The organism is Rhizobium sp. BR 317 (assembly GCF_047445835.1).
In the GTDB taxonomy this organism is placed as follows: domain Bacteria; phylum Pseudomonadota; class Alphaproteobacteria; order Rhizobiales; family Rhizobiaceae; genus Rhizobium; species Rhizobium paranaense.
This window is the reverse complement of record NZ_JARWLB010000003.1, coordinates 230,687-288,357: the sequence shown is the minus strand read 5'-3', so window position 1 is coordinate 288,357 and position 57,671 is coordinate 230,687. Positions and strand designations below refer to the sequence as shown.

At 61.1% G+C, this 57,671-nt stretch carries 47 protein-coding genes and 2 riboswitches (2 of these 49 running past the window's edge); of the genes, 28 read left to right on the top strand and 19 right to left on the bottom strand.

Going from position 1 to position 57,671, the window contains the following annotated elements:
* Both QD357_RS06395 and QD357_RS06390 read left to right on the top strand, forming a co-directional pair.
* Nucleotides 1–1,461: the 3' portion of an ABC transporter substrate-binding protein gene (locus QD357_RS06395; RefSeq protein ID WP_107109773.1), read on the top strand. 270 nt of this gene lie to the left of the window's left edge; the window shows 1,461 of its 1,731 coding nt (coding positions 271–1,731); its start codon lies beyond the left edge, outside the window; the stop codon is at nt 1,459–1,461.
* 248 nt (nt 1,462–1,709) lie between these two features.
* Entirely contained in the window at nt 1,710–2,153 is a 444-nt protein-coding gene (locus QD357_RS06390; protein WP_107109774.1) for an SRPBCC family protein, read from the top strand.
* A 112-nt stretch (nt 2,154–2,265) separates the two neighbouring features.
* Here QD357_RS06390 and QD357_RS06385 read toward each other — a convergent pair whose 3' ends face one another.
* Nucleotides 2,266–3,561, bottom strand: coding sequence for an ABC transporter substrate-binding protein (locus tag QD357_RS06385; protein WP_107109775.1), 1,296 nt, complete (start codon nt 3,559–3,561; stop codon nt 2,266–2,268).
* A gap of 161 nt (nt 3,562–3,722) precedes the next feature.
* Here QD357_RS06385 and QD357_RS06380 point away from each other — a divergent pair, with 161 nt between their 5' ends.
* The 4 genes from QD357_RS06380 (at nt 3,723) to QD357_RS06365 (ending at nt 8,356) form a co-directional block, all read left to right on the top strand.
* Complete coding sequence (locus QD357_RS06380; protein ID WP_107109776.1) at nt 3,723–4,745, top strand: LacI family DNA-binding transcriptional regulator; 1,023 nt, start codon at nt 3,723–3,725, stop codon at nt 4,743–4,745.
* Nucleotides 4,746–4,787: 42 nt separating this feature from the next.
* Nucleotides 4,788–6,644 carry a DUF2264 domain-containing protein gene (locus QD357_RS06375; RefSeq protein ID WP_107109777.1) on the top strand — a complete coding sequence of 619 codons (1,857 nt, stop codon included), beginning with the start codon at nt 4,788–4,790 and terminating at the stop codon, nt 6,642–6,644.
* On the top strand, nt 6,641–7,666 hold the full coding sequence (locus tag QD357_RS06370) for a hydroxyacid dehydrogenase (protein WP_107109778.1): 1,026 nt from the start codon (nt 6,641–6,643) through the stop codon (nt 7,664–7,666). Before QD357_RS06375 ends, QD357_RS06370 begins: the two co-directional genes overlap by 4 nt.
* A gap of 102 nt (nt 7,667–7,768) precedes the next feature.
* Nucleotides 7,769–8,356, top strand: a complete 588-nt coding sequence (locus tag QD357_RS06365; RefSeq protein WP_107109779.1) for a hypothetical protein — start codon at nt 7,769–7,771, stop codon at nt 8,354–8,356.
* A gap of 21 nt (nt 8,357–8,377) precedes the next feature.
* Here the strand turns inward: QD357_RS06365 and QD357_RS06360 are convergent, their stop codons facing one another.
* From QD357_RS06360 to QD357_RS06345, 4 genes are all read right to left on the bottom strand, one after another.
* A complete protein-coding gene (locus tag QD357_RS06360) occupies nt 8,378–9,640 on the bottom strand; it encodes a Gfo/Idh/MocA family protein (protein WP_107109780.1) in 1,263 nt (420 codons plus the stop codon).
* Between the two features lie 184 nt (nt 9,641–9,824).
* Entirely contained in the window at nt 9,825–11,237 is a 1,413-nt protein-coding gene (locus tag QD357_RS06355; protein ID WP_107109781.1) for a mandelate racemase, read from the bottom strand.
* A 271-nt stretch (nt 11,238–11,508) separates the two neighbouring features.
* Nucleotides 11,509–12,654, bottom strand: a complete 1,146-nt coding sequence (locus QD357_RS06350; protein WP_107109782.1) for a Gfo/Idh/MocA family protein — start codon at nt 12,652–12,654, stop codon at nt 11,509–11,511.
* 178 nt (nt 12,655–12,832) lie between these two features.
* Nucleotides 12,833–13,528, bottom strand: a complete 696-nt coding sequence (locus QD357_RS06345) for a TetR/AcrR family transcriptional regulator (RefSeq protein ID WP_107109783.1) — start codon at nt 13,526–13,528, stop codon at nt 12,833–12,835.
* A gap of 181 nt (nt 13,529–13,709) precedes the next feature.
* On the opposite strand from QD357_RS06345, the gene QD357_RS06340 reads away from it, so the two are divergent.
* The 6 genes from QD357_RS06340 to QD357_RS06315 all read left to right on the top strand — a co-directional run bounded on the left by QD357_RS06340 (nt 13,710) and on the right by QD357_RS06315 (nt 20,145).
* Nucleotides 13,710–14,993, top strand: a complete 1,284-nt coding sequence (locus tag QD357_RS06340) for an ABC transporter substrate-binding protein (protein ID WP_107109784.1) — start codon at nt 13,710–13,712, stop codon at nt 14,991–14,993.
* Between the two features lie 61 nt (nt 14,994–15,054).
* Nucleotides 15,055–15,966 (top strand): carbohydrate ABC transporter permease, encoded by a 912-nt coding sequence (locus QD357_RS06335; RefSeq protein WP_210318832.1) that lies wholly within the window; start codon nt 15,055–15,057, stop codon nt 15,964–15,966.
* Entirely contained in the window at nt 15,959–16,843 is an 885-nt protein-coding gene (locus QD357_RS06330) for a carbohydrate ABC transporter permease (RefSeq protein ID WP_107109786.1), read from the top strand. The genes QD357_RS06335 and QD357_RS06330 overlap by 8 nt, the downstream gene beginning before the upstream one ends.
* A gap of 74 nt (nt 16,844–16,917) precedes the next feature.
* Complete coding sequence (locus tag QD357_RS06325) at nt 16,918–17,943, top strand: Gfo/Idh/MocA family protein (RefSeq protein WP_107109787.1); 1,026 nt, start codon at nt 16,918–16,920, stop codon at nt 17,941–17,943.
* A 7-nt stretch (nt 17,944–17,950) separates the two neighbouring features.
* Nucleotides 17,951–19,021, top strand: coding sequence for a Gfo/Idh/MocA family protein (locus tag QD357_RS06320; protein ID WP_107109788.1), 1,071 nt, complete (start codon nt 17,951–17,953; stop codon nt 19,019–19,021).
* A 44-nt stretch (nt 19,022–19,065) separates the two neighbouring features.
* Entirely contained in the window at nt 19,066–20,145 is a 1,080-nt protein-coding gene (locus QD357_RS06315; protein WP_107109948.1) for an ABC transporter ATP-binding protein, read from the top strand.
* Between the two features lie 301 nt (nt 20,146–20,446).
* Here QD357_RS06315 and QD357_RS06310 read toward each other — a convergent pair whose 3' ends face one another.
* From QD357_RS06310 to epmA, 7 genes are all read right to left on the bottom strand, one after another.
* Nucleotides 20,447–22,918 (bottom strand): glycoside hydrolase family 2 protein, encoded by a 2,472-nt coding sequence (locus QD357_RS06310; RefSeq protein WP_107109789.1) that lies wholly within the window; start codon nt 22,916–22,918, stop codon nt 20,447–20,449.
* A gap of 62 nt (nt 22,919–22,980) precedes the next feature.
* A complete protein-coding gene (locus tag QD357_RS06305; RefSeq protein ID WP_107109949.1) occupies nt 22,981–23,940 on the bottom strand; it encodes a DUF1839 family protein in 960 nt (319 codons plus the stop codon).
* An 8-nt stretch (nt 23,941–23,948) separates the two neighbouring features.
* On the bottom strand, nt 23,949–24,857 hold the full coding sequence (locus QD357_RS06300; protein WP_107109790.1) for an amino acid--[acyl-carrier-protein] ligase: 909 nt from the start codon (nt 24,855–24,857) through the stop codon (nt 23,949–23,951).
* 5 nt (nt 24,858–24,862) lie between these two features.
* Nucleotides 24,863–26,056, bottom strand: a complete 1,194-nt coding sequence (locus QD357_RS06295) for an acyl-CoA dehydrogenase family protein (protein WP_107109791.1) — start codon at nt 26,054–26,056, stop codon at nt 24,863–24,865.
* Nucleotides 26,056–26,307, bottom strand: a complete 252-nt coding sequence (locus QD357_RS06290) for an acyl carrier protein (RefSeq protein ID WP_107109792.1) — start codon at nt 26,305–26,307, stop codon at nt 26,056–26,058. The genes QD357_RS06295 and QD357_RS06290 overlap by 1 nt, the downstream gene beginning before the upstream one ends.
* Before the next feature lie 356 nt (nt 26,308–26,663).
* A complete protein-coding gene (locus QD357_RS06285; protein ID WP_107109793.1) occupies nt 26,664–27,716 on the bottom strand; it encodes a lysine-2,3-aminomutase-like protein in 1,053 nt (350 codons plus the stop codon).
* Nucleotides 27,713–28,777: an EF-P lysine aminoacylase EpmA gene (gene epmA / locus QD357_RS06280; protein ID WP_107109794.1), complete on the bottom strand. Its 1,065-nt coding sequence runs from the start codon at nt 28,775–28,777 to the stop codon at nt 27,713–27,715. Before epmA ends, QD357_RS06285 begins: the two co-directional genes overlap by 4 nt.
* A gap of 149 nt (nt 28,778–28,926) precedes the next feature.
* Here epmA and efp point away from each other — a divergent pair, with 149 nt between their 5' ends.
* The gene (gene efp / locus QD357_RS06275) at nt 28,927–29,496 is read left to right on the top strand and encodes an elongation factor P (protein ID WP_028751515.1); all 570 of its coding nucleotides are present in this window, start codon (nt 28,927–28,929) and stop codon (nt 29,494–29,496) included.
* Nucleotides 29,497–29,629: 133 nt separating this feature from the next.
* Here the strand turns inward: efp and QD357_RS06270 are convergent, their stop codons facing one another.
* Nucleotides 29,630–31,807: a mechanosensitive ion channel family protein gene (locus QD357_RS06270; protein ID WP_107109950.1), complete on the bottom strand. Its 2,178-nt coding sequence runs from the start codon at nt 31,805–31,807 to the stop codon at nt 29,630–29,632.
* Between the two features lie 207 nt (nt 31,808–32,014).
* Nucleotides 32,015–33,868 carry an ABC transporter ATP-binding protein/permease gene (locus tag QD357_RS06265; RefSeq protein WP_107109795.1) on the bottom strand — a complete coding sequence of 618 codons (1,854 nt, stop codon included), beginning with the start codon at nt 33,866–33,868 and terminating at the stop codon, nt 32,015–32,017.
* A 168-nt stretch (nt 33,869–34,036) separates the two neighbouring features.
* On the opposite strand from QD357_RS06265, the gene QD357_RS06260 reads away from it, so the two are divergent.
* The 10 genes from QD357_RS06260 (at nt 34,037) to QD357_RS06215 (ending at nt 43,357) form a co-directional block, all read left to right on the top strand.
* A complete protein-coding gene (locus tag QD357_RS06260) occupies nt 34,037–34,879 on the top strand; it encodes an AAA family ATPase (RefSeq protein WP_107109796.1) in 843 nt (280 codons plus the stop codon).
* The gene (locus QD357_RS06255; RefSeq protein WP_107109797.1) at nt 34,879–35,301 is read left to right on the top strand and encodes an NUDIX hydrolase; all 423 of its coding nucleotides are present in this window, start codon (nt 34,879–34,881) and stop codon (nt 35,299–35,301) included. Before QD357_RS06260 ends, QD357_RS06255 begins: the two co-directional genes overlap by 1 nt.
* Before the next feature lie 79 nt (nt 35,302–35,380).
* Nucleotides 35,381–35,458: riboswitch (SAM riboswitch) on the top strand.
* A gap of 49 nt (nt 35,459–35,507) precedes the next feature.
* Nucleotides 35,508–36,434 (top strand): homoserine O-acetyltransferase MetA, encoded by a 927-nt coding sequence (gene metA / locus QD357_RS06250; RefSeq protein ID WP_107109798.1) that lies wholly within the window; start codon nt 35,508–35,510, stop codon nt 36,432–36,434.
* A gap of 2 nt (nt 36,435–36,436) precedes the next feature.
* The gene (locus QD357_RS06245; RefSeq protein WP_107109799.1) at nt 36,437–37,624 is read left to right on the top strand and encodes a vWA domain-containing protein; all 1,188 of its coding nucleotides are present in this window, start codon (nt 36,437–36,439) and stop codon (nt 37,622–37,624) included.
* A gap of 133 nt (nt 37,625–37,757) precedes the next feature.
* The gene (locus QD357_RS06240) at nt 37,758–38,180 is read left to right on the top strand and encodes a hypothetical protein (RefSeq protein ID WP_146144007.1); all 423 of its coding nucleotides are present in this window, start codon (nt 37,758–37,760) and stop codon (nt 38,178–38,180) included.
* A gap of 267 nt (nt 38,181–38,447) precedes the next feature.
* Nucleotides 38,448–39,473: an aldose epimerase family protein gene (locus QD357_RS06235; RefSeq protein ID WP_107109801.1), complete on the top strand. Its 1,026-nt coding sequence runs from the start codon at nt 38,448–38,450 to the stop codon at nt 39,471–39,473.
* A gap of 112 nt (nt 39,474–39,585) precedes the next feature.
* A complete protein-coding gene (locus QD357_RS06230; RefSeq protein WP_107109802.1) occupies nt 39,586–40,359 on the top strand; it encodes a GntR family transcriptional regulator in 774 nt (257 codons plus the stop codon).
* Nucleotides 40,356–41,387: an SIS domain-containing protein gene (locus tag QD357_RS06225; protein WP_107109803.1), complete on the top strand. Its 1,032-nt coding sequence runs from the start codon at nt 40,356–40,358 to the stop codon at nt 41,385–41,387. The genes QD357_RS06230 and QD357_RS06225 overlap by 4 nt, the downstream gene beginning before the upstream one ends.
* Nucleotides 41,387–42,544: an N-acetylglucosamine-6-phosphate deacetylase gene (gene nagA / locus QD357_RS06220; RefSeq protein ID WP_107109804.1), complete on the top strand. Its 1,158-nt coding sequence runs from the start codon at nt 41,387–41,389 to the stop codon at nt 42,542–42,544. Before QD357_RS06225 ends, nagA begins: the two co-directional genes overlap by 1 nt.
* An 84-nt stretch (nt 42,545–42,628) precedes the next feature.
* Nucleotides 42,629–43,357 carry an SIS domain-containing protein gene (locus QD357_RS06215; RefSeq protein ID WP_107109805.1) on the top strand — a complete coding sequence of 243 codons (729 nt, stop codon included), beginning with the start codon at nt 42,629–42,631 and terminating at the stop codon, nt 43,355–43,357.
* A 6-nt stretch (nt 43,358–43,363) separates the two neighbouring features.
* On the opposite strand, the gene QD357_RS06210 is transcribed toward QD357_RS06215, so the two are convergent.
* The 5 genes from QD357_RS06210 to QD357_RS06190 form a co-directional block, all read right to left on the bottom strand.
* Nucleotides 43,364–46,546, bottom strand: a complete 3,183-nt coding sequence (locus QD357_RS06210; RefSeq protein ID WP_107109806.1) for an efflux RND transporter permease subunit — start codon at nt 46,544–46,546, stop codon at nt 43,364–43,366.
* Nucleotides 46,543–47,727, bottom strand: a complete 1,185-nt coding sequence (locus QD357_RS06205) for an efflux RND transporter periplasmic adaptor subunit (RefSeq protein WP_107109807.1) — start codon at nt 47,725–47,727, stop codon at nt 46,543–46,545. The genes QD357_RS06210 and QD357_RS06205 overlap by 4 nt, the downstream gene beginning before the upstream one ends.
* Nucleotides 47,728–48,143: 416 nt before the next feature.
* Nucleotides 48,144–49,973, bottom strand: coding sequence for an ABC-F family ATP-binding cassette domain-containing protein (locus QD357_RS06200; RefSeq protein ID WP_414124116.1), 1,830 nt, complete (start codon nt 49,971–49,973; stop codon nt 48,144–48,146).
* Nucleotides 49,974–49,975: 2 nt separating this feature from the next.
* Nucleotides 49,976–50,629, bottom strand: a complete 654-nt coding sequence (locus QD357_RS06195) for a thiamine diphosphokinase (protein ID WP_107109809.1) — start codon at nt 50,627–50,629, stop codon at nt 49,976–49,978.
* Nucleotides 50,630–50,701: 72 nt separating this feature from the next.
* Nucleotides 50,702–51,229 carry a MarR family winged helix-turn-helix transcriptional regulator gene (locus QD357_RS06190; RefSeq protein ID WP_107109951.1) on the bottom strand — a complete coding sequence of 176 codons (528 nt, stop codon included), beginning with the start codon at nt 51,227–51,229 and terminating at the stop codon, nt 50,702–50,704.
* A 213-nt stretch (nt 51,230–51,442) separates the two neighbouring features.
* Here QD357_RS06190 and QD357_RS06185 point away from each other — a divergent pair, with 213 nt between their 5' ends.
* The 5 genes from QD357_RS06185 to QD357_RS06165 form a co-directional block, all read left to right on the top strand.
* The gene (locus QD357_RS06185; RefSeq protein WP_107109810.1) at nt 51,443–52,978 is read left to right on the top strand and encodes an MDR family MFS transporter; all 1,536 of its coding nucleotides are present in this window, start codon (nt 51,443–51,445) and stop codon (nt 52,976–52,978) included.
* 80 nt (nt 52,979–53,058) lie between these two features.
* A riboswitch (TPP riboswitch) is annotated at nt 53,059–53,175 on the top strand.
* Between the two features lie 49 nt (nt 53,176–53,224).
* Complete coding sequence (gene thiB, locus QD357_RS06180; RefSeq protein ID WP_107109811.1) at nt 53,225–54,253, top strand: thiamine ABC transporter substrate binding subunit; 1,029 nt, start codon at nt 53,225–53,227, stop codon at nt 54,251–54,253.
* Between the two features lie 7 nt (nt 54,254–54,260).
* On the top strand, nt 54,261–55,907 hold the full coding sequence (gene thiP, locus QD357_RS06175; protein ID WP_107109812.1) for a thiamine/thiamine pyrophosphate ABC transporter permease ThiP: 1,647 nt from the start codon (nt 54,261–54,263) through the stop codon (nt 55,905–55,907).
* A complete protein-coding gene (locus tag QD357_RS06170) occupies nt 55,897–56,625 on the top strand; it encodes an ATP-binding cassette domain-containing protein (protein ID WP_107109813.1) in 729 nt (242 codons plus the stop codon). Before thiP ends, QD357_RS06170 begins: the two co-directional genes overlap by 11 nt.
* Nucleotides 56,626–56,969: 344 nt before the next feature.
* Nucleotides 56,970–57,671: the start of a M48 family metalloprotease gene (locus QD357_RS06165; RefSeq protein WP_107109814.1), read on the top strand. Its footprint extends 759 nt past the window's final position; 702 of the gene's 1,461 nt are visible here — the first part of the coding sequence; the start codon lies at nt 56,970–56,972; its stop codon lies beyond the right edge, outside the window.

Sequence of the window (57,671 nt, the reverse complement as noted above, 5' to 3'; positions counted from 1 at the left end):
GGCATCAAGGTCACCCACGACGTCATCCAGGAAGGCGACGTCGTCGAAAAGATCCAGACGCAGATGCAGACCGGCCAGAACCTCTATGACGGCTGGGTCAACGATTCGGACCTGATCGGCACCCACTGGCGCTACAAGCAGGTGCGTAACCTGACCGACTGGATGGCAGGCGAAGGCAAGGACGTTACCAATCCCGGTCTCGACGTTTCAGACTTCATCGGCACCAGCTTCACCACCGCACCGGACAAGAAGCTTTATCAGCTCCCCGATCAGCAGTTCGCCAACCTCTATTGGTTCCGCTACGACTGGTTCAACGACCCGAAGAACAAGGCCGACTTCAAGGCCAAATACGGCTACGATCTCGGCGTGCCGGTCAACTGGTCGGCCTATGAAGATATCGCCCAGTTCTTCACCGGCCGCGACGTCGACGGCAAGAAGGTCTTCGGCCATATGGACTACGGCAAGAAGGACCCGTCGCTCGGCTGGCGCTTCACCGACGCCTGGCTGTCCATGGCCGGCAACGGCGACAAGGGCCTGCCGAACGGTCTGCCCGTCGACGAATGGGGCATCAAGGTCGACGCCAACTCCCGCCCGGTCGGCTCCTGCGTCGCGCGCGGTGGCGACACCAACGGCCCGGCCGCTGTCTACTCCATCCAGAAGTATCTCGATTGGCTGAAGGCTTATGCACCGGCTGAAGCCCAGGGCATGACCTTCTCGGAATCCGGTCCGGTTCCGTCACAGGGCAATATCGCCCAGCAGATCTTCTGGTACACGGCGTTTACCGCCGACATGGTCAAGCCGGGCCTGCCGGTCATGAACGCGGACGGCACGCCGAAATGGCGCATGGCTCCCTCGCCGCATGGCGTCTATTGGAAGGACGGCATGAAGCTCGGCTACCAGGACGTCGGTTCCTGGACGCTGATGAAGTCCACACCGGTCGATCGCGCCAAGGCTGCATGGCTCTACGCGCAGTTCGTGACGTCGAAGACCATAGACGTGAAGAAGAGCCAAATCGGCCTCACCTTCATTCGCGAATCCACCATCCGCGACAAGAGCTTCACCAAGCGCGCGCCTGAACTCGGCGGTCTGATCGAGTTCTACCGCTCGCCGGCCCGTGTTCAGTGGTCGCCGACCGGCACCAACGTTCCGGACTATCCGAAGCTGGCGCAGCTTTGGTGGCAGGCTATCGGTGATGCCGCATCCGGCGCCAAGGATGCGCAGGGCGCCATGGACGCACTTTGCTCGGATCAGGAAAAGGTGCTTCAGCGCCTGGAGCGCGCAGGCGTGCAGGGCGATATCGGTCCGAAGCTCGCCGAAGAGCATGATCTCAAGTACTGGAACGCCGATGCCGTCAAGAACGGCCATCTCGCTCCGCAGTTGAAGATCGCGAACGAGAAGGAAAAGCCGGTCACCGTCAACTATGACGAACTGGTCAAGAGCTGGGCTGACGCAACGAAATAAGCCCGATCTATAATACGGTGGGGATGCCGGGGCTCGAAAGGGCTCCGGCATTTTTGCTTTGAATGACCTGGAAAATCGCCTTCAGAGGCGTAACGATCTGATTTTCCGCGAAGCCGATCTCGGCCGAAAGCGCGCGGCGTGAGAGCCGAATAATTTTATTTTCAAGAAAAGATCGATCCAATGTCGGATTGCTGGGGTATCGTTCGTCCTAAGGTCGTCCAATTCGTCAATTCAGAAGGATCACAACCATGCCGAATACCATACGCCTGCACCGCGTCTTGGCAACCAGCCCGGAGAAGGTCTATCGCGCATTCATCGAGGCGGACGCGCTCGCCAAGTGGCTTCCGCCCAACGGCTTCGTCTGCACCGTGCATCATCTGGAAGGCACAGTCGGCGGCACGTTCAAAATGTCCTTCCGCAACTTCACGACGGGCAAAAGCCACGCCTTTGGCGGCGAATATATCGAACTCGTTCCCGGCGAGCTGGTGCGCTACACCGACAAGTTCGACGACCCCAACCTGCCGGGTGAAATGGAAGTGACCGTGACCTTGAAGAAGGTCCTGGTCGGGACCGAAGTGAATATAACGCAGTCAGGCGTGCCTGACGTCATTCCGCCGGAAGCCTGCTATCTCGGCTGGCAGGAATCGCTGCGAAACCTGGCAAAGCTCGTCGAGCCCGATATCAACGAATAAAGTATCAGGGTAGAACGGATTTATGGTATTTGCCAATCCGAACATCTCCCTCTATTTGAGGGAGATGTTCTCAAAAAACGGAGCGGTCAGTGGCGCGGCCTCTGAATGAACCTCACCCTCTCTTCAGCTTCGTTTTCCCTTCTTCCACCAGCTTTTGTGCGGCTTCCGCAACTGTGATCTTGCCGAAAGCGAGCTGATCGGCGACCGGCCGCATGACGTTCTGGTCGAATTCTTGGGAGCCAACCGGTGCCGGCACGGGATAGGTGCCAACCTGATCCTTCAACAGCTCGACATATTTCACCGTCTGCTGCTCGACCGGATTGAGCGTTGGCAGGATGGCGGCGCGAACGGCCGGTGACATCGGCACACCGCGCTCGACGCCGAGGATCTTGCCGGCTTCGAGATCGTTGACGAAGAAATTGATGAATTTCGCGGCCGCTTCCCCGTTCTTGCTAGAGGAGCCTACGCTCCAGATCAGGGCTGGACGATAGTAATGGCCGGAAGGGCCATCCTTCTTTTCGCGCGGCAGCATAGTCACAGCGAGCTTGCTCTTGACGACAAGCTGATAGCCGACAAGCTGGTTGGAATAAGCCATGCCGATGGCCGATTTGCCGAGCGCCAGGCAGTTGCTCTCGATGACATTCTGATCGAGCGTCTGAACATCGGGCGACACCGTGCCGCCGCGCTGACGCAGGTCTTCCCAATAGGAATACCATTCCTTGGCATCGTCGACGGTGAAGCCGAGACCGCCCTCGTCCGTATAAAGGCTTTTACCGCGCTGGCGCAGCCAGACATCGAGGACGTAATTATAGCGCGCGCCATAAGGCCCGCCCCAATAGCCGCGCTTGCCGGCTGCCTTCGTCATTTCGACGGTGAGGTCGGCATATTCCGCCCAGGTCGTGGTCGGACCGGGCGGCGTCAAGCCAGCCTTCTTGAAGGCGTCCTCATCATAAAACATCGCGAAGGAGTTAAGCCCGAGGCCGATACCGTAGAGCTTGCTGTCGACCGTCGTCAGCTTCAGCACGTCCTTGCCGAAACTGTCGACATTCAACGTTGAAGGCACGAACTGATCGAGCGGCATGCAGGCGCCACGCTTCGAATAATCCGAGATCGTGCTCGGCTCGAGCTGGAAGACATCCGCGATGCTCTGGCTCGCCATTCCCGTTGCGAGCTTGGCCCAATAGCCGTCACCGCTGATGCTCTCGCCGACGACGGAAATATCCGGGTTTTTGCTGTGGAATAGCTCGGCGACGGCGACCGTTCGCTTGCCGCGATCGGGCGAGCCCCACCACATCGCCCGCAATTGCGTCGAGTCGGCGAAAGCAGGCAACGATCCGCCAGCCCCGAAAGCGAGACCTGCGGCGGCTCCAGCAGTTCCAATCATGAATGAACGGCGATTCATCCGCATGAGATTCCTCCTTCTCTTGCGATGCCTATGGCGCGTTATCCGCGACGACCTCCCGACGCCTTGTGCGGACAAATTCAACGGGAGGATATGCAATTGCATTGCGTAATGCAATAAATAATCTTTTTCTTGCAAATTTGCATAACTTGCGGAACTATTGCTGCATGAATGAGGTTCGATCCAAACGTGTCAGGCAAGCCGATATTGCCATCAGGGCAGGCGTCTCCGTTTCCACAGTGTCGCGGGTGCTCACCAATGAGCCCGGAATCAGCGAAGCGATCCGCCAGCACATCTTCAAGGTGGCGAGTGACCTCGGCTACGCGGTGAAGCAGGCTGCGGAAACTGTGCCGGCTGCGCTCGCGCTGATCGCCAGCGACAGCGCGACGGGCGGCCTGAGCGTCTTCTATGAGGGCATTGTCGAGGGCCTGCGCGCCGGCGCAGCCGAACGCGGCATGCCTTTCGACATTCGTCTCATCCGCGAAGCGAGGACAGTGCCCGATCATATCAGGGAATATCTGCAGGCTGCCGGTGCCCAGGGGCTTTTCCTCGTCGGCATCGATCCTTCCGATGAGTTGCGCATCTGGCTGGAGGACAGCAGCACGCCGGTCGTGCTCGTCAACGGCACCGATTCAAGACTGCGCTTCGATGGCGTCTCGCCATCGAATTTTTTCGGCGCCTATGCGGCGACGCGGCGCCTGATCGACGCCGGCCATCGCCGCATCCTGCATCTGACCGGCTCGCATCGCCAGACGATTCTCGAGCGCATCCGCGGCTTCGAGGCGGCGATTGCTTCCGTCGAGGGCTGTGAAGGCCGCATCGTGCCGTTGACGTTCCGAGGCAGCGCCAGCGCGGAGGCCCACGCCGTCACGGTCGCCGCCCTTGCCGAGGATCGCAGCTTTACCGCCGCCTTCTGCATGAACGATTTCGTCGCGGTCGGCGTGCTGGAAGCGGTGATGGAAATGGGTCTGCGCGTGCCGGACGATTTCGCCATCGTCGGCTTCGACGATCTGCCTTGTGCACTGATGACCAATCCGCGCCTCGCCACCATGCGCGTCGACCGCGCTGCTATCGGACGCGAAGCCATCGGCCTGATGACCGCCCGCTTCCGCGACCGCGAGGCGCCTGCGCGCCAAGTTTGCCATGCCGTCGTTCCCGTTCCCGGCGGCACCCTCCCGCCCGAAACCTGAGCCCGTATCTTTAGCGGCAACGACCGAAAAAGAGCCAGACCGATGACCTACGACCCCGCCAGCACCAACCCGCTCGCCGGCAATCCGCTGGAAAACCGCGCTGACATGCGCCGAGCGCTGATCGACCTGTTCTATCCGCTGCTTCCTTACTTCTCCAAGGGCAATGCCCGGGTCCGTATCGATGCTGCCGGCGCACATTTCGACCGCGCCGCCGCTGATCTCGAAGGTTTCGCCCGCCCGCTCTGGGGTCTCGCGCCATTCGGCGCCGGCGGTGGCGATTTTGCCCATTGGGGCCGCTATGCCGAAGGGATTGCCAATGGCGTCGATCCCCGCCATCCGGAATATTGGGGCACCGTCAACGGCCGCGACCAGCGCATGGTCGAACTCGCCGCTCTGGGTTTTGCGCTTGCCTTGGTGCCGGAAAAGATCTGGGAACCGCTCGATAGCAGAGCCCGCGGCAATCTCATCGCCTATCTCAAGCATGCCCGCACCTTCGACTATGCCGACAACAACTGGAAATTCTTTCGAGTCCTCGTGGATATCGCCCTCGACCGGCTCGGCGCCGAGTTCGACCGCAGCCTGACGGAGGATTACCTCAGGGAATTGGATGGCTTTTATATCGCCGACGGCTGGTATCGCGACGGCAATGTCAGGCGCGTCGATCACTACATCCCCTTCGCCATGCATTTCTACGGGCTGATCTATTCCAAACTCGTCGATGACGACCGCGCCAGGCGCTATCGCGAGCGTGCTATCCTGTTCGCCAAGGATTTCCGCCATTGGTTCGCGCCCGACGGCGCCACCGTGCCCTTCGGCCGCAGCCTGACCTATCGCTTCGCCTGCGCCGGCTTCTGGTCGGCATTGGCCTTCGCCGATGTCGAGGCCCTGCCCTGGGGCGAGATCAAGGGCCTTTGCCTGCGCCACCTGCGCTGGTGGGCTGATAAGCCGATCGCCAATCGCGACGGAACGCTGCCGATCGGCTATGGCTATCCCAATCTTCTGATGTCGGAAAACTACAATTCCGCCGGCTCCCCCTATTGGGCCTTCAAGGCTTTCCTGCCGCTGGCACTCCCCGAGACGCATCCCTTTTGGACAGCCGAGGAAAAGCCGCATGTCGCCGAGCCGGCAATCGTGCCGCTCAAGCACCCCGGCATGGTGATGATGCATGGCAAAGCCGATGTCGTGGCACTGTCTTCCGGCCAGGAAAACCTGCAGATGCGCTTCGGGTCGGAAAAATACGCCAAATTCGCCTATTCCGCCCGCTACGGCTTCAGCGTCGAAAGCGACGAGCGCGCCTTTGCCGGCGGCGCCTTCGACAACATGCTCGCCTTCAGTGACGATGGTATTCACTACCGCGTCCGCGAGACCAATCAGGAAGCGAAGCTCGCCGGCAACACACTTTACGCCAGGTGGTCGCCCTGGTCCGATGTCACCGTCGAAACCTGGCTGATCCCCGCCGCACCCTGGCATATCCGCCTGCACAAGATCATCACGCCGCGGCCGCTGCAGACTGCCGAAGGTGGTTTTGCCATTGCCCGGCGGGATTTCGAGGCCGATACGCTTTCTTCGCAGAAAGGCGCTGCCTATGCCGTCGGTGAGGCGGATTTCAGCGGCATTGTCGATCTCGGCTCGACAGCCCCGCGCGACGGGCTGGCGCAGAAAGCGCCACCCAACACCAATCTGATCGTTGCCAAGACGCTGGTGCCGCAACTGCGCGGGACAATTCCATCGGGCGAGACCATTCTCTTGTCCGCCGTCCTGGCCGAGCACGATCCCGCCGCCGTCTCCGGCGCCTGGACGAAGCCGCCGGCAAGACCCGACCTCGATACCTTGCGCGCGCTGATCGCCGAAAAGGGCGTCACCATCAGCGCCATCGACGTGCCGGGACGGCTGGCATGACCCAATCGGCCCCGGACCGCCCCGCCATTGCCTTCGCCATGCAGCCCACGCGGACGCAGCATGTGCTGACGTCCGAACTGATCCAACGGCTCGACGTGATCGGCCGCGTACTGGACGTCGCGCCAATGGAGCGCTTCGATGACGGAAGAGCCCGAAAGCTGCTTAGCGAGACGGAGATCCTGATCACCTCTTGGGGCTCACCGCATATCGATGCCGCCGTCTTGGCGCAGGCGCCGCATCTAAAGCTGGTGGCGCATGCGGCCGGCACCGTGAAAGGCCTGATCGAGGACAGCCTGTTCGCCAGGGGCATAGCAGTGAGCCATGCGGCGCAGGCCAATGCCTTGCCGGTCGCCGAGTTCACCCTCGCCGCCATCATCTTTGCCGGCAAGCAGGTCTTCCGCTTCCGTGACGTCTATGTCGCCGACCGTCATCGCGGTCGCACGCAACCGATGCAGAGTGAAGCGATCGGCAACTATCGCCGAACGGTCGGCATCATCGGCGCATCGCGTATCGGCCGGAGAGTGATCGAATTGCTCGCGCCGTTCGACTATAAGATCCTGCTTTACGATCCGATGGTGGATGAGACGGAAGCACAGCACCTCCGCGTCGAGAAGACCGAGCTCGACGTTCTGATGGCGCATGCCGACATCGTCTCGCTGCATGCTCCGTCGCTGCCGGCGACACGGCACATGATCGACGCCCGCCGCCTGTCACTGATGAAGGACGGCGCGACCTTCATCAACACGGCACGCGGCGCGCTGGTCGATGAAGCCGCCCTGCTCGCAGCGCTGAAAACCGGCCGCATCGACGCCATCATCGACGTCACCGATCCGGAAATCCCGGAGGCAAGTTCCGCCTTCTACGACCTGCCGAATGTCTTCCTGACACCGCACATTGCCGGTGCCGTCGGGCTGGAACGCACCCGCCTCGGCGAGATGGCGGTCGACGAAGTCAGCCGCTTCATCGAGGGCAGGCCATTGCTCTATGAAATCCGCCGCGACGACCTGGCACGCATGGCGTAAAGCCTCGGAATCATCACCAAATCGCCCCATTTCGGCACAGACGGAAAACCCGTTTTTAATCATTCTGGGCTAGCAATCTCTTCAGTGAAGAGGTTGTCAGTTATGCGTACCCGTATCGTCTCTATCGCCGCGTTGTTGTTGTTTGGAATTTTGGCGGGCTGCGCCACGGCTCCGTCCCATACCCGCAATGTCTGCGCGATCTTCGATCAGCGCGACGGCTGGTTCAACAACTGGCAGCGCGCCGCCGAACGTACGGAGCGGGAGTACGGCGTGCCGGTGCCGATCCTGATGGCGACGATCTATGCCGAATCCGGCTTCCAGCCACATGCCCGGCCGCCGCGCCGGAAACTGCTCGGCTTCATTCCCTGGACGCGGCCTTCCAGCGCCTATGGCTATTCCCAGGCCCTCGACGGCGCCTGGGATCACTATCAGCGCGACACGGGCCGCTGGGGCGCAAGCCGCACCAACTTCGCCGACGCGATCGAATTCATCGGCTGGTATCACGCCCAGAGCCATGTGCGAAATGGCATCCCGCTGAACGATCCCTATAATCTTTACCTGGCTTACTATGTCGGCTGGAAGGGCTATCAGCAGGGAGCCTGGCGCGGCAATGGCGAACTGCAGCGCACGGCACAGAAGGTCGCCAGCATGTCGGCGCTCTATGCCTCGCAGTTGCGCAATTGCAATTGAGCCGCCGCCCGAGATATGCCGCTAAGGACGAGCCTCGAGCAGGTTAAGGCCATCATCCTGACCCCAGATATCGGTGATCGATACCTGCTGGCCGGTCCGGCTGCTTTCCAGTGCCGCAATGCCGCAGAGAACCGAGAGTGCGCCCGCGCGTGAGCCCGCGCGCTGTCTCAGCTCGTCGTTCGGCCCCGACCGCAACAGCATATTGCGCAGCCGGTCGTCGCCGCCATAGTGGCCGCCCGGGGAATAGGGCACCCAGATGCGCTCGACATCGCCGAAATTCTTCATGACGACGATCTCGTCGGCCGGCGGCGTCGTCCAATGCTGCTTTTCGTATTGCCGCAACTCGATACGCCCCTTGTGGCCGTTGAAGGCGATATGGTGACCCTCGATCGGCATGTAGGTGTTCAGCGAATAGGAGACGTTGACGCCGTTGCGATAGCGGATCGAGGCGACCATCGTGTCGGGAATGTCGATGTCCTCGCGGAAGACGCAGGCATCGCGGACATAGCCATCGACCGTCGAGGGCTCTTCATAGAGGCTTTCAAGCAGCGGCGTGGCGCTGATATCGAGATAATAATCGCATTCGTCCTTATACCGACAGGTGCGACAGCGCTCGCCGCGGAAAGGGCCTTTGCGGCCGTAATGCTTGAGATCGGCAAAGGCCGACACCGTTTCCGGATCGGAATCGAGATACCAGTTCAGAAGGTCGAAATGATGCGTCGCCTTGTGGACGAAAAGGCTGCCGGAATTTTCGACAAAGGCGTGCCAACGCCGGAAGTAGTCGGCGCCGTGACTGGTATCGAGATACCAATGAAAATCGACCGAAGTCACGTCGCCGATGACGCCGGAATTGATGAGCTCCTTGATCTTCGCCGCTGTCGGCGCGAAGCGATAGTTGAAGGAGACGTCGACCCGCTTGCCGGTGCGTGCCTCGGCATTGAGAATGCGCTTGATCTTGCCGACCGTCGTCGTCATCGGCTTTTCGCTGATGACATTGGCGCCGGATTCCAGCGCCTTGACGATCTGATCGTCATGGGTGGAATCGCGCGTGCAAACGATGACGAGGTCCGGCTTCTCGACCCGCAATAGCTCATCGAAATCGGTATAGACGGGCACGGAGGCGCCGATATAGTCCAGGGCGCGCCTGGCCCGCATCGCGTTGAGATCGCAGACAGCGACCAGCTCGACCTCATTGCTCCAGCGCTCGACCAGATCCCTGCCCCACATGGTGGCACCGCGATTGCCCGTGCCGACCAGGGCATAGCGTTTCTTCGATAACGACATGTTTCTCCTCCAGAGTCTGGTTTCTCCTTCTCCCCACTGGGGAGAAGGTCGCGCGGAACGCGCGGGTTGAGGGGGCGTTGCACCGTAAGACTGCCTTTTCGCGTGCGCTTCAGACGGTCGGCGCTTCGCACCGAGCCCCCTCATCCGCCCTATCGGGCACCTTCTCCCCAAGGGGAGAAGGAATTTACGTCTCCATCGCGCTCCAGTCCGGCTCGACGGACGAACCGAGGCCGACCGCGCTGACGACTGAACCGATGGCGATCTTCCCACCCTCGATCTTCAGCCGTGTCCGCCCGTCGCGAACGGCGTAGAGATCGGAATGAGCCCGCGCGAAGGCAGCCTGCTCTGCGTCCGGCGCGCCGGCCATGCCGTCGACATAGTGATGGCCGTTGCGCTCGATATGCGTCATGCCGATGAGCGAGGCCAGTGCCAGATCCTGTTGCACGGCGAGGCCGCCTTGTGTCGTCAAGTCCTCCGCCGACATGAAATAGGGCGTACCATCCTCGGCGCTCCATTTGGCGACGCGCGCCCGGTTCAGCAGTGAACGATAGAAGCCCTTGCAGGATTTAGAGGAGATGCCGGTATAGCCAAGCCGTCTGGCTGTGACGAAAGCGTTGATATCGGCGTCGGACTCATCGATCTCCACCGGCTTGAAGGCCGCGAGCGCTCCCACCGGCTTCTCGAAGGCATGTGCGCGGGCGATCGGCTGCTCGACAAACAGGATCGAAGCCGCAAAACGGGCCAGCCGCGGCTCGGCCTGGATGCGGGCCAGCAGATCGGCGACCGCCTCGGCGGAGTTGAACTGCTCGTTGCCGTCGAGCGTCACCGAATAGGCCGACATCTTGGCATCGATGACATCGGCAATTCGGCAGAGACGATCGATATCGGCATCCGGAACGCCCGATACCTTCACCTTGAAGAAGGTCAGGCCATAGGCGTCGATCGCCTCTTCGAAACTTTCGGGCAGGCCGTCGTTCAGGCGGTCGGCGGCCAGGATATCGCCCGCCCTGATAGCATCGACCAGGCCGACCGTGTGCCGCGCCGCAAGGCTTTCGGCCGGCGTCAGGCTCGACAGGAAATTAGGCAAATCGAAGCCTGCGAGATCGGGCGCCGTCGACGCATCGATGCCCGGCCGATTGGCCTGGATCGCCCGTGCGACCGTCAGACCTTCCATCCGGCAAAGCGCGTCGAGAACCGCCCGGTTGGCAAGCGCCAGGCCGAAAGACGCGACAAGGCCATTCAGCCTCTCGGCCGCGGCCCGCGCGTGATGCGCCGCTTCGACGGCGGCATGCAGCGAAAAAGCGGTTCCCAATCCCGCACCTTTTAGGGCGTCCAGCGCCAGTGCCAGCGAGCGGCGAAGCTGGTTTTCATTGTCGGCATTGGAAAGCTCGGGCGATTTGTCGAACCATTTCGGCACCATCAGCTCGGCGGCCATGCCGCTCGCCGAGCCACCCCGGGCGTCTTCGATGCGGACACGCAGAAAAATCTGCCGCGCCTCCCGCAGCGTCGCCGCACCGAAGCGGAAAGGAAGCCGCAATGTCACCGGCCGCTCAAAAGTCTCGGCCTCGACAACTCTGATTTTCAATGGGTCGGTCATGGTTTCAGTTGGCTCCGGTAATCGTCAGGCGGGTCTGCCCATGCTGCTTCTGCGTGCCTGACCCCTCACCCCAGCCCTCTCCCCGCTGGCGGGGAGAGGGAGCTCTATCCTGCCAAAAGCAATCTTCCACGAAAGATGCGGGCCGTTGCTTTGCGCGGTCGTTCCCTCTCCCCGCACAAGCGGGGAGAGGGCTAGGGTGAGGGGCCAGGCACAGGGATACGGCATCGAAGAACTGTCCTGACCATCCTAATGACCAAGCAACCACCATCCCTCAAATCTCCAGCGGCTCGACATCCAGCCAGCGGCGCTCGGCCCAGCTCTTCAGGCCGAGGGAAGCGAGCTGGACGCCCTTGGCACCCTCCGTCAGCGTGTAGCGCCAGGGCGCATCTTCGAGCACATGGCGCAGGAACATTTCCCACTGGATCTTGAAGCCGTTGTCGTAGACCTGATTGTCCGGCACCTCGTCCCAGGTGTCGTAAAAGTCGATCGTCTGCGGCTGGTCGGGATTCCAGACCGGTTTCGGCGTGTTGACCCGATGCTGCGTCCAGCAACGGGTGAGCCCCGCCACCGCCGAGCCATGCGTGCCGTCAACCTGGAAGGTGACGAGATCGTCGCGGCGGACACGCACGGCCCAGGAGGAATTGATATGGGCGACGATGCCGCCCTCCATCTCGAAGGTGGCATAAGCTGCGTCGTCGGCATCGGCGACATAGCGTCGGCCGGCTTCGTCCACGCGTTCGGGAATATGGGTGGCGCCGAGGCAACTGATCGCCTTTACCGGCCCGAAAAGATTGTCGAGCACATAGCGCCAGTGGCAGAGCATATCGAGGATGATGCCGCCACCATCTTTTTTGCGGTAATTCCAGGATGGCCGCTGCGCCGTCTGCCAGTCGCCTTCGAACACCCAATAGCCGAATTCGCCACGCACGGAGAGGATCTTGCCGAAGAAACCGCTGTCGCGCAGCATGGCGATCTTGCGAAGGCCCGGCAGAAACAGCTTGTCCTGCACGACGCCGTTCTTCAGGCCCGATGCCTTGGCCTTGCGGGCCAGCTCTATCGCCGTGTCGAGGTCGTCGGAGATCGGCTTTTCGCAATAGACATGCTTGCCTGCATCGAGCGCCTTCGAAATCAGCTCGGCGCGCATCTGCGTCGTCGCCGCGTCGAAGAAGATCGTATCGTTTGGGTCGGCGAGCGCACCATCGAGATCGGTGGTCCAGCGCTCGATGCGGTATTTGCGGGCGAGTTCTTCCAGCCGCGCCGCATTGCGGCCGACGAGGACCGGATCGGGCATGACACGTTCGCCATTCGACAGCAGCACGCCGCCTTCGGCGCGAAGCGCCACGATCGAGCGGATGAGATGCTGGTTCAGCCCCATGCGTCCGGTGACGCCGTGCATGATGATACCGACGCGCTTCATGATCCCTCCTTGATATTTTGACCCGACCCCCTCCAGAGTCAGGAATAGCAAAGGTTTGGCCGGCCAGCCAATGTAACTATATAGTTACACGATCGCGCGATATCTCCGGACTTGTCAATCGCCCTTTCGAAAATTTCTCGTGATCGCTGGAGCCACCGCATGCCCAAAGCGGAACGCATTAAGCCCTGATCGAGGCCAAGGTCACCGAAACGATGTGCTCGCCCCAGGCTTTCAGCGCTTCCGGTGCGGTCAGCTTGCGGGCAAAAATCGTCGATAGCGTATGGCGATTGGACAGGTAGAAGAAACCGAGCGCCGCAATGGTGAGGTAAACCGACACCGGGTCGATGGCCGGCCGGAAAATACCGGCTGCTTCACCTCGTCGCAGCACGTCGGCCAGCTCGCCGATGAAGTGCGAATGCATCGCCGAAATCTTGTCGGAACGCTTCAGATAACGCGCTTCATGCAGGTTTTCGGTGACGAGCAGGCTCAAAAATTCCGGATGTTCGAGGAAGTGATGCCAGGTGAAGAGCGCCAGTTCGCGCATCCCTTCCTCGGGATCACGGCGGGCGAGGTCGAGATTTTTCTCCGCATTGCGGATCGCCGCATAGGTCGCCTCCAGCACGGCGACATAGAGTCCCTCCTTGTCGCCGAAATAGTGATAGAGCATGCGCTTGTTGGTCTGCGCCCTCGCCGCGATCGCATCCACCCTGGCACCGCCGAAGCCGTGCGCGGCGAATTCCTCCGTCGCCGCTTCCAGGATCATGGCATGGGTGCGCTGCGGATTGCGCGGCACCTTCTTCGGCCTCGTTTCCGCCTTGCCGTAAACGCCCGCTTTCGCTGATTTTTCAGTTCCTTGGGTTGTCCTGGCCACCATGGACATTCCTCCTCCCCGATCTATCTCTTTCGCAACGGATGCCCCCAGCCCCAGCACGGGTCGCTTGATTGTGACACGATTGGCGCTTGACAGCGGTCGCGTTTCTATCCAACTTGTAACCAAATAGTTATATCATGCAAAGCAGTTCGTAAATCACCGGTTAACTGGGGAGGAGACCAGGATGACGTTGACGATCGATCGCCGGCAGTTGCTTGCTGGCATGGCAGCCACGCTAGCTTTCAGCAGTATCGGACTTTCGCGCGCCAATGCGGCAACCGCGATGCGCCTTCTTTGGTGGGGATCGAAGGAGCGAAGCGACCGTACGTTTGCAGCGGTAAAGGCCTATCAAGCCAAGAACCCGGATGTCACAATCGCCGGCGAATCCTTCGGCTGGGATAGCTACTGGACGCGTCTGGCCACGCAGACCGGCGGCGGCAACGCGCCGGACCTCATTCAGATGGATTATCGCTACATCTTCGAATATGCCCGTCGCGGCGCGCTGCTCGACATGACGCCCTATCTCGACAAGAGCCTGGCGATCGAGGATTTCGGGGCTCCCAATATCAATTCCGGCAAGGTCGATGGCAAGATTTACGGCGTCAATCTCGGGGTCAATTCCTCCATGGTCGTCGTCAATGTGGCAGCCTGGCAGGAAGCCGGCATTGAGCCGCCGCATGACGGCATGACCTGGGAGCAGCTCGGCGAGGCCTGCGCCAAGGTCACCGCCGCCAAGAAACGCCGCGGCTTCTACGGCACCGCAGATCAGAGCGGCGGCGAGCCTGACTTCGAGTGCTGGCTGCGCCAGCGCGGCAAGGCGCTCTATACGAGCGACGGCAAGCTCGGCTTCGAAGCCAAGGATGCCGCCGAATGGTTTTCCTTCTGGGGCCACCTGCGCGAAATCGGCGCCTGCGTGCCGGCCGATGTGCAGGCTCTCTACAAGCAGACCATCGAGACCGACATGCTGGTGACCAAGAAGGCGGCCGTCAGCTACGCCTTTTCCAACCAGTTCGTCGCCATTCAGGGCCTCGTCAAGGAAAAGATCGACCTGGTCTCGTATCCCAGCAACCCGGGTAGCAAGCCCGGCCAGTATCTGAAACCCTCGATGCTGATGTCGGTTTCGGCAACCTCGGCAAACAAGGACGCCGCCGTCGCCTTCGTCAATTATCTCGTGGAGGATCCGGAAGGCGCAAAGATACTCGGCGTAGAGCGCGGCGTTCCCGCCTCGCCGAAGATCCGCGATCTGCTGACGCCGGATCTCGATGCCACGAGCAAACAGGTCGTCGATTATATCGGCCGGTTGACGCCGAATGTCGGAGCTCTACCGCCGTCTCCACCGAACGGCGCCGGCGAGAATGCATTCATGCTGAAGACGATCGCCGAGGAAGTGGCTTTCGGCAAAACCAGCGCGCAGGACGCTGGCACGAAGTTCACCGAACAGGCAGCAGCAAACATTACGCGAGGCTGATACCGTGGGTACAAACAGCAAGAGCGTTGCCGGCGGCTTAGCCGTCGGCGAGCGCGCGCCGTTGCGCGTGGAAACCTCCTACAAGGCGCCGAGCGCATTCGCGCGCAACGCACCCGGCTATCTCTTCCTTCTGCCGTGGTTCATCGGCTTCTTCGGACTGACCCTCGGGCCAGCGATTGCCTCGCTCTATCTCTCCTTCACCGACTACAATCTGCTGCAGTCTCCGAACCTCGTCGGCATCAACAATTATGTGCGGATCGCGACGGCAGACGACAAATTCCTGTCATCGATGAAGGTGACGCTGTTCTACGTCGTCTGTTCCGTACCGCTGAAGCTGGCATTCGCACTTCTGGTGGCGCTGCTGCTGAACCGCGGTATCAAGGGCCTGCCGGTCTATCGCGCCATCTTCTATCTGCCGTCGCTGCTCGGCTCCAGCGTTGCGATTGCGGTGCTGTGGCGGCAGATCTTCGATGCCGACGGCATCGTCAACACCCTGCTCTGGTACTCCTTCGGTATCAACGGACCGAGCTGGATCTCCAATCCGGACTATTCGCTCTATACCCTCATCATCCTGGCGATTTGGCAGTTCGGTTCGCCGATGATCATCTTTCTCGCCGGCCTTCGGCAGATCCCGACCGATCTCTATGAGGCGGCCAGCTTGGACGGTGCATCGAAGGCGCGGATTTTCTTCAAGATCACCCTGCCGCTCTTAACGCCGGTGATCTTCTTCAACGCCGTGGTGCAGACCATCGATGCCTTCAAGGCCTTCACGCCGGCCTATGTCATCTCATCCGGCACCGGCGGCCCGATCGATTCCACGCTGTTCTACACGCTCTACCTCTACCAGGAGGCCTTCGGCTATTTCCGCATGGGCTATGCCGCGGCCCTCGCCTGGATCCTGGTGATCATCATCGCGATCTTCACCGCCTTCTCCTTCCTCTCAGCTCGTTATTGGGTCCACTACGATGACTGACGCGAAGCTCACCCATTTTGCCGAAGATCTGAACCCGCCGCGCGAACGCCCGTGGTTCCTGTCCGTCCTCATCCATGTCGCTTTGGTCGCCGCGTCGATCGTGATGCTCTACCCGCTGCTCTGGATGCTTTCCGGTTCGGTAAAGGATCAGAACGAGATCTTCGGCACCGCCTCGCTGATCCCGTCGCAGTTCGACTTCAGCTCCTATGCCCGCGGCTGGTTCGGCGGACAGGTCACCTTCGGCTCCTTCGTGTGGAATTCCGTCATCATCGCCGTCCTTTCCGTGATGGGCAATGTCATCTCCTGCTCGCTGGCGGCCTATGCCTTCGCCCGGCTGAATTTCTGGGGCAAGAATTTCTGGTTCGCGCTGATGCTCGGCACGCTGATGCTGCCCTATCATGTGACGCTGATCCCGCAATATATCCTGTTCCTGAAGCTCGGCTGGGTGAAGACCATGCTGCCGCTGGTCGTCCCGAAATTCCTGGCGGTCGATGCCTTCTTCATCTTCCTGATGGTGCAGTTCTTCCGTGGCATTCCGCGCGAACTGGACGAGGCCGCGATGATGGACGGCTGCAGCCCGTGGCGCATCTATTGGCGGATCATGCTGCCGCTGTCGCTGCCGGTGTTGGCGACCGCTGCCATCTTCTCCTTCATCTGGACCTGGGACGATTTCTTCGGCCCGCTGATCTATCTCTCCGACATCAACACCTACACGGTGCAGCTTGGCCTGCGCTCCTTCGTGGACTCGACCGGTAGCTCCGATTGGAGCAGCCTGTTTGCCATGTCGAGCATCTCGCTGATCCCCGTCTTCCTGATCTTCCTGTTCTTCCAGAGGCTGCTGATCGACGGCATCGCCACGGCCGGCCTCAAACGCTGATTATGAATCCTGCGGTCCCGAATACCCAAGGTTTGGGACCGTAACCAAAGAAACTCACTGAAAGGAAATGTCGCATGAGCGCGCTGCGCTTTGCCGCCATCGGCCTCAATCACGATCACATCTACGGCCAGGTCAACGTCATGCTGCGGGCTGGCGCCGAGCTCGTTGCCTTCCACGCCGTAGAAGACGACCTCGCCGCCGTCTTCGCCGGGCGTTTCCCGCAGGCAAAACGTGTCGCTGACAAACGCGAAATCCTGGAGGACCGCTCGATCGGCCTGATCGTCAGCGCCGCAATCTCCGACGAGCGGTCGAACCTCGCCATCGAGGCCATGCGGCATGGCAAGGACGTGATGCTGGATAAGCCCGGCATGGTGACGCTGGATCAACTCGCGGAAGTGCGCAGGGTACAGGCGGAAACCAAACGCATCGTCTCCATCCTCTATTCCGAACATTTTGAGACGGCATCGACCGTTAGAGCCGGGGAGCTGGTCAAAGCCGGCGCCATCGGTAAGGTCATCCACACGACGGGGCTCGGCCCACATCGGCTGCGCAAACCGACCCGGCCGGATTGGTTCTTCGACCGCAAGCGCTACGGCGGCATCATCACCGACATCGCCTCGCATCAATGCGAGCAGTTCCTGTTCTTCGCGGACTCGCTGGAAGCCGAGGTACTGTCAGCGACGGTTTCCAACCGCGCCAATCCGGAAACGCCCGGGTTACAGGATTACGGCGATTTTCACCTGCGCACGCCTGACGTCACCGGCTATGTCCGCGTCGACTGGTTCACGCCCGATGGCCTTTCCACCTGGGGCGACGGTCGCCTCTTCATCGTCGGCACCGAAGGCACGATCGAGCTGCGCAAATATATCGACGTTGCCGGCCGTCCCGGCACCGATCATCTCTTCCTCACGGACCGCAAGGGCATGCAGCATATCGATTGCACCGAAGTCGAGCTGCCTTACGGCCGGCAACTGGCCGCCGATATCCGGGACCGCACCGAAACCGCGATGGGACAGGACCATTGCTTCAAGGCCATGGAGCTGGCGCTGAAGGCGCAGGCTCTGGCCGAAGCGACATCGCTCAACAGCATTCAGAGGTAATCTCGACATGTCCGACGTAAAAAAAGTCGCGATCATAGGCCTCGGCATCGGCCGCTCCCATATCGTCGAAGGCTACCTGCCGCATCCGGATCGCTTCGAAGTCGCCGCTCTCTGCGATCTCAACGAGGAACGCCTGAACGCCGTGGGTGACGAATTCGGCATCGGCAGACGCCTCAAGGATTTCGTCGAGATCCTCAACATGCCCGATATCGACATCATCGATATCTGCACGCCGCCGGGCTCGCATTTCCAGCTCATCATACAGGCGCTTGCCGCCGGCAAGCATGTGGTCTGCGAAAAGCCCCTCGTCGGCTCGCTCGCCGATGTCGATGCCGTCATCGCCGCCGAGAAGACGGCCAAGGGCCGGCTGATGCCGATCTTCCAGTATCGCTATGGCGACGGCATCCAGAAGGCCAAGCGCATCATCGAGGCCGGCATCGCCGGCAAGCCCTATGTCGCCACATCGGAAACGCATTGGGTCCGTGGCGCCGACTATTATGCAGTCCCCTGGCGCGGCAAGTGGGATACGGAACTCGGCGGCGTGCTGATGACGCACTCCATCCATCTGCACGACATGCTCACCTATCTCATGGGACCGATCGCCGGCCTCTTCGGCCGCGTCGCCACCCGCGTCAACGATATCGAAGTGGAAGATTGCGCCAGCGCCAGCCTGCTGATGGAAAACGGCGCACTTGCCACCATCAGCGCCACGCTTGGTTCACAGGAACAGATCAGCCGCCTGCGCCTCGCCTTCGAAAACGTCTTGATCGAAAGCAACCACGAGCCCTACAGCCCCGGCCAGGACCCTTGGAAGATCGTCCCCGCCAATGACGAGATCGGCGCAAAGATCGATGCGCTGCTCGCCGATTGGTCGCCAATTCCGAACCGCTTCAACACGCAGATGAAGCTGTTCCACGAAGCACTGGTATCGGGCGGACCGCTGCCGGTGACGACAACCGATGCCCGCCAGGCGCTGGAGCTGGTCACCGCATTCTATGAATCATCGGAAACGCGCACCGAAGTCCGCTTTCCAGTCGGCCCCGAAAGCACGAAATACAAGAGCTGGAGGCCCGCATGACGACAGCCGTGCGAGCCATCAGGACGAACAAGGAGGAAGCGCCCATGGCGACAAGCGTCTCGCTGCAGAAGGTTATCAAGCGCTATGGCGAGCTTGAGGTCGTCCACGGCATCGACCTGGAAATCGAACCCGGTGAATTCGCCGTCTTCGTCGGTCCATCCGGCTGCGGCAAGTCCACGCTGCTGCGCATGATCGCCGGCCTGGAACCGATTTCCGGCGGCGCGCTCTATCTCGACGGCAGCCGCATGAACGATGTCCCGGCCTCCAAGCGCGGCATCGCCATGGTGTTCCAGTCCTATGCGCTTTATCCGCACATGTCGGTCTACAAGAACCTCGCCTTCGGCCTGGAAACGGCGGGCATGAAGAAACAGGAGATCCAGCCGCGCGTCGAAAAAGCGGCCGAGATCCTGCAGATCAAGCAGCTCCTGCAGCGCAAGCCGAAGCAGCTCTCCGGCGGCCAGCGACAGCGCGTCGCCATCGGCCGCGCCATCGTGCGTGAACCGAAGATCTTCCTCTTCGACGAACCGCTCTCCAATCTCGACGCCGAACTGCGCGTGCAGATGCGCGTCGAGATCGCTCGCCTGCATCAGCGGCTCGGCAATACCATGATCTACGTCACCCACGACCAGACGGAGGCCATGACCATGGCCGACAAGATCGTGGTGCTGAATGGCGGCAATATCGAACAGGTCGGGGCGCCCCTCGATCTCTACAACAAGCCCCGGAACAAATTCGTCGCCGGCTTCATCGGCTCGCCCAAGATGAACTTCCTGGACGCAAAGATCGTCGCCTCCGACGACGGCTCCGCCGTCATCGACCTCGCCGGCCAGACGGTGCGCCTGCCGCGCCGGCTCGGCGGTCTCCAGCCCGGCCAACCCGTCACCCTCGGCGCCCGCCCGGAACATCTGAACGTCGGCGACCGCGGCCTGGCGCTGGGCAGCGCCCGCGTCGATCTGGTCGAACATCTCGGCGGCCAGACGATCCTCTACGTCACGCTGCATGGCGGCCAGGCACTGACGGTCGCGCTGGAAGATCAGCAGGCCATTCGCGCCGGAGAAACAGTCAGCATCCACATCGATCCCGAGCGCTGCCATCTGTTCGGGCCGGATGGGGTGACGTTGTAGGAGGAGCCAGCGCAGGACCTATCTCGCCCCTGGCGGGCGAGAAAGCAATTTCACTGGTTTAGGAATTGCGACACCGCAAGCTCCGCATATCCAAAAGTCACGCGCAATTTCTAAGCCATTGAAATTGCAAGAGAGGGGGCCACGTCTTGCACCGATAGTTTTCGAGATCGGTGCGTCCCTTCCTACCCCCGCTCTTGTAAAAACTAAGAATTAGACGAGGGACGAGCCCTCGCCTAATTCTAAGTTTTTACTTTCTCGCCCGCCAAGGGCGAGATAGGCCGCTGCGCTTGCCGCGCCTCAATCACACTTCGACTATCCCCCGGCCACCCAAAGTCCTGATCTGACCTGTGGGAACAGTCTCTACCGAAGTTCCAGCCCTCGTATAAAGCCTCAACCGCCGGGTCCCACCGGGAGCGAGGTGGAACCAGTCGTCCTCCGCCCGATAGGCTTCGAAATCGATCTGTACCGATTGTGCCAACCGGTCGCTGCGCAGATCAAGGAACCAGTGATCGTCCTGCTGCACGACGGAAGCTGTGATTTCGGCCTCGTGAAAGGCTTTTGTCCTGCCCAGGGGGAAGTAGAAGGCTTCAGTAATCAGCGCCCCTGTCTCGCGCGCTGTAAGCCGCGCCACCGTCACATCATGTGACGGCGGGCCGAAACGGAAGGCATAGGTCGTGTCGAAGAAGGCGCCGAAGAGATCGGTGCAGGCGATCTTGTGCTTGCCGCGGGCTTCGACCGACAATTCCCGCTTCCCGCTGACCACGGTCTGGCGGCCGTCGCGCAGGCAGACCGCGTCTAGATCGAGGTCGAGGGCAACATCGCCCTCGTTGATGACATGCACATCGAGGCCATTGGTGCCTTCGTCGGTGAGCAATACTTGCACCGGCCGAAAGGCGCGGCGGAGCGCATACCATATGGGCTTCGGCTCACCGGTGGAGTCAATCACGCCCCAGCCGGGGCCGGGCAACAGATCCTGTAGCGTCCAGACAAGGGCACCGTTGCAGCCGGAGCCCTGCCGCCGCCATTCGGCATAGGTTTCTTCCGCGACTTCGCCGGTAACGGCGCGAGACAGATCAAGATAGAGATCCGGATCTTCGCGCCGCAGGCGGCTTGGTTCGAAGCCGTAGAGTTCGCTGACATAATGATCGCGCACATCCTCGAAATCCCAGGAAGCACCGCGATCGCGCGGCACCCGCTCTTTCCATAGCGGGCTATGGACTGCCGGCACTGGCAAATGCCGCGCCAAGGTCCGGGCCTGCGGCACATGCGCGAAAGCCAGACTTTCCGCCGCGAAGCGAACGTCGGCGCGGCGCGCATCGCCAAGCGGCCGCATATAGGCGCCGACGCCATAGTAATGCGTCACCCCCGCATTCGAGGAAAACGGCATGGCGCCGCCCGAGGGGGAATTGACGACATAGGGAACATCGGGCCGCAGCGACTTTACGATGGCCGGAATGATTTCCTCCACGATCGGGCTCGCCCAGAAGCGTTCCGGCAAGCCCATCATTGCCGCCTGCTGGTGGATCTCGCTACCGCCGCAAAGCACAGCGAGCGAGGGCGACAGGCGCGTACTCGAAAGAAGCTGCGCCGCCTCCGCCTCGACATGGGCATTGAAGGCCTTGTCGTTCTTCAGATAGTCGAAATTGGCGAACATGAAATCCTGCCAAACCAGCAAGCCGAGTTCGTCGCAGAGCCGGAAGAATTCCGGGGTCTCATAGGCCATGGTGCCGCCGATGCGGACCATGTTCATGCCCGCCTCCGCCGCCAGCCGCAGCCAGGGCTCGTAATCTTCACGGCCGCCAGGCAAGCGGGCAATATCCGCCGTCGTCCAGACGGCGCCACGGCAGAAGATGCGCTCGCCATTGACAACAAGCGCGAAATCCTGACCGTCCGCGCTGCGATCGACCGCAAGCCGGCGGAAGCCAGTACGCCCGAGCGGGTGCTCGACACCATCGACGATCAGCGCGACGTCATGGAGATAGGGCGTTCCGTGGGTGTGCGGCCACCACGGCGTCACACCAGGGATTTTCAGGATCGCCGTGTAGCGACCGCCATTGTCCTTCTCAAAGGCCTGTTCGACGCCACCACAGCGAAGCACGATCTCACCGACCTGTCCCTCAACAATGAGCGAGGCATAAAGCCGGCCCTCGTCATCCTCCAGCAGATCCGGACGTAGCGAAAGATCGCGAATGATCGGGCTATGCGGGCGAAACAGTGAAATCGGCCGCCAGGGGCCAACCGCATGGATTTCCGGGCACCAGCCGGGCATGTGGCCGAGCAGTGTCGTCCGTACCAGGCGCAGCCCCTGCGGCGTGATCATCTGCGGCCGCCACCGGGCTCTGGGGCCGGGTTCGGCAAGCCGTGGCTCCAGGGCACGAAAACACAGTGCCAGTTCGTCGCCGCCCAGCAGATGGACGGCGAGTTCGTGCGACTCGAACATGCTCTCGGAAACGAGGATTTTTGTGCCGTTCAGAAAGACGTCGCAGAGCATCGCCAATCCTCCGAGCCGCAGAACCGCATTGCCGGGGTCGGCGTCAACCAATCTGCAAAGATACCAGGCGTCCTTGTCGTTCAGCGGATGGGGATGCTCACGATTGAAAAGCCCGGCCTTTTCCAGCGCCCCGGCCACCGTGCCTGGCACCGACGCGGGGATGAACCCGGCCGAAAGCGGCACGTCCGAAGGCGAAGCGCAGGCGCCCGCATCCGTCAGAACCAGGTTCCACCCTTCGCTCAGCAGCGTCTCGCCGCCAATATCAGCCAAACGCCCGTGCATTGCATTCCTCAGCTCAGAACAGGATTCCCAAAGAGCAGGCTTTGGGAGGAGATCACGTTCGCCTACAGCTTTTGTTCAAGCAGCCCCATCATCGAATCCCATGCATCCGCGGCCGGATCAAGGGCCGTCTGCAACGGCTCGAATTTCTTGCGTGTTACGGCGCGGGCGAGCTGAAACTGCACGGATTTCGCCACTTCCGAAATTCGCCGGGCCTCGCCAGCAGCTTCCGAAAACGCCCCCGACAGCCAGTCGAGATGACTGCCCGCCAGCTCGAAATTGGCGCCGAGCTGGCGCAGCGTATTGAAGGCATATTTGTGGAAAAAGCCGAAGGGCCGTTCGGCTACCACTTCCACCTGCGCCGGGAAAACCGCTGCGAAGGCACGGATGGGATTGGCCGCGGGACGGCGGCGGAAATGGAAGGCCAGAAGTTGCCTGGACGTCTGCCGGATGGCGGCCTCGCCCGGCACATTCTCGGGAAACTTCGCGAATTCCGTATAGGGCAGGAAGGGCAGATCTTCATCCGTCAGATGCAATTGAAACAGCCCGTCGAAATCTTCGCCCGACAGCCGGAAGAAGCCGCCATTGTGGAAATAGTCGAGCTCGCGGCCCGCCATGTCCAGCCTGTTGATGGCGACGGTCGTCTTGCCGTGCTCGCGGCGATAGCCGACACCCTGAGTGTCCGGCATGTAGAAGGAATCCATCTCGACCAGGCAGAGCCGGCGACGGCCGATCTGCTCGGCGACGTGGTGCTGGATCTTGTCGTAGATTGCGAGTTCCGTGCAGCGGATGCCGTACAACGCTTCCAGATCTTCGAGCGGCACTTTGAAGAAGGTAAACTGATCACCCTCGAAATCTTGGCCCACCGTGAAGCCGAGCATGGCTTCCGGCGACAGTTTCAGGCTTGAGAGCACCTCGATCCAGAGATCGATATAGCAATTGGTTTCCGGCCACACGCGCTCGCTGTCGTGCAGCGCATGGGACCTGTAGCTGGTGGGATCGAGTCCCGCGAAGACGGAAGCCATGGAACCGATCAGCCCCACAGCGCCTTGCGCACGCTTTCGGGCCATTCCTTGGTGTCGAGACCGTGGTGATGGAACAGCGCCAGCGCAATGCGTTCCAGACCGAAGCCGACGCAGGCCGTGTGTGCAACGCTGCCGTCCTCGAAGTTCAAACCCCATTTCGCGCCGAAGGCGTCCTGGTGATAATTGAAGCTCATGCAAGCGGTCGGATTGGCCGAGGAGGTGATCTGGATCAGCAGCTCGAACTTCAGGTTCTGGTCGCGCTGGTTGTTGGCGAGCATCTTGCCGGCGCGGCCGAAGAACGGGTCGTTGGCGACATCGATGGTCACTTCAAGGCCGACGGCCCTCATCATCTCGACGCCGCGATCCATCCAGTTCTGGCGGAAATCCGTCACATGCTTATCGGTGCCCATGCAGACATATTCGCGCATGCGGAACAGTTGCTGACGGGCCGGATCCTTGGAAGGCTCATGGCGGAAGCAATAGGACTGCAGGTCGAAGAGCGCGCCGCTCTCAGGCAACGCGCCACGCTTGGCGACCGTCGGGTAGAGCGGATAGCAGGCCGCCGGCGTCAGTACGATGTCGGTCGCTTCCTGATCCTTCGTCCAATCTTCTCCCACCTCCATGCACTTCAGGAGGCTCATGTGATCGAGCTCGTTGCCGCAGAAGCTGTGCACCGTGCCGGCAAGCTGCGGGAAGCTCTTCATGTAGCCGCTCTTTTCGAAGAAGGCGCGGTTCATGCCGGGCGGAAAGCGGATGGCCTCGGCACCATCGGCGCCGCCGAACTTGTCGATCAGCCTCTCGAAAGCGGAAATGACGTCTTCGAACTGGCCGCTGCGGCCATAGAGGCCATCAACGCCGGTGTCGATCAGAAGACCGGATTCAAAAAGGCGGTCGAGAAACGAGGTCTGCATATCCATGACGATTATCCCAGTAGGCTGGTATCTTGTTTGTGGACGAGCAACATGGTCGACGTATTGCCGAGAATGCGGTCGTTCGAGATCATCAGTTGAGCGGAGTGCGCATCGCGCAAATGGCGGCCGAGGCTGTAGGGCGTGCCGTTCTTGTAGCCCATGATGCCGCAGATCAGCATCGCATGGTTGATGATCGGCAGGATCATCTCCGACGACGCGATCTTGACGTTGTTCATGGCGACGGCAAACGCCATCGAAGAGAGCCGGTCGGCATCGGCCTTGGCCTCTTCATAGACTTTCAGGCCGGCGACGACATTCGACTTCACCATCTGCAGCAGGCTGGAAACTTCCGCCAGCCGCAACGCGCCGGGCGGCTGCTGGCCAGGCGACTTGCGGGCCGCGGCGCGCACGAAAGCCTGGGCGCGGGCCACCGCGTCGGCTGCGATGCCATACCAGACGCCGCTCCAGAGCAGATGCGAGCTTGCCAACATCGACTGCGCGGCAATCTCGGCAAACGGCTTCGGCAGGATCTGCTCGGCCGGTGCTTCGCCTTTGAACAGGAAGCCGTCGGAGCAGGTGCCGCGCATGCCGAGCGTGTTCCACTCGATGGTGCGCTCCAGCGTGTATTGATCCCTAAGGAATACCGTCATGACCTGATCGGAGGAAGCCGCCTCGGCATGGCTGCGCGAGGTGATGAGAATAGCGTCTGCATGGGCGCCATAGGAAATGACGGTTGCGTCCTTCTCGAGGAAGCACTGGTCGCCTTCCACCTTGATGGCGCAGATACTGTTGCGGAGATTGCCGCCGATGCCGCCTTCGGTCGTCGCCGATGCCAGCAGAAGCTGTTCCTTGGCGATGCGGTGCATGAACTCGCGGTGCCAGTCGCTCTCAGCACCATGCTCGACCAGGCTCGACAGCTTGATCTGATGCATGGCGAAGACCATGGCGCTGGCCGCGCAGGCCTGGCCGAGAATCGAGCAGAGTTCGGCTATTTCGGTGGTCGATGCACCCTCGCCGCCAAGATCGGCGGGGATCTGGATCGACAGCAGCCTTTCGGCGCGCATCGCATCCACAGCCTCGCGCGGGAACCGGCCCTCTATGTCGACTGCATCAGCATGTTTACCGGCGATCGCCGCAACGCGTGCGGCACGCACCGCCGCCGTATCTGCGGCTCCGGCTTCAACCAAAGCGACCGCGACACTCATCAGGCAACCTTTCGGCTGTCCAGGATCATGCCGACCGTCTTTTCGATGGCGACGATGCTGGCAAAGGATTTGCGGTTCAGCAGATTGTCGGGAAACTCGATGTCGAAGGCTTCTTCGATGCCAAGCATGAGCTGCACCGACGCAAAGGAAGACAGCCCGGCCGCGTAGAGATCGGCGTCGTCGGCAATCTGATCCATCGCAACGGGGAGCGCACCAAACTTGGCCAGCAAATCGCGAATCGTCTCATTCATCCTTTAGTCCCTCCAAGCGATCGTAAACGCGACGGCAGCAACGCCGTCCTATCCTGCGCCGAGAAGTAACAGGGAAAATAGAACATTCCGCTAAGCGACGTGGTAAATATAACCAGGATATACTTATCAAGAAAATCTTATTTTTTAGATTTTTCTAAAAGAAATTTACGATATTTAAGCCATATAACATGTCGTTTACGGGACAATATCTTACAATTCTAAAATCTGTACGGAATGAGGTGCGGAAAAATGGTACTTGACCGCAAGGTTAATGCACCAAATTTTTCCCAGCAAAGTTCATTTACAAAAGCGGCGCTACAGACATCCTGAAGTAGCGGAAACGGCCAGTGAGCAGACTATCCTTCCGGCGGATAGATATGCTCGCCGCCACGATAATCCGAGATGGAATAGCAGCCTTCGCCGATCTCGCGGACGGCGTTTCTGCCGATGTCTGCCTTGCCGTGCCCACCTGGGATATCGAGGATATAGGTGGGCTGGCAGAGGCCGGAAATGCGGCCGCGCAGCGCGGCGACGATCTTCTGCCCCTCCGCTATCGTCAGGCGGAAATGGCTGGTGCCGGGGGCAAGATCGGGATGATGCAGGTAATAAGGCTTGATCCGCGTCTCGACGAAAGCCTTCATCAACGCCGCCAGCACATCCGGATCGTCGTTGACGCCCTTCAGCAAAACGGATTGGCTGACCAGGACAACGCCGGCATCGACAAGCCGCGCGCAGGCGGCACGCGCCTCGGCGGTCAGCTCGCGAGGATGGTTGGCATGCAGCGCCACATAGACCGTCTTGCCGCTCGCCTTCAGCGCCGCGATCAGCGCCTCGTCGATCTTCAGGGGATCGACGACGGGCACGCGAGTGTGGAACCGGACAATCTTCACATGGTCGATATCGGCGAGCGCACTGAGCATCTCCTCCAGCCGGCGCGGCGACAGCACCAACGGATCGCCGCCGGTCAGGATAACCTCCCAGATCTCGCGGTGATCGCGGATATAGGCGAAGGCGGCATCGAGTGCCGCCGCATCCAGCGTGCCGAGACCCTGCGGCCCGACCATCTCGCGACGGAAACAGAAACGGCAATAGACAGGGCAGACATGCACGGCCTTCAACAGCACACGGTCGGGATAGCGATGGACGATCCCCTCGACCGGACTATAGGCATGATCACCGATCGGATCGGCCCGCTCTTCCGGCGTAACGACAAGTTCGACCATGTCAGGCACGAATTGCCGCGCAATCGGATCGGCTGGGTCGCTGCGGTCGATCAGCTTTGCCATCGTAGGCGTCAGGGCAATGGCATAACGCGCGGCAACCGCCTCCAGCGACAGAGCCTCACCGGCATCGATCAAACCGGCCTGTTCAAGGTCGTCGACGCTTCTGATCGGACGCATCACGTTCATGAACCAAACTCCGAAACGGGCGCCCAGAGCACCTGTTCGATCCGCGATGCACCCGTCGCCAGCATCACCAGTCGATCGAAGCCGAGCGCTATGCCGCTCGCCTCCGGCATGACGGCAAGGGCTTCGAGAAACTCCTCATCCAGCGGATAGGTCTCGCCGTAGATGCGAGCCTTCTCGGCCATCTCTATCTCAAACCGCCGCCGCTGCTCGTCGGCATTGGTGAGTTCGCCGAAAGCATTGGCGAGCTCGACGCCGCAAGCATAGAGCTCGAAGCGCTCAGCCACGCGATGATCGCGCGCCGAGGGCCGGGCAAGGGCCGCTTCCGAGACCGGATATTCGTCGAGGATCGTCGCCCGGCCGAAGCCAAGATAGGGCTCGACCTTCTCGACCAGCACGCGGCTGAAAAGATCGGGCCAGTGATCGTCTTTTGCCACACGCATACCCACGCGCTGCATCTCGGCCGCCAAATGTTCGCGATCCGTCGATCCGTCGAGGCCGATCGAGCCCAGCAGATCGATCTTGGCATAACGTTCAAAGGCGGCAGCGACGCTGATGCGCTCCGGCGCAAGGAACGGATCGGTTTCGGCGCCGCGATAGCTGAGTTTCTTTGCCCCCACCGTCTCCGCCGCCAGCGCCAGCAGCGCAGCACAATCGGTCATCAGCGTCTCGTAGGTCTCGCCCGCCCGATACCATTCCAGCATGGTGAATTCCGGATGGTGCAGCGGCCCGCGCTCGCGGTTGCGATAGACATGGGCGAAGCAGGCAATGCGCTCCTCGCCGGCGGCGAGCAACTTCTTGCAGGCGAACTCCGGCGAAGTGTGGAGATAGAAGGGCGCCTTCTGGCCATCCGTCGTCAGCGCCTCGGTGGCGAAGGCATGAAGATGCGCCTCGTTGCCCGGCGACACCTGCAGCGTCGGCGTGTCGACTTCGATGAAATCGTTGCGGATGAAGAATTCACGCAGAGCCGCCTGGATGGCATTGCGGCCAATGAGGAACGGCCGCCGATCCGCGTGGACGGTGCGGGTCCACCAGGGGGACGCTTTGCTGCTCGTTGGCTCCATTGCACGCTTTCTTCTCGGGTCGCCAGGGATGGGGGTGGCTATTTCTGTTGATTTAGGGTAGTTGCGCCCCCAAGCAAACAATAGCTGCGTCGCGAGGTGCATTTCGACAGTCCTCTACGACGTGACAGGCCGAGTTACAAGGAAGTCTTATGGTCAAGGTCATCGCCTCTTCAGTCCGCAAGGGCAACGTTCTCGACGTCGACGGCAAACTCTACGTCGTTCTCACCGCTCAGAACTTTCATCCGGGCAAGGGCACGCCGGTCACCCAGGTCGACATGCGCCGCATCGTCGACGGCGTAAAGGTGTCCGAGCGCTGGCGCACCACTGAGCAGGTCGAGCGCGCCTTCGTCGAAGACGTGAACTTCCAGTACCTCTATGAAGATGGCGAAGGCTTCCACTTCATGAACCCGGCCAACTACGACCAGGTCGTCGTCGACGTCGAAACCATGGGTGACCAGAAGGCCTATCTGCAGGAAGGCATGACCTGCATCCTGTCGATCCACGAAGGCATTCCGCTGGCACTTGAGCTGCCGCGCCACGTCACGCTGGAAATCACCGAGACCGAACCGGTCGTGAAGGGCCAGACGGCATCGTCCTCCTACAAGCCCGCCATGCTGTCGAACGGCGTGCGCACCATGGTGCCGCCGCATATCAACGCCGGCACCCGCGTCGTCATCGCCACGGAAGACAATTCCTACGTCGAGCGCGCCAAGGACTGAGTGATCGGCCTATCGTTCAACGGAAACGCCCTATCCTTGCGGATGGGGCGTTTTTGTTTTTGGGCCTTGGCATGGTGATGGTCAGGTGAACGTTCTACCGCCGCGATTACGTGCGTGGCCCCTCAGCCCAGCTTCAGCCGCCCTCTTCTGCGGTCGGGGCGGCCTTTCTCAACGCAATCGCATTGTTCACTGCAAGTGCAGCGGCTGTGGCGGTCGAGGTGCTGGACACTGTAGGCGCGCCGTCAGCGCCAACCTTTCCTTCATTGGCGACCTGAACCGTCGGAGAGGCGAATTCAATGCCGTTTTCGGCGAATACCTCGCGGATCATCGCGTAGGCGCGCCGTCGGATCCCGGACTGATGACCGGGCTTGGTGGTCATAGCAAAGCTGACGGTCATTCCGTAGTCTCCGAACTGCTCGACGCCCTTGAACTTTACGGTCTCGAGGATCAGCGGCCCGAATTCCGGATCTTCGAGCAACGTCGCTCCGACTCCCTTCACCAGCTTCTTCACCTTGACGAGATCAGTGTCGAAGGCCACGTCGATCTTAAACTTGTCGATCGCCCAATCCCGCGACATGTTTTGGACCGCGCCGAGGACGCCAAAGGGCACGGTAAAGACCGGACCGCGATGGTGCCGCAATCGCACCGATCGGATGCTGAAGGATTCAACGGTGCCCTTGTAGCTGCCGCTCTGGATGTATTCGCCGACACGGAAGGCGTCGTCCATCATGTAAAACACGCCGCTGAGGACGTCCTTGACAAGTGTCTGCGAGCCGAAACCGATGGCTACGCCGAAGATGCCTGCGCCGGCTATCAGCGGGCCAATCGCGACCCCGAGTCCCGACAGCACCGTCAGGATCGCGATGACGGCAATCAAGACGGCGAGGAAGTTCTTGAGAATCGGCAGCAGCGTCAGAAGGCGGCCATTCCGGGCTGCTTCTGCAGCATCGTTATCGGCAGCATGCGCCTTTGCTAGCCTACTCTCGATCAGAGCCTTCACAACTTGCCAAAGAATGTCGGCCACAAGAAGAATTACGACACCGCTTAGCACGCCGCGGAAGATACGGCTCGCGGTCTCGTCCTGCATCATCATTGAGTTAAGGCGCATCACGCTCGTCAGCCACAGAGCCGCAAGTGCGATGAAGACGGCCCTTGCAGTGCGTTCGACGATGACCTCGAGAACCGGCTTCGCGGCACCCGCATCGCTAGCGGAGCGCAGAAACGCGCCGTGGGTAACGGCGGTCACGATCTTTAGACCGGCGGGGACAAGAATGAGATAAGCGCAAAGCCACATCAGGACGCTCGCGCCACCCACCCAGAGGACCCAGATCAGGCATAGCCAGAAAACGAGTAGCCAGTCCAACACGCCATGGCGGCTGTGATGCTCGGTCTCGCGCGGACGGTGCCATGCCATCTCAATCGCCGATGCAAGCAGGAGAAGGCCGAGGCAATAGACGACCACTTCCCTCGCTGCAGGCAGGAAGCCGAGATCAAGCATGATACCATTCGCTGCCCAGCCAAAAACGAAGATTGAAATGAACAGGGTTAGGCGGCTGAACCAGAAATGGGCGGCACTTTCCCCGATCGGAATCAAGCGCGTCGCGCCATCGCCACTTTCGTTGGGGTAGGGCGTCAGCAAGATCCTGGTAAGACGGATCATGAAGCGTCCGGCAATCAATCCAAGCAGAGTTGGCACTATAAGTTCTGTCAATAGTTGCGGCCAACTGAAACTCAAGAAAAGGCCCAGGCTTGCGATGCCGAAGATCACGAGGGGCGCAATCTCCGCAAAGAGATACCGGCCCAGAATTTGGAAACCACTCGGTGGAGACTGCGAGGCATCTACCTCCCGGTTCGTTTGCATGCGGCGTGCAAAACGGCCAAATACCCATTCAACAGTTCGACCAATCGCCACAAGAAGCAGGAAGAAAGTCAGGACGGTGATTGGTCGGCGATCGTTAATGCCCGCCATCGTCGTCTCTCTGGCCTTCTCGAACTCGCCCGGCACGAGTGGCACTGCGGCCACGACCGACGTCACATGATCCCTTATGGCGTTGAGCCGCTGCGTGAATTCGTTGGCGGAGGCGCCCGGCATCCCTTCGTCTGCTGGGGCCGGCTTGGCGCGCGAAGCGAGCAACGACCGAATGTCGGCGTCGTCGAGGAGCTTTGTAAGCTGATTGATCTTCTGCTGCGTCGCCTCAGAGACGGCAGTTTGATCGGCGGCTAGGCCGGCGCTGCCGCTGGCCACAATCAACAGAAACGCCGCCAAGATAATGAATGGCCTTGACCAGACTAATCGCGCACTCGTGAACATCATGCTCCGCCCCCTCCCTCAATATACAGTCATTATCCGCTCACTTTCGAAAAAAGCCTAATTTTGTTGAAGCATCATCTCGCTTTTTGGCGGACTGCGGCGCTCAACGACACGCTCACAGGCGGTAGATGATAAGTTACAAGAGCGGGGGGAGGGGCCAGGCAGAAAATTGCGTCGTCCGTAGCCGTGCCTGACTATCGCCCCAAACTACCGCGACGGCGAATTCGCCCTCTTGGGGCTTATATCCGGTATCGCTACGGCCGGCGGCACGACTTCGGCGACGACCTCCTCGTGCGGCACCAGTGCCTGCAGGTGCAGCACGCGCGGCGACATTGCCTGGAGATAGGCTTCGGAACGGCCGATATAGATGACGGTGGCGTCGGTGAATTCCGTCAGCAGCGCCGAGAACTTGGCCTGGATATCCGGCTCCAGCCCTTCCATGACTTCGTCGAGGATGATCCATTTCGGTTGCGCCAGCAGCAGATGCGCGAAGGAGAGCGCCTTTTGCTCGTCATTGTCCAGCAGCCGATCCCAACGCGCCTGCGTATCGAGCCGGCTCTTCAGGCGGCTAAGGCCGACCCTGTCCATCGCGGCCTCGACGGCGGCATCCTCATAGGCATCCCGATCCTCGGGGAAGCAGATCGCTTCGCGGAGCGTACCGCCCGGGACATAGGGCGTATGCGGCATGAACAACATGTCTTCCATCGGCGGCAGGCTGATCTTGCCGGCGCCGCAGTTCCACTGATGCGCCAGCGACTGGAACAGCAGCCTGCGGTTCACGCCATGATCGCCGTTGACCATGATGTGCTCGCCGGCGGCAATCGTCACCGTGCCTTCGCGGATACGGAAACCGTTCTCGATGACATCCTCGCTGGTCTTGGTGGAAATCTCCATATCCGTCCAGACCATTTCACCGGGCGCAGCATGATCGAAAGCAATGGTGTGCGGCATGACCGTGCCGTCATCCATCTCCGTCAACGCCTGACGGAAATCGGTGACACGCATCAGTGTGGCCCGCCACTCTGCGATCGGGCCGAAATTGGCGACATACCAACGCAAGGCGGAATTGACCTGGTTGAAGGCACCGACCGCCACCATCAACTGACCGATGGTCAGTCCGCCGGAGAAATAGGCGGGCGCAGCCACCAGGATCGGAATGATCAGCACCAGCCAGCCATAACCGGCCGAAACCCAGGTGAGATTGGTATTGGCGATGGCGAGCTGGCGGATGACGGCAAGCACAGCGGAGATATCGAGATTGATCCGCCGGCGCTCATTCTCCTCGCCGCCGGCAATGGTGATCGCCGGCATATGCTCATTGGCATGCATCAGCGCAAAGCGCAGCTCGGCTTCCTTGGAATAGCGGTCGGCGTTCAGCCGCACCAGCCGGCGGCCGACGAACTGGCTGAGGAACGAGGCAGACCCCGCATAGATGATCGCCGCCCAGACCATGTAACCGGGAATGGAGAAGCTCATGCCTTTGAAATTGAAGACCATGCCGCTGGACAATTCCCAGAGCACGCCGATGAAGCTCAGCAGCAGGATCGTCGCCTGCACCAGGCCGATCGCGAGGCCTGTCGTGCTTTCAGCCAGATTGCGCGCATCCTCATGCAGCCGCTGATCCGGATTGACGCCGATCAAGCCGGAGGAGGCGAGACGAAGCGCACGCTTGGCCTGCAGCCATTGGTCGACGAGATCGCGCGCCAAGCCCTCGCGCATATAGAGCGCGGTCATTTGATTGAGCCATGCCTGCACGACGTTGAGGACCAAAAGCAGGCCTGCGATAATGCCGAAGACGCCGAGCTGATGGAAGAACGCATGGGTGTCGCGCCGCGCCAGCGAATCGTAAAATGGCGCATTCCAATTGTTGAGAAGAACCTGGACGTACGCCGTAACCAGGATAATCACGAACAATGCGATCGTAAGGGAAATAATCTTGATGCGTACCGCCGAATTCCAAAAAGCGGAAAACATCATGCGCAGCCGATAGAGAACGCTAAAGTCGTAACCGACCCGGTCAGCACTCTCGATATTCGGCTTGGCTTGTGCTTCAACTGCCATCAACAGGTCCCTGCAACGCACTTAATCCCCAGTTAATCATGACCTGCTCACATGTCCATCCATGCGTTACATCAGCGTGATCACGTTCAGTATATACACCGTTTCACGCCTTGAACCGAATAAGGCCAAGGGATAGCTTGCGCCCGAAAGATTGATGAAAGCCTTCCAATGCAATTTCACGGCACCGCGGACTATATTGCCGACAAGGATCTGATGGTCGCCGTCAATGCCGCCATACGGCTGGAACGACCGCTTTTGGTGAAAGGCGAGCCGGGAACCGGCAAGACGGAACTGGCTCGTCAGGTCGCCGCGGCCCTGGGTCTCGACCTCATCGAATGGAACATCAAATCCACCACGAAGGCGCAGCAAGGCCTCTACGAGTATGATGCCGTCTCGCGCCTGCGCGACAGCCAATTGGGCGACGCCCACGTCAATGACGTCAGGAACTACATCCGCCAAGGCAAGCTCTGGCAGGCCTTTACGGCACCGAAGAAATGCGTGCTGCTGATCGACGAGATCGACAAGGCCGACATCGAATTCCCGAACGATCTGCTGCAGGAACTCGACCGCATGGAGTTCCATGTCTACGAAACCGGCGAAACGATCCACGCCGCTGTCAGACCGATCGTCATCATTACTTCGAACAATGAAAAGGAGCTGCCAGACGCCTTCCTGCGCCGCTGCTTCTTCCACTATATCCGCTTCCCCGATGCTGAAACGCTGACGCATATCGTCGAGGTGCACTATCCCGGCATCAAGCAGGCGCTGGTGCGGGCGGCACTCACCCAATTTTTCGAGATCCGCGATGTGCCGGGGCTGAAGAAGAAACCCTCGACCTCCGAAGCGCTCGATTGGATCCGCCTGCTGGTCGCCGACGACGTCGATCCCGCCACCCTGCGTGCCGATGCGAAGAGCGCGCTGCCGAAGCTGCATGGCGCGCTGCTAAAGAACGAGCAGGACGTCCATCTCTTCGAACGGCTGGCCTTCATGGCGCGCGGGCAAGGGAAATGATGCAGCCGGATGCAGTGAAGGTCTTGATCTACGCGTTGCGCGACCGGCATCTGCTGGTATTCGATGAGCCGGATTTTCCCGCCATCCAGCTCCAGGTTCCCGGCGGCACCGTCGAACCCGGCGAAGATATTGCAACGGCGGCGGCGCGCGAATTCGAAGAGGAGACCGGTTTTGCGCCGGACGAACTCCATCCGCTCGACGTCCATGACTACCGTTTCGAGAAGGAAGGTCGCGAGCACCATCACCGCCGGCACTATTTCCGCTGCCATATCTCCGAGACGGCGCCTGCCACCTGGCTTCACTACGAAATGACGCCGTTCGGCGGCGGCGATCCGATTGGCTTCCGTTTCTTCTGGCTGCCGATCGAGGACGCCAAGCAACGTCTGGGCTATGGCATGCAGGCACTCCTTGAACATCTGTAGGCTACATCCGAAATAGGGCGCGGCCGCCAGCTTCCTTCAACGCTTGCCCCATTGACCCGCCGGGGTAGCAGGTCTATTGAATTTCTCCCGTGGTGATTTGGCCGGCCGGCTTGCAGCCACGTTAAAAAAGTCGCTAAAGGGCCGCGTGCGGACCGGTAGCGATTCTTATCGCGGCCGGTTTTTTTGTTTTTGGTCGAGTGACAACGATGCCCATCAAGATTCCCGATACGCTGCCCGCGTTTGAAGCCCTCCAGAGCGAGGGTGTGCGGGTGATGACCGAAACGGTGGCAATCCGGCAGGATATTCGCCCCCTTCAGATCGGGCTTCTCAATCTCATGCCGAACAAGATCAAGACCGAAGTTCAGATGGCGCGCCTTGTCGGCGCCTCGCCGCTCCAGGTGGAATTCTCGCTGATCCGCGTTGGCGGCCACAAGGCCAAGAATACATCCGAAGAGCATCTGCTCGCCTTCTACCAAACCTGGGAGGAGGTGAAGCACCGCAAATATGATGGCTTCATCATCACCGGCGCGCCGATCGAGCTGCTGGATTATGAGGAAGTCACCTACTGGGACGAGATGCAGCAGATCTTCGACTGGACGGCGACCAATGTCCATTCCACAATGAACGTCTGCTGGGGCGCAATGGCGGCTGCCTATCATTTCCATAAGGTGCCAAAATATACGCTGAAGGAAAAAGCCTTCGGGGTCTATCGCCACCAGAACCTGAAGCCCTCCTCGGTCTATCTCAACGGCTTCTCCGATGATTTCGCCATTCCGGTCTCGCGTTGGACGGAAGTGCGTCGCGCCGACATCGAAAAGGTGCTGGGATTGCAGATCTTGATGGAATCGAGCGAGATGGGCGTCTGCCTGGTCCACGAGCAGGCCTGTAATCGGCTCTACATGTTCAATCATGTGGAGTATGATTCCACTTCGCTGGCGGACGAATATTTTCGGGACGTGAATGCGGGCGTGCCGATCAAGATGCCGCATAATTATTTCCCGCATAACGACCCGGAGATCGCACCGCAGAACCGTTGGCGCAGCCATGCGCATCTGTTCTTCGGCAACTGGATCAACGAGATCTACCAGACGACGCCTTATGATCTCGAGGAGATCGGCCAAGAGAGGTTCTGAGCTTGTTCATTCCCTTCCTCCTGAAGCTGAAGGAAGCAAAGGTTCCGGTGACACTCCGGGAATTCCTGTCGCTTCTGGAGGGAATGGAAGAGGGGATCGCCGATTACGACGTCGAGGCCTTCTATTATCTGGCCCGCGCGACGCTGATCAAGGACGAGCGCTTCATCGACCGTTTCGATCAGGTCTTTGCCGATTATTTCCGCGGTGTCGAGGCCGTCGGCGGCGATACGGCGCCGGCTGAGGCGGTCGCTATCCCCGATGAATGGCTGCGCAAGCTGGCCGAAAGACATCTGGCGGACGAGGAAAAGAAGCTGGTCGAGGCGCTCGGCGGTTTCGAAAAGCTGATGGAGACGCTGCGTGAGCGTCTTGCCGAACAACAGGGCCGACATCAGGGCGGCTCGAAATGGATCGGCACGGCGGGCACGGCGCCATTCGGCGCCTATGGCTATAACCCGGAAGGCGTGCGCATTGGCCAGGATGCGTCCCGTCACCGCAAGGCGGCGAAAGTCTGGGACCGTCGAGAATTTCAAAACCTCGACGACAGCGTCGAGCTCGGCACCCGCAACATCAAGGTGGCGCTGAAACGGCTGCGTCGCTGGGTGCGCGAAGGGGCGGCCGAAGAGCTCGACCTTTCCGGCACGATCCGCTCCACCGCCGAGCACGGCTATCTCGACGTCCAGACCCGGCCCGAACGGCGCAATGCCATCAAACTGCTGATGTTCTTCGATGTCGGCGGCTCGATGGACGATCATATCCGCGTGGTCGAGGAACTATTCTCCGCGGCCCGCGCCGAATTCCGGCACATGGAATATTTCTACTTCCACAACTGTCTCTACGAAGGCGTGTGGAAGGACAATCGCCGCCGGCGCGCCGATGCCACCGCGACGACCGATCTGATCCGTACCTTCGGCCCGGATTATCGCGTCGTCTTCGTCGGCGATGCCTCGATGAGCCCCTATGAGATCACCCATCCCGGCGGCTCGGTGGAACATTGGAACAAGGAGGCTGGCGATATTTGGCTCAGCCGCATCACCGGCCATTTCCGCAAATGCGTCTGGCTCAATCCCGTGCCGGAAAATTACTGGGGCTACACGACCTCGATCTCCATCATCCGCCGCCTGCTTACGGAGCGGATGTATCCTCTGACGCTCGGCGGCTTGGAGAAGGCGACGAGGGAATTGTCGCGCTGAGCTACGTCTCCTCGGGGCAGCCGCAGCCTTTGCAAGCCGAAATGCCACCAAATCACCACAACCCCTTGTAGAAAGAAACATGCGGCATTGGTGAATACTATCCCGGATCACGGGGAAATTGGTGGAGATGTGCGTGCGCTACGCTGTTAAATTGCTTCTCTTCATCTCAACCGTTTTGTTGGTCTCGCATCAGGCAAGATCGGAAGAAGGTAACTTCTCCGGTCAGTGGGAGCAGATCCATTCCGACGCCGGTCCATGCGAAAAATGCCTTGTGGGAATAGTAAGGCAGGGCAAATTCATGATGATCAGCGCAAACAACGGCTGGAGCGCCACGGCGGAGACGAGCAGAAACGGAAATGTGAGCTACGCGGCAGGCACAGGCCAATGGGACGCCCAGATAGAAAAATATAGCCAAAAGGCGTTCGATATCCTTCTTACCATTCGCGGCGATAGGCTGATGGTGATCATAACAACCGAAAAAGCGGACGGGTCGAAACAATCGATCAAAGCGTTTTTCAGCAGGCGGGCAGCTAAACTTCTTTACGACAAGGCGTAGCTCGAACGCACATCTTCACGGATCAGGCAACGAGCACTCTTGCTCGGTATAGGCAAAGCACACACAGATGATGGGAAAATCGGCCGCCTGTCGTACGCGCTGCACATTTGCGGCGCAATTTGCCAGTCCGAAGCTATCGGCGAACGCCGTATGCAGCCTTGATCCCCCTCTGCCCGCCCCTAAATTTCGCGATCGGACCGGTTGCGGAGCGGCGCAAATGGGGGCAGGGTCTGGCCTCGAATTTTCGATAGAAATGGATGAGTTGATATGACGAAAGATAGTTTGGAGCGGGAAGTTTTCGGAACGACGGCCGATGGAGAAACGGTCTATCGCGTCAAGATATCAGGCGGCGGTCTGACGGCCCATATCATGACCTGGGGTGCCGTCATTCAGGACCTGCGGCTGGACGGCCACGGCCCGGCGCTGCTGCTCGGCTTCGACAATTTCGCCGATTATCCGGCCCATTCCTCCTATTTCGGCGCCACACCCGGCCGCTGCGCCAACCGCATCGGCGCCGGCCGTTTCACGCTGGACGGCAAGGACTATCAGCTCGATCTCAACGAAAAAGGCGTTACCCATCTGCACGGCGGCAGGGACAACACCGCCAAGCGCAACTGGACGATCGTCGAGCACGCCGCCGACCGCGTCGTGTTGAAGATCGTCGATCCCGACGGCCGGGCCGGCTATCCTGGCAATTGCACGATCCAGGCGACCTATTGGGTACATGGCAATGGCGAATTCTCGGTCACCTATGAATCGACGACCGACAAGCCGACGCTCGCCAATGTCTGCCAGCATGCCTATTTCAACCTCGATGGACGCGACGACGCGCTCGGCCACGACATCATGATCGCCGCCGACCATTACACGCCGACGGACGAGAAGCAGATACCGACGGGCGAAGTGCGTCCCGTTGCCGGCACCGTCTTCGATTTCCGCGAAATGGCGCCGATGAAGCGCTTCGATGGCGCCGAACAGGCGCTCTACGACCATAATTTCTGCCTGTCATCCGAACGCACCGCCAAGCGCTCTGTGGTGCTGGCGCGCAGCGTCAATTCCGGCGTGTCGCTGGAAGTGCGCACGACCGAGCCCGGCGTGCAGTTCTATGCCGGTTTCAAGCTGGATGTGCCCGTTCCCGGTCACGATGGCCAGAAGATCGGTCCCTTCGCAGGTTTCTGCCTGGAAACTCAGGTCTGGCCGGATGCCATCAACCACCAGAACTTCCCGAACGCCGTCCTTCGCCCCGGTGAAGTGCTGCGGCAGGAAACGGACTACATCTTCACCAAGAATTGAGCTGACGACATCCTTTTCGACCGGGCGCACATCACGCCCGGTCGATTCATTTTTGGCCGATAGATCAGATTCACCTTGCAGATTGGTTCTAAATAGGTTCTATAAAGAACTCATGGATAGAACCAGTTTGATCGCTGAATTGAACAGCCGTGGTCTGCGCGACGAGGCCATGACCGGCCCGTTGTACAAACGCCTGGCACAGGCGCTGACCGGCCTTATCCAGGAAGGCCTGCTGAAATCCGGAACGGCTTTGCCGGGAGAGCGTGATCTGGCCGAGGCGCTGCAGGTCGGCCGCGTCACGGTCCGCACCGCCTATCGCGATCTGCTTGCCTCCGGCGCGATCGAGTCGCGCCATGGCAGCGGCACTTTCGTGTCGCAGCGCGTCGAGCGTATCGAACAACCGCTCTGGCGCCTCTCTTCCTTCTCGGCCGATATGCGCTCGCGTGGCCGCGAGCCGGCGGCAAAGATCCTATCGCGCACCGTCAGCGCCCCTGCCCCCGAAGAATCCTTCCTGCTCGGTCTCGGCCTGGACGAGCCGGTGCTGCGGCTCGACCGCCTGCGCCTGGCGGACGGCCAGCCGCTCGCCATCGAGCGCGCCGTCGTGCCGATCAAATTTCTCGGCGAGGATGCGGTTTCAGAGGGTTCGCTCTATGATGCGCTGGCTGGGAACGGCTTCAAGCCGGTCCGGGCTCTGCAGCGACTGACAGCAGTGACGCTCGATCCGACCTCCGCGTCGATCCTCAACGTCAAAGCCGGCGCGCCCGCGCTTTTGATCGAACGTATTTCACGCCTGGAAGACCAGCGCGTCGTTGAATACACCCGCTCGCATTATCGCGGCGATGCCTATGATTTCGTTGCCGAATTGAGAATTGGAGATGACTTATGAGCGAGACCCAATCCCTGATGCTGACGGAAGCCGGCCAGTCGCCGGACGTCGTCGCGGCCCTGCTTGAAAAAGAAAAGCCCGTCTTTGCGGAAATCGCAAAGCTCTTCGCCTCCACCCGCCCCTCCCTGATCACCACGGCGGCGCGCGGTTCTTCCGATCACGCAGCCACTTTCTTCAAATATCTCTTCGAAATCTCCCACGGCGTGCCCGTCGCCTCGGTCGGCCCATCGATCGCCTCGGTCTATGGCGCCCCTCTGCACCTGAAGGGCGGCATCCACTTCACCGTATCGCAATCCGGCGGCAGCCCCGACATCATTGCGCTGCAGGCCGCCGCCAAACAGGGCGACGCCACCACAATCGCCGTCGTCAACGTCACCGACAGCCCGCTCGCCAAGGAGGCCGATATCGTGCTCGGCCTCAATGCCGGCCCGGAAAAAAGCGTCGCCGCCACGAAATCCTTCATCGCCTCCGCCGCAGCACTTGCCGGCGTCACTGCCGCAATCTCGAAAGACCAGGCGCTTGCCGCCGGCCTCACCAAATTGCCGGAAGCGCTAGCCGCGACATCGGGGATCGACGGCCAGGCCGCCGAGGACGTGCTGTTCAACGCCACATCGCTTTATACCGGCGGACGCGGTCCTGCCTTCGCTATTGCGCTGGAGGCAGCGCTGAAGGCCAAGGAAACCTCCGGCCTGCATGCCGAAGCCTTTTCGCTTGCCGAGCTGATGCACGGACCGATGCGACTGGTGCAGCCGGGCTTCCCGATCGTCGCCTTTTCACCCGATGATGCGGCCTTCGCCAACAACGCCCAGGCGCTGGAGCGCCTGCAGAAGCTCGGCGCCACCGCCGTATCCTTCTCCACCGCGCCCCTCCCCGGCATCAATCTGCGCATGCCGAGCACCGGCAACGGCCTGCTCGACCCGCTGGTGTCGCTGCTCTGCTATTATCGCCTCATCGAGTCAGTGACCCGGCGCAAGGGTTTCGATCCGGATAAGCCGGCTAATCTTCTTAAGGTAACGGAGACCATGTGATGGACTACAAGGTCTTTACCGGCGCCCGCATCTTCGATGGCGACCGGTTTCATGAGGACAGTGCGCTTGTGATCGGCAATGGCCGCGTACACGCCATTACAGGCGCGAACGACGTGCCCGACAATGCCGAAACGATCCGCTTCAATGGCGGCGTGTTGGCCCCCGGTTTCATCGATGCGCAGGTGAACGGCGGCGGCGGCCGCATGCTGAACGACGAGCCCTCGCCCGAATCCATGTACATGATCGCCGAGGGGCACCGTCCCTACGGCACGACATCGGTGCTGCCGACGCTCATCACCGATGTCGCAGCAGCTACGACGGCGGCGATCGAAGCCGCCATCGAGGCCGTCAAGGCCAATCGCGGCGTCGCCGGCCTGCATCTCGAAGGTCCGCATCTGGCGCCGGCCCGCAAGGGTGCGCATCTCGCGGAACTGATGCGCCCGGTCGAAGACGGCGACGTCAAGACCTTCATCCGCGCCCGCGAAGCGATCGGCACCCTGTTGATCACTATGGCGGCCGAGCAGGTTACAGAACGCCAAGTGCAGGCGCTGAACGAAGGCGGCGTCATCGTCAGCATCGGCCACAGCGACAGCACGGCGGACGCGGCCGATGCCCGCTTCGACGCAGGCGCCCGTGGCGTCACGCATCTGTTCAATGCCATGAGCCAGTTGGGCCATCGCGCCCCGGGCCTCGTGGGAGCTGCGATCGACCATCCCGCGCCCTGGTGCGGCATCATCGCCGATGGCCACCATGTCGATCCGCGAGCCCTGCGCATCGCGCTGCGCGCCAAGCGTGGCGAAGGCCGGCTGTTCTTCGTCACCGACGCCATGTCGCTCGTCGGCACCGACCTTCCGAGCTTTACCCTGAACGGCCGCACGGTCTATCGCACCAAGGGCGGCTATTGCTCGAAGCTGACGCTGGACGACGGCACGCTTGCCGGCTCCGACGTCGATATGGCCTCGACGATCCGCTACGGCGTCGACATCCTTGAATTGCCGCTGGCGGAAGCCCTGCGCATGGCGACGTCCTATCCGGCACAGTTCCTGCGGCTCACCGACCGTGGATATCTGACGCCCGGCACGAGGGCCGATCTCGTCCATATCAACAACGGCATCGAAGTCACCGCAACGTGGATTTCCGGCCAGCGATCGGCCTAGAGCAATTCCAGGAAAAGTGCGTGAGCCGCTTTCCATTCGGAATTGCGTGGAAACAAAGAGATAGAGCAAACGAGAGAGGCACAGATGACCGCAGTCACGGACAGCTATTTCTCCGCCCTCATTGGCCGGCTGGAAACCTTGCGCGAAACGCTTGCCGAGCCGATGGAAAAGGCAGTCGACGTCATCTCAGCGGCGGCGCGCGCCGATCGGCGCGTCTATGTCTTCGGCACCGGTCATTCGCATATGCTGGCGGAAGAGGTGCATTACCGCGCCGGCGGTCTGGCCTTCACCATCCCGGTGCTGGTCGGCTCCGCCATGCTACATGAAGGCGCAGTCATCAGCTCGGTCTACGAGCGCACCGAGGGTCTGATACGGCCGATTTTCGAGCGCTACGGCATGCAGCCCGGCGATGTCCTGATCATCGCCTCCAATTCCGGCGTCAATGCCGCCCCGATCGAGGCCGCCGATTACGGCCGTGAGATCGGCGCGACCGTTATCGCCATCACCTCACTCGCCTACTCCGCAGCCATTGCCAATGGCCGCCTGCGCTTGGCCGATATTGCCGACATCGTCCTCGACAACGGCCTGCCGCCGGGCGACGCCATCATCGATCTGCCGGGGAGCGATTTGAAGGTCGGGCCCGCGTCGACCGCGATCGGCGCGACCGTGCTGAACGCCATCTTCGCCGAAGTCGCCGCCGAGCTTTGCAAGGACGGCGACCCGCCGGTCTATCTCAGCGCCAACATGCCGCGCGCCAAGGAGATCAATCAGCGGCTGGTCAAAAAATACCGGCCGCGCAATCCGCATCTCTGATCGGCATTACTGCGCCGCTGCATCGTGGGCCGAAGACGCTTCCGCCGCAGCCTCCTCCGCCTGCCGGCGACGCCTGCGCAGCACGACGTAGAAGACGGGCGTCAGGAACAGGCCGAACAGCGTCACGCCGAGCATGCCCGAGAAGACCGCAGTCCCCAGCGACTGGCGCATCTCGGCACCGGGGCCGGTTGCGATCATCAGCGGCACGACGCCAAAGATGAAGGCAAAGGCGGTCATCAGGATCGGCCGCAGGCGCAGATGGCTGGCCTCGATTGCTGCTTCAACGGCAGTCTTGCCCTCCAATTGCGCCTGGCGGGCAAATTCCACGATCAGGATCGCGTTCTTCGCCGCAAGGCCGATCAGCACGATGAGGCCGATCTGCGTCAGGATATTGTTGTCCATGCCCCTCAGATGCACGCCGATGAGAGCAGCGAGCACCGCCAGCGGCACGATCAGGATGATGGCAAGCGGCAGGATCCAGCTTTCATACTGCGCCGAAAGCGCCAGGAAGACGAAGATGACCGACAGCGCGAAAATATAAACCGCCGTGTTGCCGGTATTCCTTTCCTGATAGGCGAGCTCCGTCCATTCGAAGGTGGTGCCGGGCGGCAGGAGGTTCTTTGCCAGTCCCTCCATCGTATCGAGCGCGCTGCCGGTCGAAACACCCGGCCCCGGGTTACCCTGCAGGGGAACCGAGACATACATGTTGTACCGCTGAACGAGCGTCGGCCCGGTCGTATCCTGAATGTCGACAAGCGTGCCGAGCGGCACGAGCGCACCGGTTGCCGAACGAACCTTCAGAGCAAGGATATCGTCGCGGTCCATGCGGTATTCCTGATCCGCCTGCGCGCGCACCTGGTAGACGCGACCGAAAGCGTTGAAGTCATTGACATAGGACGTGCCGAGATTGATCGACAAGGTCTCGAAGATATTCGGGATCGGCACGTTCAACGCCCGCGCCTTGTCGCGATCGACCGCCAGGAAATATTGCGGACTGTTGGCGGAGAAGGTGGTGAAGACGCCGCTGACACCCTTGTTCTGCGCGGCCGCACCCATGAGCTGATAGGCAAGCGGGAGAATCCGGCGCATGTCGGCATTTTCCCGGTCCATGATCTGCATCTTGAAGCCGCCGGAATTGCCGACGCCGCGAATCGAAGGCGGCGGAATGGCAATGATGAAGGCCTCCTGGATTCCTTGCAGGCTGCCATAGAGCTGGCCGATGATCTTGCTGGCCGATTCTCCGCTCTTCAACCTTTCCTCGAATGGCTTGAAGGGCGTGAAGATGACGCCGGAATTCGAGGCATTCGTGAAGGTCGCACCGTTGAAGCCGGCGAAAGCAACGGCATTTTCGACGCCCGGTGTCTTCCTGATGATCTCCGTCGCCTTCTGAATGACCGAATTGGTGCGCGCGAGCGACGCGCCGTCCGGAAGCTGCACGACGACGATGGCATAGCCCTGGTCCATGGTCGGCACGAAGCCTTGCGGCACGATCTTGCCCATGTACCACGTCGCACCAAGCAGCCCGGCAAACACGATGAGAGCGCAGGCGAGCGCCACCCAGGTCGTGACGAGATGACTGATGACCCAGGAATAGCCGCTGCTCATCCGGTCGAAACCGCGGTTGAAACCGTTGCCAAGAGCGCGGCCGAAGCGGGAGAAGATGTTCGTCGATTTCTTATGGTCGTGCGGGCGCAGCACGATCGACGCAAGCGCCGGCGACAGCGTCAGCGAATTCAGGCAGGAAATCGCCGTCGCAACGGAAATCGTCACCGCGAACTGCCGGTAGAACTGCCCCGATATGCCGGGAATGAAAGCCGTCGGCAGGAACACGGCGATAAGGACCAGCGAAATCGCCAGCACCGCCGTGCCGACCTCGTTCATGGTGACGTGCGACGCCTCTTTCGGCGTCATCCCGAGCGCGAGATTGCGCTCGACATTTTCGACGACGACGATCGCATCGTCGACGACGATGCCGATGGCAAGCACCAGGCCGAACAGCGTCAGCATGTTCAGCGAGAAGCCGAAGGCAAGCAGAAAGGCAAAGGTGCCGATCAGCGATACCGGGATGGCGACGATCGGAATGATCGCCGTTCGCCAGGATTGCAGAAAGACCAGCACGACGATGGCGACGAGGATCGCCGCCTCGAAGATCGTCTTATAGACCTCGTTGATCGATTCCGAGATGAACTCGGTCGGATTGTAGACGATGCGATATTCGAGGCCCTGCGGGAAATCCTGCGCCAGATCCTTCATCGTCTTCTGAATATCTGCAGCAGCGGCGAGCGCATTGGTGCCCGGCCGGGCAAAAATGCCGAGCGCAACGGCAGGGGCGCCGTTCAAATAGCTGTTGGTAACATAGTCCTGCGCGCCGAGTTCGATACGCGCCACATCCTGCAACTGCACGAGCCGGCCGCTATCCGTCGCCTTGACGATGACATAGCGGAATTGCCGCGGATCGGAAAAACGCCCTTGGGTCGTCACCGTATATTGGAAGGCGTTGGTGCCCGAAATCGGCGGTCCACCGATCGAGCCGCCCGATACCTGCACGTTCTGATCCCTCAATGCCTGGACGATATCGCCGGCGGTCATGCCGTAGGCGGCAAGTTTTTCCGGGTCGAGCCAAATGCGCAGGGAATATTGGCGCTCACCAAAGAGCTGCACGTCGCCGACGCCGTCGAGCCTGACGAGAAGGTCGCGGATGCGTGTGCGAGCATAGTTGGAAATATAGAGCTGATCGTAGCGATTGCTCGGCGAGAGCAGATGCACGACCATCATCAGATCGGGCGAGCTTTTGACCGTTGTGATGCCGATGCGGCGGACTTCATCCGGCAAGCGCGGTTCGGCGATAGAGACGCGATTCTGGACCAGAACCTGCGCCTTATCGAGATCGGTGCCGAGCTTGAAGGTGATGGTCAGCGACATCGAACCATCGGCGCTGGAATAGGAGGACATGTAGAGCATGTCCTCGACGCCGTTGACCTCCTGCTCGATCGGCGTCGCCACCGTATCGGCGATGGTCTGCGAGTCAGCGCCCGGATAGGAAGTGCGCACCACGATCGTCGGTGGCGCGACCTCCGGATATTGCGCGACCGGAAGCTGGAAATAGGCGATGCCGCCGACGATTAGCAGCACGATGGAAAGGACCGACGCGAAAATCGGCCGGTCGACGAAGAAATGGGAGAATCTCATTGGTCCGACCCCTGGACCGATGCCTGAGCCGGCGCCTCTTCGTTCGCTGCTTCCTGCGGAAGCTGGATCAATTGCGGCGCAACCTTGACGCCGGGCCGGATACGCATCAGCCCGTTGACGACGATGGTTTCGTCACCGGTCATGCCGCTGCGGATGACGCGGTAGCCGTAAAGCTTCGGCCCAAGCCGCACGGATTTCGGGGTAACGCTGCCATCGGCGCCGACGACATAGACGACGCGCTGATCTTGATCGGCGCCGATGGCCTCATCAGGAACAAGGACCGCCTTGTAGCTGTTGGAACCCGCGACCTGAATGCGGCCGAACAGGCCGGGCTGCAAGATGAGATCCGGATTGGGGAAGCGGGCGCGCACGCGGATCGTACCGGTTTGGTTGTCGACGCGGTTTTCCGCGAAATCGAGCTTGCCCTTGAACGGCTTCTGGCGCGAATCGGCGATCATCACGGTGACATCGAGGCCGCCGCCGCCCTGCTGCAGGGCACTGCCGTTCTTGCGCGCTTCATCGGCATAGGAAAGCAGCCGGCGCTCGTCGACGTCGAAATAGAAATCGATCGGATCGAGCGAAACAATGGTGGTCAAAACGGTCTGGTCGGCCTGAACGAGGTTGCCGACCGAAATCAGACGCCGGTCGATGCGGCCGCTGAGCGGTGCGGTAATCCTGGTATATTCCATGTCGAGCGAGGCGCGATCGACCGCCGCCTGCGCGCCGCGGACATTTGCCTGCGCCGAGATCAGATCGCGACGGCGATCGTCAAGATTGGATGCGGACAAACTGCCGGTGCCCGCCAGTGCCTGCGTGCGCGCAAATTGCGCATCGGCATTCGTCAGCGTCGATTTCGCGACCTCCAGGGAAGCCGTGGCTTCATTCAGCGCGTTGACATAAGGCCGCTGGTCGATGACGAAGAGCAGGTCGCCTTGCTTGACGATAGTGCCGTCCTGAAAATGGACTTCCTGCAGATAGCCGCCGATGCGCGAGCGCACGGAGACTTCGTCCACCGCCTGGAAGCGCCCGATGAATTCATCACTGTCGATGACATCGCGGACGACGGGCTTGGCGACCGTCACGGGTGCCGCGGGCGGCGCGCTCTGCGCCAGCACCTGAGATCCCGGGAAAACAGCAATTGCACAGCTCAATAAAGCGACACGCGCCAGCGTCATCGGCATGAAGGACCCCCTGGACAATAGATCACCTACGGCAAAACTGCCGGGTCAAGCGTTCGTGATGTCTGCCTGCAGCCTTCCGCGAAGGACCCGTCACCGCCAGCGGCGGAATTTCGTCAGGTCTCTTCGGACTTCCCAATGCGTCGCGGATGACTGACGATCCGCGGCGTCCTCCAGCTCTGGAACGCCGTGCGTTGGTTTAAACGCAGAAGGGGCGCTCTGGACGTTTGAACCTGGAGCATCTGTTCGCTTGGAGGGGATGTTTACCTGAAAGCAGGATGCTCTGGTCTGGTACTTTCAACACAATGTATAAACAGTTTATCGAATTCGACAACAGGGAATAGCATCGGCTGCAACCATCTGTTTTCTTTAATATACCGATGGCTATGAAAGGTTGATGACACGGTTTGAGCCGCGTCTCAGCCCTCCAGCTCCTCCCGCAGCATCTCCAGCTCCAGCCATTCCTCTTCCATTTTCGTCAGGCTGTCGCGCAGCTTTTCCATCTCGGCCGCAAGACGGTTGAAGCTTGCCGGGTCCTTGGCGAAGAGGTTGGGATCGGCCATTTTCTGTTCGCGGGCGGTGATATCAGCTTCGGCCTTCGCCATCTCCTTCGGGAGGTTTTCTAGGGCGAATTTCTGCTTGTAGGAGAGCTTGCCCTTACCCTTCGAAGCCTCGGCGGTGGCTGCTGACGTCTCCGCTGCCTTCGGCTTCTCGGCTGCCTTTTCGGCCCGCTTGCGCTCGTCGATCGCGCCCTTGCGCTGGGCGAGCATGTCGGAATAGCCGCCGGCATATTCGATCCAGCGGCCGTCCGGCTCTTCGGGATTGGCCGGCGCGATGGTCGAAGTCACGGTACGATCGAGGAAATCACGGTCGTGGCTGACGAGGATAACGGTGCCGTTGAAGCCGGCGACGATCTCCTGCAGCAGGTCCAGCGTCTCGATGTCGAGATCGTTGGTCGGTTCGTCGAGGATCAGGAGATTGGTCGGCCGCGACAGGATGCGCGCCAGGATCAGCCGGGCGCGCTCGCCACCGGAAAGATTTTTGATCGGCGTGCGCGCCTGTTCCGGCTGGAAGAGAAATTCCTTCATATAGCCGGTGACATGCCGCTGCTCGCCATTGACCAGCAGGTTTTCGCCGCGGCCATCCGTCAGATAGTTGGCGAGCGTGTCCTCCGGATTGAGGTCCTCGCGCTTCTGATCGAGGGTAGCGATCTCCAGATTGGTGCCGAGTTTGACCGTGCCGCTATCCGCTGCCAATTGCCCGGTCAGCATCTTCAGCAGTGTCGTCTTGCCAGCGCCGTTCGGGCCGACGAGACCGATGCAATCGCCGCGATGCACGCGGATCGAAAACGGCGCGACGATGACGCGTTCGTCATAGACCTTTGTGATCTTGTCCGCCTCGATCACCAGCTTGCCGCTCTCCTGCGCATCGGAGGCTGCCGCCTGTACGGTGCCTAGAGCGCCCTTGTGGCCGCGATGACGCGCGCGCATGTCCTGCAATTCACCGAGGCGGCGCATGTTGCGCTTGCGCCGCGCGGTCACGCCATACCGCAGCCAATGTTCCTCGCGCTCGATCGCCTTGCCGAGCTTGTGCTGTTCCAGCTCCTCGGCTTCCAGCACCTGGTCGCGCCAGGCTTCGAAGAAGGCGAAGCCACGATCGAGCCGCCGCGACGTGCCGCGGTCGAGCCAGACGGTCGCGGTCGATACTTTTTCCAGGAAGCGCCGGTCGTGCGAGATCAGCACCAGTGCGCTGCGGCTCTTCTGCAGCTCGCCTTCCAGCCATTCGATGGTCGGCAGGTCGAGATGGTTGGTCGGTTCGTCGAGCAGCAGGATATCCGGTTCCGGCGCGAGAACGCGGGCGAGAGCCGCGCGGCGCGCCTCGCCGCCTGAAAGAGTCCTCGGGTCCTCCTCGCCGGTCAGGCCGAGATGGGAGAGCAGATAGATGACGCGATAGGGATCGTCGCCCGGGCCAAGCCCGGCTTCGGCATAGGCTGCCACCGTCTTGTAATCGGCGAAATCCGGCGCCTGCTCGAGATAGCGCACCGTTGACGACGGATGGCGGAACACGTCGCCGGACTGGGCCTCGACGAGGCCGGCAGCGATCTTGAGAAGGGTCGACTTGCCAGAACCGTTGCGGCCGACAAGGCAGATCTTATCGCCCGGCTCCACCTGCAGCCCGGCGCCGGCCAAGAGCGGCGCGCCGCCGAAGCTCAGGAAGATATCATCGAGTTTCAGGATAGGAGGGGCCAAGATCAGACTCCGCTGAGATCATAAGGGCGGGCAAGCACGATCGCCCTGCCGCTGCCGAGCGAAAGGCGCACAGGGCCTTCCGCCACATTGGAAATAGTACGCGATGCGCCGAAAGGCAGATGGAAATCGCGCAGGGGATAGCGAGCGTTGTGAATGAAGAGACCCGTCAGATCGCTGAAGCCAAGGACGGAAAACAGCGAGCCGGCCGGCAGCGCCAGTTCCAGTTCACCCGGCAGCAGCGGCAGGGCCTCTTCGTCGCCTGAGGTCAGCAGCACGTCGAAACCTTTTTCGGCAAGCTGAACGCCATAGAGCATATGCTGGATCGCATGGTCCGAACGTTCCCCGCCCATCGCGCCAGCAAGGATCAGCCGCGTCGCTCCACGGTCGATCGCTTCCGATATAGCGATCTCGCCGTCGGTCGCCGCCTTTGCCGCCGGATAGGGCTGCTTGGGCACATTTGGGAACGCGCCCCGCAGGTCCGCCGGCGTCGAGTCAAAATCGCCGACCCAGAGCTCGGGCGTCGCATTGAGCGCCACGGCATGGCGCATGCCGCCATCCGCCGCGATGAACCGGCTACCGGCGACCGCGGCGCGCAGCCGGTCCGTCAGACGAAGCTCGCCGCCGAGAAGGATGGTGAAGGTGGTGGATTGGCTCATGTGCCAAGCCCATAGCGCAAAGACGCGTCACTAGGGAAGAGCGCTGTTGGCAAGAACGGCAGCGTCGGCCGCTCAGCCGTCCGTTTCCTTGATGCGCGCCTGGAAAACCCGCTCATAACCGCCGACGAACCGATCGAACAGCAGCGAGAAAGCCTCGACATCCTCCGTCGACCAGTCGGCGATAATGCTCTCGATGACCGAAAACTTCTGCGCCTGGATCTCGGCAAGCAACCTTTGCCCAAGCGCGGTCAGTACGACGACAATGCGCCGCGCATCGGCCTGCGAGGCCTTGCGGCGCAGCACCCCGCGGGTGACCATCTCGGCGACGATGCGGCTTGCCCGCGATGGATCGATGCGCAGGATGTCGGCGATCGTTCCGACCGTGACTTCGCCGGCCTCTTCCGCGCGCCTCACGGCATCGATGACGTCGAGATGCGAAAGCTCCAGACCCGGCGCGACGTTCTGGATGGCAAGCCGGCCGATCATGCGGCGGCCGGTCATCAGGCGCATGCGCGTCATTACCTGCCCGATGCGCAGCAGGTTTTCGTCTTCGGGCAGCGGCGAGGCTTCAACTTCTCGTGTGTTCGTTGCTGTTGTCATCATTCCAACATATCAGAGACGGACAGGAATTAAAATATGCAGACAGCATTCACTTGCCATTGACAATTATATGCTGATAGCACATATGTTGCTCCGGAACGTCCGCTTTCGAAGACCTGCCCGAAAACGCCACGTTCCGCATTCAGGAACCGGGGCGTTCCCATGCGTTCGATCGAATGCATAGCGTTTCGGCAAGCTCGGATTTCTCGTCCCATGGATATGCAAGTCACGCACGCGCCACTCGTGGCGGATCATCGCCGCCGGCTGATTCTCTTCCTTTTCCTGATGACCGCCATGTTCATGGCAACCCTCGACAACCAGATCGTCTCGACGGCGCTGCCGACCATTGTCGGCGAATTCGGGCATTTGGAACGCTTCGGCTGGATCGGCTCGGCCTATCTGCTCGCCCTTTCCGCCTCGATGCCCGTCTACGGCAAGCTCGGCGACCTCTTCGGCCGCAAATATGTGATGATGACCGCAATCGCGATCTTCACCGTCGGCTCGGCCGTTTGCGGCCTTGCGGTATCGATGAACACGCTGATCGCCGCCCGCGTGCTGCAGGGCCTTGGCGGCGGCGGCATTCTGGTGTCGATCTTCGCCGTCAACGCCGATCTCTTCGAGCCGCGCGAACGCGCCCGTTATCAAAGCTATTCCAGCCTGGTGCTGATGGCCTCCGGCGCCATCGGCCCGGTTCTCGGCGGCACGATGAGCGACCTCTTCGGCTGGCGCTCGATCTTCCTCGTCAACGTGCCGATCGGCTTTATCGTTCTGACCGGCCTCGCCCTCATGCTGCCGTATCGCAAACCGGCCCGCAAACCGAAGATTGATTACGCCGGCGCACTCCTCCTTGCGCTAACCACCACCAGCATCGTGCTTGCCGCCGACGGCACCGAGCTTTTCGGATCGCTGCTTTCGCCGCAATGCCTTGGGATCATCGCCTTCGGCGCGTTTTGCGCATTGGCCTGGGTCTTCGTCGAACGCCGCGCGCCGGAGCCGATCGTACCCATGACGCTGTTCCGCAACCCGACCTTCGGCCTGCTGCTGATCATCTCGGTCACCAGCGGTGCAGTCGCGATCGGCATGGTCAACTACTTCGCGCTCTTCCTGCAGACGACAACCGGCTTGTCACCCTCCATGGCCGGTCTTCTGTTCATCCTGTTGACCGGAGGCATCGTATGCGGTTCGCTTTCGGCCGGCCGGCTGATCTCGGCCAGGGGCCGCTACAAGCCCTTCGCCATCGCCAGCGCCGCCTGCAGCACCATCGCCTTCGCCACGCTGGCGCAGGTCCATGCCGGCACGCCGATCGTCTTCATCGGCGCCCTGATGCTGCTGCACGGCATCGGCATCGGCCTGGCACAGCAGGTCCCGGTCATCGGCGTGCAGAATGCCGCCGCAAGGGGTGACGTCGGTGCCGCCACCGGCGCCGTGACGCTCTCGCGCATGGGTGGCGCCTCGATCGCCATTTCCATCTACGGCGCCATCATCGCCGCCAAGCTCAGCAATATCGGCCTCTCCATTCCGGGCGTCGCCAACATCGAGGAACTGACGCCGAAGATGATGGCGGCCCTGCCGGAGGCCACGCGCGAAAGCGTTGCCAATGCCTATGCAAGCGCCTTCAGTCCGCTGTTCATGACGGCCGCCGCCATATGCTTCCTCGGCCTGCTGACGGCGATCATATTGAAGAACGTGCAATTGCCCAGTGCCGCCAAGAAGCTCGACAGCCAGGCAGCCGCCCACGCTGCCGAGTAAAAACGCGGTCCTGCAATCGACAAGGGAATCATCCTCTTTTTATCCCCTTGTCATCCCTTCGTCACAGGACTAAACCTGCCAACGCTCTAACGGGGTGCCTTATGTCTTCGAAGACATCTGGCTGAGAGGCTTTCACCGGCCAACCCGCGGAACCTGATCCGGCTAACACCGGCGGAGGGATTAGACGCGTGACAAAATCATAGCGCCCTTTTCCCGTTCAAGACAAACCAACGAGGAGGCGCTGTCATGCCCAACCGATCGCTGCTATCACTGTTTACCGGCTTGGCTCTCGCCGCCGGCGCAACGCTTTTTGCCGCCCAAGGCGCCGAAGCCGCAGACAAGACGCTCACCATCTACACCTATGAAAGCTTCACCGCCGACTGGGGTCCGGGCGCCAAGGTCAAGGCCGCCTTCGAGAAGACCTGCGGTTGCACAGTCAATTACGTCAGCGTCACCGACGGCGTGGCACTGCTTTCCCGGCTGAAGCTGGAAGGCACCGGCACCAAAGCCGACGTCGTTCTCGGCCTCGACACCAACCTCGTCGACGAAGCCAAGGACACCGGCCTGTTCGATGCCAGCGGCATAGACACATCGGGCCTCAAGGTTCCCGGCGATTTCAAGGACGACGTCTTCGTGCCCTATGATTACGGCCATTTCGCCGTCGTCTACGATACGCAGGCGATCAAGAACCCGCCGAAGAGCCTGAAGGATCTGGTCGAAGGCGATCCGTCGCAGAAGATCGTCATCGAAGATCCCCGCACCTCGACGCCGGGCCTCGGCCTGTTACTCTGGGTGAAGTCGGTCTATGGCGACAAGGCAGCCGATGCCTGGACGAAGCTCAAGGGCCGCATCCTGACCGTGACGCCCGGCTGGTCGGAAGCCTACGACCTGTTCACCAAGGGCGAAGCGCCGATGGTGCTCTCCTATACGACATCGCCGGCCTATCACATGATCACGGACAAGACCGACCGCTATCAGGCGGCCGCCTTCTCCGAGGGTCATTACATCCAGATCGAAGTCGCCGGCCTAATCAAGTCGTCGCCGAACAAGGAGCTTGCCCGCGACTTCCTGAAGTTCATGATCTCGCCTGGCTTCCAGGACACCATTCCGACCAATAACTGGATGATGCCGGCCGCGGCCACATCCGAGCCGCTGCCGGATGCATTCAGCAAGCTGGTCGTCCCATCGAAGACCTTCCTGATGAGCCCTGACGTGGTCGAGAAGAACCGCAAGGCCTGGGTCGACGAATGGCTGGCCGCCACCAGCACCAATTAACGGTGAGATGTTGCTGACGGCACCCGAGAAAAGACATGCCATTGCCGGCGGGGCGTTCAGTCTTGCCGGCATCGTGTTTTTCATCAGCCTTGCCATCGCCACCCTGCTTACCGCCGGCATCGAAACCGCCGGCGGCGGCAATCCGCTCGCCGATCCCTACCTTCTGCGCGTGCTGCGCTTCACCCTGCTGCAGGCGACGCTATCCACCCTTCTTTCCGTTGTTCTCGCAATTCCCGTGGCTCGCGCGTTGGCGCGGCAACCGCGTTTTCTCGGCCGACTCTGGCTGATCCGCCTGATGGCTGTCCCCATGGGCCTACCGGTGCTGATCGGTGCGCTCGGGCTGCTCGGCATATGGGGCCGCCAGGGCCTTCTAAACCAGGCGCTGACGGGGCTCGGCCTGGCGCAGCCGGTGAGCATCTACGGGCTGATGGGCATCCTGCTCGCGCACGTCTTCTTTAATCTGCCGCTGGCCGCCCGCCTGATGCTTGCCGGGCTGGAGCGCGTGCCGGCGGAATATTGGCTGATGGCCGGCGGGCTCGGCATGCGTCCGGCCTCCGTCTTTCGTTTCATCGAATGGCCAATACTGCGCGGCCTCATTCCCGGTATCGCCGGTCTGATCTTCATGCTCTGTGCCACCAGTTTCACGCTGGTGCTGATCCTTGGTGGCGGCCCAGCCGCGACCACGCTCGAAGTGGCGATCTATCAGGCGCTTCGCTTCGATTTCGACCCCGGTCGCGCCGTAGCTCTGTCCCTGCTGCAGATCGTGGTGACCGCCGCCATTCTCGGCGCAATGGCCCTGCTTCCGGCACCCGACGATCACGGGCTGACGTCCGGCCGCGCCGTACGGCGCATCGACGGAACATTGCCCATCGCCAAACTGGTCGATAGCCTGCTGCTCCTGCTCACCACCCTGTTCATCGGCCTGCCGCTCGGTTCAGTAGTCGTCACCGGCCTGAAGGCAGATCTTCTCAGGCTTGTCGGCCAGACGATCTTCCTGCAGGCGACCTTGACCAGCCTCGCAATCGCTTTTGCTGCCGGCATTCTGGCGGTCCTCGCCTCCTTCACCATTATCCGCGCCCGCGCAGCCATATCGGCCGAACGCCGGAAAGCGCCGAGCCTGCGCGGCTTGGCCGTTGCCTTGAGCGGCACATCCTCCCTCGTCTTGCTGGTGCCGCCGATCGTCCTGGCGACCGGATGGTTCCTGGCGCTCAGGCTGGTTGACGATCCCGCCCGCTTCGCGGCGCTGCTGATCGTCGTCATCAACGCCCTTATGGCGCTTCCCTTTGTCATCCGCGTCATCGAACCGGCCCATGCCGTCCATCGCCGCCGCACCGAACGGCTCGCCGCAAGCCTCGGCCTTCATGGCCTCGCGCGGTTACGGCTGGTCGACTGGCCGGGCCTGCGCAAACCGCTTTTCACGGCGCTCTCCTTCGCCATGGCACTGTCGCTCGGCGATCTCGGCGCCATCGCTCTTTTCGGCTCCGATAGCCTGATGACCCTGCCCTGGCTGGTCTACAGCAAGCTCGGCAGCTATCGCACCAACGATGCAGACGGACTTGCTTTCATTCTGGGGCTGATATGTCTTCTCCTGACCATCGCCGGCACGGCCGGTCAAGGCAAGCATGAGGACGAAGGCAGGCGGAATGACCGATAATCAAGGCATGGCGGCACGAGGCCTCGCGATGACCGGCGTCGAATTGCGGCTCGGCACGCATGATTTCCGCTTTGATTGCGAACTGCCACAGGCGCGGATTATCGCCATCACCGGCCCGTCCGGATCGGGCAAATCCACCTTCCTCAATCTGCTCGCCGGCTTCGAGACGCCGGACCGTGGCCGCATCATGCTTGCCGGACAGGAGGTGACCAAGCTGCATCCTTCAGCACGGCCGGTCTCCCTGGTTTTCCAGGATAACAACCTCTTTGCCCATCTCGATCTCTTCACCAATGTCGGGCTTGGCATCAGCCCATCGCTAAGACTCTCGGCAGACGATCGGCAAAGGATTTCTGAGGCCCTGGCCCGCGTCGGGCTTGCCGGCTTTGACAGACGCATGCCCGGCACCCTCTCCGGCGGCGAGCGCCAACGCGCCGCCTTCGCCCGGGCGCTGGTGCGGGATAGGCCGATCCTGCTGCTCGATGAACCCTTCGCCGCGCTCGATCCGGGCCTGCGCTCCGGCATGGCCGAGCTTTTGTCCACGCTTCACCGCGAGACCGGCAATACGGTGCTGATCGTCTCGCACGACCCAGCCGAAGTTCGCCGTCTCGCCGACCATGCCGTCTTCATCGATGGCGGAACCATTCGGCTTTCAGCTCCCATCGAACGTTTCCTGACACAGGAAGGCATTCCGGCACTGACCACATTTTTGCAGCATTGAATGCGATGCAGCAATTTTGCTGCCGGTTTTGCCTTAATTTCGTCGTGGCGAGCGGCTGAAAGCGTGGCATATGCTTGCCAAAATACAACGCTGCCACATTTTAAACGGAGTCTCGCTATGCAACTGCTGCCGAAATCGGCTACAGCAAAGGGCAGAGACCATCCGGATGAACTCAGGTTTGATCGGGATGGATGCAACCTTTGACGAAACCCGGCGATGATCGGCCTAGCCATGATCAACCGAGTTCGGTGTTCGGCCGGCATGGCAGCGAGATGAGTGGGATACAGGCACTGAAGCAGAGCGAGTACGCAGGACGAAGGATCAGCGTGACAGTTGCGGCCCTTATGCGCCGCTTCGCCCCCGTCCTCATTGCCGCAACGGTGCTCAACGGCTGTCAGTCGGTGCTGGATCAATCCTACCAGCCGAATGTTTCCCCCTCGTCCAGTCCGCAGATCGTTTCCGAAGTGCAGAAGAACGATCCGCGCGCGCAGATGGGCGCCCGCGAGCATCCGCGCATCCTGGCTAGCTATGGCGGCGAGTACAAGGATGCCAGGACCGAGCGCCTGGTCGCCCGCATTGCCGGCGCACTGACCAGCGTGTCGGAAAATCCGCAGCAATCCTATCGCATCACCATTTTGAATTCGCCGTCGATCAATGCCTTCGCGCTGCCCGGCGGCTACCTCTACGTCACGCGCGGTCTGCTGGCCCTTGCCAACGATGCCTCGGAAGTTGCTGCCGTGCTGTCGCATGAGATGGCGCACGTCACCGCCAATCACGGCATCGAGCGCCAGAAGCGTGAAGAGGCCGAAGTCATCGCTAGCCGCGTCGTCTCGGAAGTTCTGTCGAGCGATCTTGCCGGTAAGCAGGCGCTCGCGCGCGGCAAGCTGCGCCTTGCCGCCTTCTCCCGCCAGCAGGAGCTGCAAGCGGACGAGATCGGCATCCGCACGCTTGGCCAGGCCGGCTACGACCCCTACGCGGCGGCCCGCTTCCTCAATGCGATGGAAGACTACAGCCATTTCATGACGGCCAATTCCGACGCGGACCAG

Bases quoted from the DNA above. Each gene is read 5' to 3' on its own strand.
- QD357_RS06295 (WP_107109791.1), bottom strand. From the start codon at position 26,056: ATGAGTGTCGCGGTCGCTTTGGTTGAAGCCGGAGCCGCAGATACGGCG.
- QD357_RS06375 (WP_107109777.1), top strand. From the start codon at position 4,788: ATGACCTACGACCCCGCCAGCACCAACCCGCTCGCCGGCAATCCGCTG.
- QD357_RS06205 (WP_107109807.1), bottom strand. From the start codon at position 47,727: ATGCCGATGACGCTGGCGCGTGTCGCTTTATTGAGCTGTGCAATTGCT.
- QD357_RS06190 (WP_107109951.1), bottom strand. From the start codon at position 51,229: ATGACAACAGCAACGAACACACGAGAAGTTGAAGCCTCGCCGCTGCCC.
- QD357_RS06345 (WP_107109783.1), bottom strand. From the start codon at position 13,528: ATGGTGGCCAGGACAACCCAAGGAACTGAAAAATCAGCGAAAGCGGGC.
- QD357_RS06285 (WP_107109793.1), bottom strand. From the start codon at position 27,716: ATGAACGTGATGCGTCCGATCAGAAGCGTCGACGACCTTGAACAGGCC.
- QD357_RS06320 (WP_107109788.1), top strand. From the start codon at position 17,951: ATGTCCGACGTAAAAAAAGTCGCGATCATAGGCCTCGGCATCGGCCGC.
- QD357_RS06380 (WP_107109776.1), top strand. From the start codon at position 3,723: ATGAATGAGGTTCGATCCAAACGTGTCAGGCAAGCCGATATTGCCATC.
- QD357_RS06225 (WP_107109803.1), top strand. From the start codon at position 40,356: ATGAGCGAGACCCAATCCCTGATGCTGACGGAAGCCGGCCAGTCGCCG.
- thiB (WP_107109811.1), top strand. From the start codon at position 53,225: ATGCCCAACCGATCGCTGCTATCACTGTTTACCGGCTTGGCTCTCGCC.
- QD357_RS06255 (WP_107109797.1), top strand. From the start codon at position 34,879: ATGCAGCCGGATGCAGTGAAGGTCTTGATCTACGCGTTGCGCGACCGG.
- QD357_RS06390 (WP_107109774.1), top strand. From the start codon at position 1,710: ATGCCGAATACCATACGCCTGCACCGCGTCTTGGCAACCAGCCCGGAG.
- efp (WP_028751515.1), top strand. From the start codon at position 28,927: ATGGTCAAGGTCATCGCCTCTTCAGTCCGCAAGGGCAACGTTCTCGAC.
- QD357_RS06185 (WP_107109810.1), top strand. From the start codon at position 51,443: ATGGATATGCAAGTCACGCACGCGCCACTCGTGGCGGATCATCGCCGC.
- QD357_RS06230 (WP_107109802.1), top strand. From the start codon at position 39,586: ATGGATAGAACCAGTTTGATCGCTGAATTGAACAGCCGTGGTCTGCGC.
- metA (WP_107109798.1), top strand. From the start codon at position 35,508: ATGCCCATCAAGATTCCCGATACGCTGCCCGCGTTTGAAGCCCTCCAG.
- QD357_RS06290 (WP_107109792.1), bottom strand. From the start codon at position 26,307: ATGAATGAGACGATTCGCGATTTGCTGGCCAAGTTTGGTGCGCTCCCC.
- QD357_RS06300 (WP_107109790.1), bottom strand. From the start codon at position 24,857: ATGGATATGCAGACCTCGTTTCTCGACCGCCTTTTTGAATCCGGTCTT.
- QD357_RS06305 (WP_107109949.1), bottom strand. From the start codon at position 23,940: ATGGCTTCCGTCTTCGCGGGACTCGATCCCACCAGCTACAGGTCCCAT.
- QD357_RS06360 (WP_107109780.1), bottom strand. From the start codon at position 9,640: ATGTCGTTATCGAAGAAACGCTATGCCCTGGTCGGCACGGGCAATCGC.
- QD357_RS06315 (WP_107109948.1), top strand. From the start codon at position 19,066: ATGGCGACAAGCGTCTCGCTGCAGAAGGTTATCAAGCGCTATGGCGAG.
- QD357_RS06310 (WP_107109789.1), bottom strand. From the start codon at position 22,918: ATGCACGGGCGTTTGGCTGATATTGGCGGCGAGACGCTGCTGAGCGAA.
- QD357_RS06385 (WP_107109775.1), bottom strand. From the start codon at position 3,561: ATGCGGATGAATCGCCGTTCATTCATGATTGGAACTGCTGGAGCCGCC.
- QD357_RS06235 (WP_107109801.1), top strand. From the start codon at position 38,448: ATGACGAAAGATAGTTTGGAGCGGGAAGTTTTCGGAACGACGGCCGAT.
- QD357_RS06195 (WP_107109809.1), bottom strand. From the start codon at position 50,629: ATGAGCCAATCCACCACCTTCACCATCCTTCTCGGCGGCGAGCTTCGT.
- QD357_RS06265 (WP_107109795.1), bottom strand. From the start codon at position 33,868: ATGGCAGTTGAAGCACAAGCCAAGCCGAATATCGAGAGTGCTGACCGG.
- nagA (WP_107109804.1), top strand. From the start codon at position 41,387: ATGGACTACAAGGTCTTTACCGGCGCCCGCATCTTCGATGGCGACCGG.
- QD357_RS06260 (WP_107109796.1), top strand. From the start codon at position 34,037: ATGCAATTTCACGGCACCGCGGACTATATTGCCGACAAGGATCTGATG.
- QD357_RS06330 (WP_107109786.1), top strand. From the start codon at position 15,959: ATGACTGACGCGAAGCTCACCCATTTTGCCGAAGATCTGAACCCGCCG.
- QD357_RS06270 (WP_107109950.1), bottom strand. From the start codon at position 31,807: ATGTTCACGAGTGCGCGATTAGTCTGGTCAAGGCCATTCATTATCTTG.
- QD357_RS06350 (WP_107109782.1), bottom strand. From the start codon at position 12,654: ATGAAGCGCGTCGGTATCATCATGCACGGCGTCACCGGACGCATGGGG.
- QD357_RS06340 (WP_107109784.1), top strand. From the start codon at position 13,710: ATGACGTTGACGATCGATCGCCGGCAGTTGCTTGCTGGCATGGCAGCC.
- QD357_RS06370 (WP_107109778.1), top strand. From the start codon at position 6,641: ATGACCCAATCGGCCCCGGACCGCCCCGCCATTGCCTTCGCCATGCAG.
- QD357_RS06365 (WP_107109779.1), top strand. From the start codon at position 7,769: ATGCGTACCCGTATCGTCTCTATCGCCGCGTTGTTGTTGTTTGGAATT.
- QD357_RS06215 (WP_107109805.1), top strand. From the start codon at position 42,629: ATGACCGCAGTCACGGACAGCTATTTCTCCGCCCTCATTGGCCGGCTG.
- QD357_RS06170 (WP_107109813.1), top strand. From the start codon at position 55,897: ATGACCGATAATCAAGGCATGGCGGCACGAGGCCTCGCGATGACCGGC.
- QD357_RS06355 (WP_107109781.1), bottom strand. From the start codon at position 11,237: ATGACCGACCCATTGAAAATCAGAGTTGTCGAGGCCGAGACTTTTGAG.
- thiP (WP_107109812.1), top strand. From the start codon at position 54,261: ATGTTGCTGACGGCACCCGAGAAAAGACATGCCATTGCCGGCGGGGCG.
- QD357_RS06325 (WP_107109787.1), top strand. From the start codon at position 16,918: ATGAGCGCGCTGCGCTTTGCCGCCATCGGCCTCAATCACGATCACATC.
- epmA (WP_107109794.1), bottom strand. From the start codon at position 28,777: ATGGAGCCAACGAGCAGCAAAGCGTCCCCCTGGTGGACCCGCACCGTC.
- QD357_RS06210 (WP_107109806.1), bottom strand. From the start codon at position 46,546: ATGAGATTCTCCCATTTCTTCGTCGACCGGCCGATTTTCGCGTCGGTC.